Genomic DNA, 50454 nt, shown 5'->3' with positions numbered 1-50454 from the left:
CATGGTGACGCGGGGTGGAGCAGCCCGGTAGCTCGTCAGGCTCATAACCTGAAGGTCGCAGGTTCAAATCCTGCCCCCGCAACCAATAAAACAAATATCAAAGCCGTCCGAGCAATACTCAGGGCGGCCTTTTCATGAATAATTTCTGCCGCCTATCGCCCAAATTATGCGCCTGCAGCGTCCCTTGCGAACAGGTGTGACCGGCAGAACACTGACCTAGAAAGCATGATGGCGTAACATAATCGCTAATCGACGTGTCCGCCAAAGGCCACATGATCGCCACGATCCGTGCCATGCACAGGGAAGCGGAAATGCGCGAGAACCCAACGTTGCGCGCCGATGTATTCGTCCGGCGCTGGCACAAGATGGGTAAAGACATCCACGGTGGACAGCGGGGCAAGCCTGGTGGCGATTGGTGTAGGCGCTATGGGCATTGGCTTTTATTCTATGGGCCTATTTGCGGCCGTCGTCGGCACCGTGAGCGTGAATGCACAAAGCTACCGACTACTGACCGCAGGTTTTGGACGCGGCGCGGTAGAGTGCTGCGTCTTCAGCGGTGTCATAATCGTCCGGTCTCGATGCCGTCATATGCTGGTCTACCGGGGTCATAGCGGCTCACTGCGGGAGCAGTCCGGTTGAGCGGTAAGTCTCAACGAGCCCATCGAACACCGTGATGTCGGACCGGCTGCGGGCCATCAATTGTGCGCCGGCGATCGCGGCGAAGATCGCACGCGCTCTGGTTTCGGATGCCTCCTGCCCATCGACAATATTTGCCGCAATCAGCACCTGGCTGAGCCACGCCACGTTGACGTCCGTAAACGTCTGCACTTCCTGCATTACCGCTTCGGGCAGATCGTCATGCTCTGCCGACATGAAGCTGCCCAGGCACAGGCGGTTTTCGCTTTCCAGCGAGCGGCGGAAAACCTCCGGGTATCGCCGCAGGGCCGCTTTGGGGTCCTCCTGCTCCTCGCGGCGAATGACATCGAGATTGGCTGCAGCATCCTCCCAATAGCGCTTGGCGACTGCCGCCCCCAGCTCCGCCTTGCTCGCAAAGTGATGGTAGATACTTGCAGGCTTGATCCCGACCCGGTCGGCCAGCTCGCGGAAATTCATGCCGTTGTAACCGTGCGCCTGGGCGATCCGCCGCGCTTCGGTGAGAATCATCTCTTTTGCGTTCACTGCTGCCATCGTCCTGCCTCGCCAAGTTATCCTAACGAACGTTAGGTAGGAGATTTCTCGTGAGCAATGACATCGTTTTTTCCGACGCGACCAAGCTGGCTGATCTGATCCGCACGAAGGCGGTGTCCCCCGTCGAAGTGGTTCAGGCGCATCTGGATCGGATCGAAGCGACAAACCCCGGCATCAACGCGATTGTCACGCTCGCTGATGGGGCGCTGGCTGAAGCCAAAGCCGCAGAAGCCGCAGTGCTTGCGGGCGACGATATCGGCCCACTGCACGGCGTGCCTTTCACCGTGAAGGATTCGATCGATACCGCCGGCGTTCTGACCCAGCGCGGTTCGCCGATCTTCAAGGGCCGCGTCCCCGATGCCGACGCCACCAGCGTGGCGCGTATGAAGCGGGCAGGCGGCATCCTGCTGGGCAAGACCAACCTGCCCGAATTCTCCTACTGGATCGAAAGCGACAATCTGCTCTCCGGTCGCTCTAACAATCCCTGGGACGTGACTCGCACGCCGGGCGGTTCGAGCGGGGGCGAATCGGCCGCGATCGCCGCCGGCATGTCGCCGATCGGGCTGGGCACTGACCTTGCGATCTCGTTACGCGGACCGGCGGCGCAGACCGGCATCACCTCGATGAAGGCGACGCATGGCCGCGTGCCGATGACCGGCATCTGGCCGCGCGCACCGCGCCGCTTCTGGCATGTGGGCCCAATGGCAAGGTCCGTGCGCGACATCGCGCTGGCCTTTTCGCAGCTTGCCGGCGCCGATGGCCACGACGCGTTTGCGAGCCAAACCGTGCCTTTCGACGCGGGCATCTGCGGCCAGCCCCACCGCCCGCTGCGCGTGGGCTGGATGGTCGGCCCCGGCTTCGGGCCGGTCGATCCGGAAGTCGCCGCGACCGTAAAGGCAGCCGCCTACGCCCTTCAGGACATCGGCATCCATGTCGAGCAGGTCGGCATTCCGGCGCTGGAGCGCCACTTTGCGCTGGACGTGTTCAACCGCCTCCACGTCATGGAGATGAAGCCCGCCTTTCGCCAAGCCACCGCTGGTCATGAGGACCAGATGTACAAGATGGCCAGGACCATGCTGTCGTTGCCCGATACCACGATGGCCGATTTCATCGATGCCGAGCAGGCCGCCGAGCGGATTCGTGATGGGTATGCGGCGTATTTCCGTGGGTTCGACGCGCTGATCACGCATGTCCTGCCAATCCCCGCGCACAAGCACGGCGTCGAGCAGTTCGTGATCGACGGGCAGACGGTGGACGCCACGTATCTTCAGGGCGCGACCGTGCCGCTCAACGTCACCGGCCTGCCGGGCGTCTCGATGCGCTTTGGCACCAGCACGCACGGCATGCCGATCAACGTGCAGATCGTGGGCAGCTGGTTTGCCGAATCCACGATCCTGCATGTGGCGTCGCTGCTGGAAAGCGTCAGCCCGGTGCGCGGCCTGCATCCGCAGCTTTGACCAGCCGGCGCACGCGGAAGGTCAACTTTCCGCGTGCGCCGCCTGATCCTATCAAAAGGAACCACGTCATGACGACGCAAATATGGCTTGAGCGGACCGGCGGACCTGCGGTCTTGCAGGCGCGTAACCTCGATCGCACCGCGCCGGGGCCGGGGCCGGGGCCGGGGCCGGGGCAGGTGTGGCTTGAACACGAGGCGATCGGCGTCAACTATCTGGATGTGACCCAGCGCAAGGGCGCGGTGCCGATGCCGCTGCCGGGTGGTCTTGGTCTTGAGGGCGCCGGCACGATCGCCGCGCTGGGCGAAGGCGTGACCGACTTTGTGATCGGCGATCGTGTCGCGTACGCGCTGGGGCCGCTTGGCGCGTATGCGGATGGCCGCGTATATCCGGCTGACCGCCTGCTAAAGTTGCCCGATGATCTGGCGGCGAGGGATGCTGCGGCGATCCTGTTCAAGGGACTGACGGCGCACTATCTCATTACCGCAACCTACCCGGTCACCAAGGGCACGGTGGTGCTGCTGTACGGCGTTGCCGGCGCGGTCGGCCAGATCCTGGCGCGCTGGGCCAGGCATCTTGGCGCCACGGTCATCGGGGTCGTCTCGCGGCCCGAAAGCATTGCGGCGGGAAAAGCGGCAGGCTGCGCGGCGGTGCTGGTGTGGGGGCGTGACGACCTGCCCGAAGGCGTGCGGGCCGCCACCGGCGGGCGCAAGGCGGACGTTGTTTACGATGCCATTGGGCGGGACACGTTCGAAACGTCGCTGAATTGCCTGCGACCGCGCGGCCTGATGGTATCGTTCGGCGCGTCTTCCGGCACCCCGGACCCGGTTGCGGTCGATACGCTCAACAGCAAAGGATCGCTCTACCTGACACGGCCCGGGCTGGCGGCGCATATCGCCGATATCGGCGAATATCGCGCGCGTGCGAAAGCCGTATTCGATGCGGTGGCCGCCGGGGTCATCGTGCCGAACATCTGGCGTACGTATCCGCTGGCCGAAGCGGCGCAGGCGCACGCCGATATCGAAGGTGGCCATTCACGCGGCGCGGTTATGCTGACGCCCCGCGCCGGACGGAGCGACCCGCTGCCAGACTAAGCGCATCGCATGGGCGCTGGCGGATGGGATCGGCGTTCCCGGCCGCCTCAGCGGCGCGCGGGGGCCTTTGCCATCAGGGCGTTGATGATGGCGTCGGTGTCTTTGGGCTCGATCGGGGCGCCATACGCTTCGCGCATCTTGTCTACGGTGGCGGCCCACTGCTTTTTGTTCAGCGGGGGCTGATAGAGGACCATCGAGGCCGAATGGCAGGCAAGGCACGAACGGTCCAGCAGTTCGCCGTCCGGCCCGTCTCCGAAGGTCTGGTTGTCCTCGGGCAGGGTGATGCTGGCCGAGCGGATCGTGGTGAGCGGAGCGGGCACGGGCCTTATGTCCTCCACTGCTGACTTCATGGCCTTGTCCGGCACGGGGCCGCAGGCGGCGAGCAGGGTGAGGCCCAGCGCGGCGAGATAGGGGCGTATGCGCATCAGACCGTCTCGATATGCAAGGTTTCGACGCAGCTGCGCATGTAGCCGCCCGGGTTCCAGTTCGGCTTCATCGGCTGTACAAGTCCGTCCGCATTGGTGCACCGGCTCATCAGCGCATGCGGCCCCTTAGCGCCCAGCTGCATCGCCGCGTCAAAGCGGCGGAAGCTGTAGCGGCCCTCGTCGGGGCCGAGCCGGGCGTCGCGCCAGGTCTGGCCGCCATCGGCTGAGACTTCGACGCGCCGGACGCCGCGATCGCCGCCCATCGCGATGCCGCCCACGGGCAGGTCGGGGCGGTGCGGCAGGCGTGCGCCGTCCGCAACGCTGGTGATCCACGAACGGGGGGGCATCGTAGAGATCGGGGTCTTGGGAAACGTCGTGGTGCCCGGCGGCACGTCAGCGCCCGGCGTGTCGGGGATCTGATAGGCCTTGGCCATCCAGTAGTTGGTGTCCGGCCCGGCCATGAGGGCGATGTGGTTGAGCGCCTTGACCCAGTAGGTGGAATACCAGCCGGGCACGATCAATCGCAGCGGGAAGCCGTTGAGAAGCGGCAGCTGTTCGCCGTTCATCGCGAAGGCGACCATCACTTCGCCGTCCATCGCGTGATTGAGGGCGAGGGACTTTTCGAACGGATCGACATCCGTCAACGGACGATCCAGGCCGCCGAAGCCGACGATTTTCGCGTCGGCACCAATGCCCGCCGCATCCAGCAGGGTCTTGAGCGCCACGCCTTCCCAGCGGGCATTGCCCATCGCGCCGTGCGCCCATTGCGCGCCGGGCACGCGCGGCGTGAACAGGCCGCGGCTGTTGCCCGAACACTGGTTGACCGCTGCATAGGACATGCGCGGCAGCTTCAGCAGGTCGGGCAGGGAGAGTGACACGGGGCGGGTGCCGCCGGTGATCGTCAGGCGGAACGCGGCAGCGTCCACGTCGAGCGGGATGTCGGCCCAGTGCCAGCGCACGTAGAAGCGGTCATTGGGCGTGAACACGCTTTCGTCGAACACGCTCATCGGCGTTTCCAGCAGCGGGGGCCGGTTGCGCAGGACGATCATCTCGCCCTTGCCGGGGAAGTCGGAGGCGAGGGGGCGGCTTTCCGGGCCGCCCGCCATCGCCAGCTTGATGAACCGCCCGCTGCCCTGCGCCAGTGCAGCCGTGCTTGCCGCGATGCCGAGGGCGCCGCCGGCCAGGAGCCGCCGGCGCGCCATCGCTCCGGCCAGAAGAGAGTCAAAGCGGTCCATGCGTGGCTTCCCGTCCTTAGAGCACCAGCGGCGCGTGGTGGATATGCGGCAGAACATGGCGCGCGAACAAGTCCGCTTCCGCCGCATGCGGATAGCCCGAGAGGATGAAGGCATCGATGCCTTCGGCCTGATAGGCACGCAGCTTGGCGAGGACCTGATCGGGATCGCCGACAATCGCCGCGCCGCAGCCCGAGCGGGCCCGGCCTATGCCGGTCCACAAGTTGTCCTCGACGAAGCCGTCGCCGCCGGCGGCAGAGCGCAGCTGGGCCTGGCGCGCTACGCCCACGCTGGCGCTATCCAGCGACTTGCTGCGGATGGCCTCGCCGGCCGCATCGTCCAGCTTGGACAGCAGACGGTCGGCATAGGTGCGGGCCTCGTCCTCGGTCTCGCGCACGATAACGTGGGCACGGTAGCCGAACTTGAGGGTGCGGCCATATCTGGCGGCTCGCGCGGTCATGTCGGCGATGATGGCGCGCACGTTGTCCATCGTATCGGGCCACATCAGGTACACGTCGCAGGCCTTGGCCGCCGCTTCGCGCGCGTCTTCGGACAAGCCGCCGAAGTAGAGCGGCGGACATTTGCCCGAGACGGTGGAGATGCGGGCCGGGGGCAGATCGAGGGTATAGAACTCGCCCTGGTATTGCAGATGTTCGCCGTTCAGCATGATCTTGAGGATCTGCATCACTTCCAGCGTGCGCTGATACCGCGCGCGGCTGTCCAGCTTTTCGCCGGGCAGGTCGGACGAAATGATGTTGACCGTCAGCCGCCCGCCCAAGATGCGGTCAAGCGTAGCAATGCGGCGGGCCAACTGCGGCGGCCAGTCCTCACCCATGCGCAGCGCCCAAAGCAGGCGTATCGTCTCCGTCATCGGAGCGATGGCGCCCGCGAACATGGTGGTGTCGATCCCCAGCGCATACCCGGAGGGAAGCAGGATATTGTCGAACCCGCCTTTTTCCGCCTGCAACACGATATTGCGGCAATGCTCCCAGCTGGACGCCAGCATGGGATCGGGCTGACCGAGAAACTCGTAGTCATCGTCGCACAGCGCCGAAAACCAGCTTACCTCGCAGGTCTTGTCAGAGGTTGCATTCATGGCAGAGGCTCTCCTTTTGCGGCGACCAGTACCGCGTACCACCGCGCCCGGGTCCAGCGGACCTTGAGGGCGTCGGCGCTTTGTGTGATCCGCTCGGCCTTTTGTGATCCGATGATGGGGATGGCGCGGGCCGGGTGCGCCATGATCCAGCTGTAGGCCGCCGCCGTACGCGACACGCCGAATTCCGCGGCAACCGCGTCCAGTTCCGCCGCGACCGCGAGCGCGCGCGCGTCCTTGGGCGCGGCGATGCGCCCGCCGCCCAGCGGGGACCACGCCATGACCGCCATGTCCATCGCGATCGCCTGGTCCAGTTCGCCATTCTCGATCGGCGCCAGCTTGAGCGCGGACAATTCGGGCTGGGTGGAGACGATCGGCAGCGTCATGAACTGCTGCAGCGTGGCGATCTGGGCGGTGGTGAAGTTGGAGACGCCGAAGCTGTGGATCTTGCCCGCCTGGTGTGCCGCGTCGATGGCTTTCGCGATCTCCGCCGGGTGAGTCAGGATGTCAGGGCGATGGATCTGCCACAATTCCACGGTGTCGATGCCGAGGCGGGCGAGCGACGCGTCAATGGCCGAGGTGAGGTATCCCGCGCTGGAATCGTAGGGCACGCCCATCGAAATCCCGCCCTTGGTGGCGATCACCAGCTTTTCGCGAAGGCCCGGTTCGCTGGCCAGCGCGCGGCCCAGCAAGGCTTCCGATGCGCCGAACGCCTCGTTGTTGTCGGGGCCGTAGATGTCGGCGGTGTCGATCAGGTTGATCCCGGCATCGAGCGCGGCGTGCAGCAGGGTGACGACGCCGGGCACATCGTCGCCGCACAGGCGCCAGTTGCCCCAGGCGAGCGGCGATACCATGATCCCGCTCTTGCCCAATGGGCGACGGACTTCGGGGGAAGGCAGATACATCATGGTAATATCCTGTCAGGAAAGGAAATCGGGATTGATCGCGGCAACCGATGCGCGTTCAATCAGGTCGTGGGGAAGCCTGCGGTGCGTCAGGTGGACGCCCTCCAGCAACAGCTGTGTGGCAGCCAGCGCCAGTTCGCGGGTGGGCTGGCGGATGGTGGTGAGCTGGGGCCAGACCATGCGCGCCAGCGTGGTATCGTCGAACCCGGTGACCGAAAGATCGCCCGGCACGTCCAGCCCCATGTCATGCGCGACGGACAGGATGCCGGCTGCCATATCGTCGTTGCTGGCGAAGATCGCGGTGGGCCGGCGGGGCGATTTCAGGAAACGATGGGCCGCGTCCACGCCGCTGTCGAAATCGAACGCACCGGGGGCGACCAGCGCGGGCTCGAAGGCGATCCCGGCCCGGTCCAGCGCGCGGCGATAGCCGAACAGGCGCTCTTCGGAGGCCATGTGATTAGGGTGGCCGCGCACGAAGCCGATCCGGCGGTGGCCCTTGTTGATGAGGTAGGTGGTCATGTCGTCCGCCGCCTGGGCATCGTCCATGAATACCGAAGATGTCATCGCATGGTTGGTGCCTGGTGAAATGCGCACGAAGGGGATGTCCATGCCCTCCAGCGCCTGCAGCACGGCCACGCAGTCGGTCACGGGGGAGGACAGGACGATGCCATCGACATGGGTTTCGGTGACGAGCCCGCGCACCTGGTCGCCCACGGTGGCACCGGTCACGTCCACCGGCTGGGCGAGCAGGCGCATGCCGGCCTGGTTGCAGCCTTCCCAGCAGCCCATCTGAATCTGGTTCATGTAGTACGGGCTGTGATTATCGTAGATCAGCGCGATCTGGCCGGACTTGGTGCCGGCCAGAATGCGCGCGGCCACGCTGGGACGGAATTCCAGCTCGCGCATCGCCTTTTCGACGCGCTCTTTGGTTTCCCCGCTGACATAGCGATGCCCGTTCAGAACGCGGCTGACGGTCTTTACCGAAACGCCTGCCAGCGCGGAGACGTCCTTGATATTGGCGCGTTCGCTCATGCCTGCAGCGATGCAAACAGGGGAGCAAAGGGGCTGGACGGCAGATAGAACACCGGTGGCTGGCCATACGGCGCATCGACCGTGTGGGTGCCCGGCGCGAAGTCCTTGCCCGACCACAAGTGGCGCCAGGGCGCATCGCCCGGCAGGATCACCGTGCGTGCGCTGGCGTCGGCCTCCACGACGGGCGCGACGAGCATGTCCGCGCCGTACAGATACTGGTCCTGCACCGCGAACAGGGCGTCGTCGAAATAGTGCAGGAACAGCGGGCGCTGCACCGGCAGGCCGGTCGCCACCGCCTCGTCGCTGAGATGGCGCACATACGGCGCGAGGCTTGCGTGCACGCGCGACATCGCTGCGAAGCACGCCAGCAGGTCTGGCGTCGAATCGATCTGCAGGTTCTCGTCCGGGCGGTTGCCTTCGTGGCTGCGCATCACCGGCGAGAACGCACCCAGTTCGCACCAGCGCTTGATGAGATCGGCGTTGCGCACATTGCCGTGCAGACTGGTGTAGCCGCCCACGTCGCTGTGCGAATAGGCATTGCCGACCAGCCCGGCCGAAAGCGCGGCGGTGATCACGGTGTTGATCCCGTCATGCCGGGTGAAGTCCACCGACTGGTCGCCCGCCCACAGCAGAGGGCAGAATGCCTGCACGCCTGTAAACCCGGCGCGCATGAAGAACACCGCCTCGCCGGTCTTTCCGCGCGATGCGATGGCGCGGGCGTTCGCCTGCGCCCACAGCACCGGCCAGCGGTTGTGCGCCAGCATCGGGTCGCTGCCATCGTGCAGGCGCAGGTCCACCGGCAGGTATTCGCCGAAGTCCGCCATCCAGCCGGACAGGCCCAGGTTCAGCATCTCGCGTCCGATAACGCGCTCGGCAAACCAGTCCAGGCTGGCGGGGTTGGTGAAGTCCACCACGCCGCAATCGAACTCACCGAAATCGACGACGTAGGGCTCGTCACTGTCCTGCCGCAGGGCCAGGTGCCCGCCCGCCAGCGCTTCCTGGTACTGCGCGCCGTCATTGGCGAGGTAGGGGTTCACATAGCCCATGAACCGCACCCCGCGCTGCGCCAGAGCGGCGATGCGGCCCGGAAGGTCGGGATAGCGTGCGGCGTTCCACGACCAGTCCCAGAACAGGCGCCGCCCGAACGTGGTCTGGCGAATGCCGATCCAGTCCTCGCACCACAGCGCGCTGACCTCGGCGCCCGCCGCGATGATGGCATCGAGCCGGGCAAAGCTGGCGTCGCCGTCCTTGAGGCCGACGATCGCGCCGCCGATCGCCCAGTCGGGCAGGGGCGGCTGGCGACCGAAGCGGGTGGACAGCGCGCCCACCAGCGCCGCGATGTCGTCCGCGGCGAAAAATTCCAGGGCGAAGCGGCCTTCCCACACTTCGATCCCGTGGCGCGCCGCATCGGTGAAATCGAGCACGGAGTAGGCGCTGCTGGCAAGATGGCAGGCGTATAGCCGTGAGGACAGGAAGGTGGGCTGGGGATAGTTCGTCCACCAGTAATCGCCGCCGGCCATGCCCTGTTCGTCCATCAGCCGGGTAAGCTGCGTCGACTTGTCGCGCCCGACGCCCGGTTCGCTGGTCCAGATCGGGAAGCGCCGCCCGGACAGGTCGAGGTAGCTCATCTGCTCGCCGCCGCCCCAGACGTGTTCGTGCGGCTGGGCGACGAGGTCTATCCACACGCGGTCATGCGCAGCGTCCAGCGCGGTGACCTGCAGCGTATCGCCGCTGGCGCGCAAGCGCAGCAACGGGGCGCCATCGGGGGCCGCTGACAACAGCAGATCGTTGCCGTCCGTGCGCAGGCCCGCCAGCGCCAACCGCCCGGTCGGCATATCGCTGATGGCAAAGTTGCCGCGCACCATGCGCACGTCCGGCTGGCCGCTCGCCACCGAAAACGCGGGGCGTTCGGGCGTGCTGCACAGGATTTCCTGCCCGGCCAGATGGCAGGCGAACCCGTTTGCTCGAATGCTGAAGGTCAGCGCCACGATCCTAAACTCCCCAAGCTGTGCTCGTTGTGGCACCCAGGCGCTGCATTCGTCCTGTCTGATATGACACCGCTTGACAGAAATGCCCGACCCGATCAAGAGGACAACCAACCAACAGGACGACCTGAGGTGAAAACTCCGGACAGATCCAGTTTGACGAAGGGGGAGAGTCATGATTTCTGTATATTCCACAGGTACGGCCAAGCGCGCGGTGTTCGCATTTTCTGCGTCCGTGCTGGCGCTGGCGGCGGCTACGCCCGCCACGGCGCAGGTTGCCGAAATTATCGTTACTGCTCAAAAGGTTAAGCAGAACATCCAGGACGTTCCGATCGCCATCAGCGCGGTCACCGGCGATGCCATGGATCGCGCCGGCGCCAAGAGCCTTGAGGACATCACCTCGATCGTCCCGTCGGTCACCTTCCGCAAGGGCACGACCAACGCCAACAGCGCCATCGTGATGCGCGGCGTTGGCACCATCAGTTTCTCGGTCGCAGCCGAGCCCAGTGTGTCCACCGTTGTCGACGGCATCGTGCTGAGCCGCTCGGGCCAGTCGTTCCTCGACCTTGTCGATTTCGACCGTCTCGAAGTGCTGCGCGGCCCGCAGGGCACGCTGTTCGGCAAGAACGCATCGGCGGGCCTGGTCAACATCGTGTCCAAGGGCGGCACCAAGGACTTCGAGGCCGAAGCCAACGTTTCGGGCACTACGGACGACGAATATCGCGCCAAGGTGACCCTTTCCGGCCCCATCGCGCAGGACCTGACCGGGCGCATCACCGGTTTTTACGGCAAGTTCGACGGCAATATCAAGAACATCGCCGTCGACAAGACGGTCAACGGCTACGAGCACTATGGTGCGCGCGCCCTGGTCGATTATGATGGCAACGGCGGCCGCCTGCGCCTGATCGCGGACTATTTCAAGGCCAACGACGATTGCTGCGCCGAAGTGACCGGCGTGTCGCGCGGGTCCGTGCTGGACGCGGAACTGGGCATCGTTCCGCAGGGCGAGGACACCCGCGAGGTCAACCAGAACCTGGAGACCCGCTCGCTCGACCGTCAGTACAGCTTCACCGCCAACGCCGACATCGACACGTTCGCCGATCACACGCTCAGCATCGTCACCGGCTATCGCAACTGGAAGAACACCGAAATCCGCGACGGTGACTTCCTACCCCGCGCGCTTGTCGGCACCCCGCAGCTGCACGATCACGGCACGGTGGAGACCGACCAGGTTTCCGCCGAAGTACGCCTGGCTTCGCCGCAAAATCAGGCACTTACCTATCAGGTCGGCGGCTTCCTGTGGTATTCGAAGAACACGCAGGACTTTACCCGCAGCGACGTGACCTGCGCCACCAGCACCTCGCCGGTCGATCCGGCAACGGGCGGGCGTCCGTGCAACCTGAGCGATACGGTCAATACCCTTTTCCCCACCGCCACATCGCGCAGCGACGTGTCGTTCCGCAACTGGGCGATCTTCGGGCAGAGCACCTATGAATTCACCTCGCGCCTGCGCCTGACGCTGGGTGGGCGCTTCACGCATGACAGCGTGAGCTACGTGCATACCCGCGCGCCGGCGGTGAACGCCACTACCGGCCTTCCGGCCAGCGGTGCCGGCCTGTCGAACCTGGGTGCCGGCGGCACGATCGCTTCGGGCGGCAACGGCACCAACAGCTCGCGCGGCAGCACCAGCGCCGACAACTTTTCGGGCAAGGCGGTGCTGCAGTACAACCTGGCCGACGACGTGATGGTCTACGGCAGCTACACGCGTGGCTACAAGGGGCCGGCGTTCAACGTGTTCTTCAACCACGTGGCGCCCACCAACTCGCAGCCCATCGATCCTGAAAAGTCGAACAGCTTCGAAGCGGGCGTGAAGAGCCAGTTCTTCGACCGCATGGTGCAGATCAACGCCACGGCGTTCCTGGTGGACTACAAGGGCTTCCAGGCGAACAACTTCGTGCTGCTCAACGGTGCGGTGGTCACCAACCTGACCAACGCGGGCAGCGTGCGCTCCAAGGGCTTCGAGGTTGACGCCACGTTCGCGCCCACCGCCGGGCTGACCTTCCGCGCCAATGCCGCCTATGCCGATGCCAAGGTGCGCCGCTTCAACCCCAACCCGCTCACCAACGCACCGGACGCGCGCGATGGCACCCGCCTGCCGCTGGCGCCCAAGTTCAGCTACACCGTGGGTGCCGATTATGACGTCGGCGTCGGCCCGGTGAAGCTGTACCTGTCTAGCGACTGGCACCACGTTTCGAAGCAGTTCTCCGACCTTGGCGAGAGCGGCCCGATCGATCCGTACGGTATCTGGAACGCCAGCATCGGCGTGTCCGATGCCGACGACAAGTACCGCCTGACCTTCATGGTCCGGAACATCCTGGATGACAGCTACGTGCTGCTCAACACCACGGCTGGCCAGCGGCTGATGATCCCGCGCGATGCGGACCGCTATGCCGGCCTGAACTTGCGGGCGCGCTTCAACTGAGGGTGGGCGCAAACACTCTCATCTGAAGGCTCGTAGAGAAGCCCCGGCGGACCTCCTCCCTGCCGGGGCTTCTTTTTGCGCTCTTGACTTTTATAACCGTATAGGTTACGCGCCACATTGTCGATTTCGGTCGACGCAGCGGCGGGGCGGGACGTGTGTAGCTGACACTCCGTGCCTCCCGCGCATGGTCGGCGCCCGGTGTGGACCGGACAAGCCGCAAGCGGATGCGTGGATGAAAACGGGGGTATGCCCCCGGGACCGGCGGCAGGAGAGCGAGCCCGACCCGCCATCCCCGCGCACCACAGGGCCGTGCCGACGAGATTTGAGGTTTGCCCCTCGCCGGCCGTTCGCACTTTACAGGCAAGCTCGACACGCATGCCGCCTGATGCTGGCGGTCCCAGCGCCGGCCATACCCGCCCGCTGCTTTTCCCCTGGCGTTATCCTCGCGTTCGCCGGCGGGCGTGCCCGCGTGTCCTCAATCCTGCGCCGTCGTCAGCTTTGGCTGCATCAGGTGGATGAAGGCCAGCGCCACGAGATAGGCTGATCCGCAGACCACGAAAAGCGGGCCATACCCCAGCCCCGAGTCCAGCGACCAGCCGGCAAATTCGATGATCCCGGTGCCGGTCAGATTGCCGCCGATCGCGCCCAGCGCGATGACCGTGGCGATCCGGCGTGCGGGGATGATCTCGGTCGCCATGCCGAAGATGTTGGTCGAAAAGCCCTGGTGCGCGAACAGACCCATGCCGATGCAGATCGCCGCGATCCACGGGTTGGTGGCGATCAGCGCCAGCGGCATGACCAGCACGATCAGCGCAAAGGCCAGCATCGCGCTCTTGCGGGCGGCGTTCACCGACATGCCGCGCAGCAGCAGGGCGGGGTACAGCGCGCCGCTGCTCACCGCGCCAAGAGCGGCAAGGGTGAAGATAATCGCGATCGGCCAGCCCAGCGCGCCCTGGCTGAGATGGAACTGGCGCGCGAAGAAGTCCGGCGTCCAGAACAGCACGAACCACCAAACCAGATCGGTGAACGCCTTGGCGCCGATCACGGTCCAGGTGCGCCGGTCTGACAGGATCGCGCCCCACTCCACCTTGCCCCGCGTGGTCGCAGTCTGCCCGGCTATCGGCTTGAGCTTTGCGGTGTTGAAATGCCAAGCGGCCAGCCACAGCAGGCCAAGGGCACCGGTGACGACGAACGCGGCGCGCCAGCCGAAGGCGATCGCAAACGGCGGGATCAGCAGGGGGGTGATGATGGCGCCGATGTTAGGCGCGGTGTTGATGATGCCGATGCCGATGGAGCGGCGCTGGATCGGCAGATAGATGGCGGCCGTCTTCATCGCGGCGGGGGTGTTGACCGATTCAGCCGTCGCCAGCACCGCGCGGGCGATCACGAACTGCTGCACGCTGGCGGCCAGCGCATGGGCCATGCCCGCCAGGCTCCACACCGCCACGGCAAACCCGTAGGCGAAGCGCACGCCGAACCGGTCGACGAACCAGCCCACGCCCAGCAGCGATGCCGCCGCGGCCAGCTGGAAGATCGAGCCCAGGTGCGCAAACTGCTGGTCGGTCCAATTGAATTCGGCCTCCAGCATGGGCTTGAGCAGTGCCAGAACCTGCCGATCGACGTAATTCAGCGCGGTCGCCAGGAAGATCAGCCCGATCAGCACGTTCTGCGCCCGAACGGCACCGCGATCTGCCGGCGGTTCTATCGCGCCATCGGCAAGCGATGGCGCGGGCGGGGGCGCGGCGCCCTGCGGTTCGTGTATCGTCATTCGGCTCTCCCATAGCCCGCCGCTTCATTGGCGACAATTCATGGACCCGCGCGCGCAAAGCGCTTGCTCCGCTGTGCGCATGGCCATACAGGTCGATATGACACCGCAGGACAGACAGCAAGCATCTTCATCGCGAAGGATGCAGTCGGGAGACGAGCACAGGTGAGCACAGATCACGCCGGCGACCTTTATGGTGAGATGTTCCTGGCCCATCACAGCGCCGCGTCCGCGCCGCGCCGGCGGCTGGACGCGTGGAAGCTGCTGTGGCCAGGCCTTGCCATCTGCGGCATCGCCAGCATCGCCGCCGCGTGGCTTTCCGAGCATTACGGCGCGCCGATCATCCTGATGGGCCTGCTGATCGGCCTGTCGCTGAACTTCGTCACTAGCGAGGCGCGCACGCATCCGGGCCTCGATTTCGTCTCCAAGGCGTGCCTGCGCTGGGGCATCGTGGTGCTGGGCACGCAAGTGACCATCGCGCAGATCGGTGATCTTGGCCCGGTGCCGTTCCTGGCGCTGCTGACGGTGATGGCCGCTGCAATGGGCACGGCGCTGCTGGTGGCGCGGCTGAATGGCGCCTCCACCGCGATCGGCCTGCTGGCAGGCGGCGCGACCGCGATCTGCGGCGCTTCGGCGGCGCTGGCGCTGTTCGGCGTGCTGGGGCCAAAGCGGGTCAGCCAGGCGCAGTTCGCGCTGACGCTGGTGGTGATCTCGCTGGCCTCGGCGCTGGCGATGTCGTTCTATCCGCCGCTGGCCGGCCTGCTCCATCTTGACGACCGGCAGGCGGGCTTCCTGATCGGCGCTTCGATCCACGATGTCGCGCAGGCGATCGGCGGCGGCTATGCCTATTCCGACGTTGCCGGCAGCTATGCCACTATCGTCAAGCTTTCCCGCGTGGCGCTGTTGGCGCCGGTGGTGGCGATCGTTTCTCTCGTGGTGTCGGATGAGGAGGCGGCCGGGCGGCACTGGATCAGGAAGCTGGCGATGCCCTGGTTCATTACGCTGTTCCTGGCCGTCGTCGTGGTCAATTCGCTGGTCACGGTGCCGCACGTGGTGGCCCATGCCACGCTGACGTTGTCCAAGGCGCTGCTGCTGCTGGCGGTCACGGCCACGGCCATGCGCTCGCGTCTGGACCTGGTGATGCAGATGGGCTGGCGGTCAGCGATGCCGGTCGTTGCCGCAACGCTGGCATCCCTGCTGGTGTCTCTGGCGTTCAGCATGATGATCCTGTGAGAGACCTATGAGCGAAACCCTGTACGATATCGCGATCATCGGCGGCGGCGTGAACGGCTGCGGCATCGCCCGTGACGCTGCCGGGCGCGGCGCCAGCGTGCTGCTGCTGGAGCAGGGCGACCTGGCCGGCGGCACGTCGTCTGCCTCCACCAAGCTGATCCACGGCGGCCTGCGCTACCTGGAGCATTACGAGTTCGCGCTCGTGCGTGAGGCGCTGTCGGAGCGCGAGCGGCTGTGGGCTATCGCCCCGCATATCATCTGGCCGATGCGCTTCGTGCTGCCGCACGTGAAAGGCCTGCGCCCGCGCTGGCTGCTGCGCCTTGGCCTGTTCCTGTACGACCACATCGGCGGTCGCCGCGCGTTGCCCGCCACCGAGTCCATCGACCTGCACCGGCATCCGGCGGGCAAGCCGCTGAAAGCCGGCTTTGGTACGGCCTTCGTCTATTCTGACGGCTGGGTAGACGATGCCCGCCTCGTCGTCCTCAACGCCCGCGACGCGGCGGACCGGGGCGCGACGATCCTGACGCGCACCCCGGTGGATGGGCTGGAACGGATGGGCGCAGAGTGGTCGATCCGCAGCGGCGCGAGTCGTTTTCGCACGAAGGCGGTGGTCAACGCCGCCGGTCCTGCGGTGCTGGATCTGCTGGGCCGCGCCGGGGAGACGACCGCGCGGCGCATGCGGCTGGTGCGCGGCTCACACATCGTGGTGAGGCGCCTGTTCGACCATGACTACGCCTATTTCTTCCAGATCCCGGACGGGCGCATCTTCTTCGCCATCCCCTATCAGGACGACTTCACCCTGATCGGCACGACCGACCGCGACCATGAAGGCGCCTTGAGCGAGGTGAAGGCCAGCGCCGAGGAAATCGCCTACTTGTGCGAGGCGTCCAATGCCTATTTCGCCAAGGCCATCACCCCCGCCGATGTGGTGTGGAGCTATTCCGGCGTGCGCCCGCTGATAGACGACGGTTCGGGCAAGCCCGAGGCGGCGACGCGCGGATACAGCTTCGATCTCGACCTGGACCCGCAGGGCGCCGCGCCGCTGCTTTCGGTGTTCGGCGGCAAGATCACCACCTACCGGCATCTCGCCAAGGATGCGGTGCAGAAACTGGAAGGCCTCGTCCCCGCTCTGACCGGCAAGGACTGGACCGCCGATGCGCCGCTTCCCGGTGGCGATTTCCCGATGCGCGGGATCGAGGATCTGAAGGCCGATCTGGCTCGCAGCTATCCTTTCCTGGCTGCCGCCACGGTGGACCGCATCGCCCGCGCGTATGGCACCCTGGCCCGCACCTGGCTGGGCGAGGCACGCGATCCGGCCATGCTGGGGACGGACTTCGGCCACGGCCTGACGTCTGCGGAAGTGGACTATCTGATGGCGCGCGAATGGGCCACGACCGCGCAAGACGTGCTGTGGCGCCGCACCAAGCTGGGCCTGCGGCTGGACGCTGGGCAGGTGGCGCATCTGGAAGCATACATGAGCGAGGCGCGGTGATGGGCGAACATATCCTGGTCATTGACGAGGGGACCACGTCCACCCGCGCGATCGTCTATGCGCCGGACGGAGCGATCCTGCACGTCGCGCAGGCGGAACTGACGCAGTATTATCCCGAGCCCGGCCACGTCGAGCATGACGCCGTGGAAATCTGGGACAAGACGCTGGCCTGCGCGCGCGCGGTGATCGCCAAAGTGGGCGGCGCGGATCGCATCGCGGCGCTGGGCATCACCAACCAGCGCGAAACCGTGGTGGCGTGGGACCGCAGCACCGGCGCGCCGATCACCCGCGCGATCGTCTGGCAGGATCGGCGCACCGCCGCCCAGTGCGCGCAGTTGCGCCAGGCCGGGCATGAGGCAATGCTGCAGGCCCGGACCGGGCTGGTCATCGACCCGTATTTTTCCGGTACCAAGATGCGCTGGATCCTGGACAACGTGCCCGAAGCGCGCGCGCTGGGGGACCGGCTGGCGCTGGGCACGGTGGAAAGCTGGCTGGTGTGGAACCTGACCGGCGGTCTGCATGTGTCGGATGCCAGCAATGCTAGCCGCACGCAGTTGCTGGCGCTGGACGGGCCGGACTGGGACGAAGACCTGCTCGCCCTGTTCGGCGTGCCCCGCGCGGCGCTGCCACGGGTCGTCGATACCGCCGGGATTGTCGGCCACTGCGATGCCGCGCTGCTGGGTGCGCCGATCCCGATCAGCGGCCTTGCCGGGGATCAGCAGGCCGCAACGATCGGCCAGCACTGCCTTGCCATCGGCGATACCAAGGCGACCTTCGGCACCGGGGCGTTCATCCTGACCAACATGGGGCCCAAGTTGCCACGATCTTCGCACCGCTTGCTGGGCACCGTACTGTGCCAGCAGGACGGGCAACGCATGTATGCGCTGGAAGGCTCGATCTTCGTGGCGGGCAGTCTCATCAAGTGGCTACGTGACGAACTGGGCGTCATCCGCACCGCCGCCGAAAGCGCGGACTTGGCGCGCGCGGTGCCGGACAATGGCGGCGTCCTGTTCGTTCCCGCGCTGGCGGGGCTGGGCGCGCCGCACTGGAAGCCCGATGCGACCGGCGTCCTCACCGGGCTCACCCAGGGCACCAGCCGCGCTCACATCGTGCGCGCCGCGATGGAGTCGCTTGCCCACCAGTGCCACGACCTGCAGGCCGCCTTCGCTGCCGACGGCGCCGCCTGGACGACGCTGCGCATCGACGGAGGCATGAGCGCCAACGACTGGATCGCGCAGGATCTCGCCGACATCCTGGCCCTGACGGTCGAGCGCCCGGCTGACACCGAGACGACCGCACTGGGTGCGGCAATGCTGGCCGGGGTGGGCGTGGGCATTCACGCATCGCTTGAAGGCGCGATGACGATGGGCGGCGCACTCACCCGGTTTACGCCGGGTAGCGGGGCCGGGGCGCGGTCGACACGCATTGCCTTGTGGCAGGATGGGGTGCGCCGGCTTATCGAGGGCATGGGCTAAATTGCGCGCGCATTCGATAGCGCGCCTTATTGGTCGTGGCGGTGGTCCAGGTAGAGATAGCGCGGATCGAACTCGGCGGCATCTCGCAACGCCGCCAGATTGGTGATGGCGACGCGCCCGCCCCGCAGATCGACAATGCCGGACTGGCGCAGTTCCCGCAGCACACGGTTGACGTGAACGTTGGTCAGGCCGACGCATTCGGAGATTTCGGTTTGCGTCAGGCTCAGTTCGTAGCCGGTGTCGTCTGCCAGGCCGACGATCTTGAGGCGCGCCTGCAGTTCGCACAACAGCATCGCCACTCGGGCCCGTCCGGTTCGCCGGCCAAGGGACACTTCCCATTCACGGTGAATGGCAGCATCAAGATTGGTGCTGAACCAGTACAGGCGCGTCAGGTTGGGAAGCTGCTCGGTGATGCGGCGCAGGTTTTCATGCGGCACCCGCGCCACGCGGCACGGGCTCAAGGTCATCACATCGTGATCGAGATATTTCAGGGTGAAGCTGTGCAGGTCCACGAAATCGCCTGACACGTGCAGTTCGGTGACCTGGCGCTGGCCATCCCGCAAGTCCTTATACCGGCACATGATACCTTCAAGCAGGAGCGTGCTGTAGCCTTGCTCGACATAGGCGGGGATGACGACATGCTGCGCCGGATACTCGCGAATCTCCCCGATCGCCGATCGGATCGCCTGCTCCTCTTCGGCAGATACATCGCCCCTTGCGCGCAGCCTGAGAAAGTGCCGTTCAATCTGGATGTCGGTGCCCACCATAAGATGGGGAACGTGAAGGTTCATCGTACCCGCCCGCTATGTCGTTTCACTGGTTTTGGCCGGTGCCTTCCGGCAGATGCTTGGGATCACGCGCGGTGCCCGCCTGTACGTGGTCCTTGCGGCCCAGCGGCATGCGCTTTTCGATTTCAAGATGGGTTGGGTTCGGATTCGCACCAGCGCCGCCGGTAGCCTGCGTATTCTGGCCCGGGTTCAGTTCCTCATCGACATGTTCGTCGGTCGGCGCCGATTTGTCGGTGGGGCGCTGGGTGGGGTCTGTCATCGGGCCTGCTTTCGATCTGTTTAGGAATACCGCGACCAAGCAAACGGCGTGATGAGGGGATCGTTCCCCGTCTTCTGGGGCTCCGAACCGCTGCTGGAACCGCTGATTTACCGATTTGCACCGCTTTTGAATGGCTTGCGCGATATTGCCCATTCAGAGCACTTATTTTTGCGCAAAGTTTTGTCACAAATGTTGGTGGAGCGCGTTTGCCGTGCTCTCTCCAGCAAGGTTTCAAGAAAATATGCCGGGCGCTTCCCCTGCCGACCGACTTCCCGTTCTCGATGCCGCCCGCAGGCTCAAGATGGCCCGTTCCGCCCACGCCTATGTGCGCGGCAGCACCGTAAAGTTCTATGAGTGGCTAGCCCTATCCCCAGCGGCTGCGGATTTTCCGCAAGGGCCGCCGGTGTGGATATGCGGGGACTGCCATCTCGGCAATCTGGGGCCGATCGCGGATGGCGACGGCGAAGTCGACATCCAGATTCGCGACCTGGATCAGGCGGTGATCGGCAACCCGGCGCACGATCTCGTGCGGCTGGGCCTGTCGCTGGCAACGGCGGCGCGCGGCTCGGACCTGCCCGGCGTGGCGACCGCCCGCATGATGGAAGAGATGATGGATGGCTATGCCGCCGCCATGATGGATCCTGAAGATGGCGATCCCGGCTCGGAGCCCAGCGCGGTGCGCAGCGTGCGCCGCAAAGCCTGGGCGCGGCGCTGGCGCCATCTGGCGCGGGAGCGTCTGGGTGATGAAACGCCGACCATTCCGCTTGGCCGCAAGTTCTGGGTAATCGACGAGGACGAACGCGATGCCCTCGGCGCGATGTTTGCCGACCCCGCAGTGATCGACCAGGTGCTGGCATTCGATCGCAACGCGGGCGATCGATCCTTGCGGATGATCGACGCGGCCTACTGGATGAAGGGGTGCAGCTCGCTGGGCCTGCTGCGCTATGCAGTTCTGCTGGAAATCCGCAATGACGCCGACGCGCCCCGTTACGCCTTGATGGACGTGAAGGAAGCGATCGCACCGATCGCCCCCACGACAGACCCTCTGGCGATGCCGGGCGACAATGCGCAGCGCGTGGTGGCCGCCGCGCGGGCGATGTCGCCGCATCTGGGACAAAGGATCGTGCCGGTGCACATGATTGGCCATGCGATGTTCATTCGCGAACTGACCCCGCGCGACTTGAAGCTGGAGGTCGATCAGTTCAGCGAAAAGCAGGCGGCGCGCGCGGCTCGCTACCTGGCGTTCGTCGTCGGCAAGGCGCACGCCCGGCAGATGGATGAAGCCACGCGCGCGGCGTGGCTGCGCCAGCTGGGCGCTGATCGGCATTATACCATCGATGCGCCGTCCTGGCTGTGGGAGAGCATCGTGTGGCTGGCCGGCTGTCATGAGAGCGGCTATCTGGAGCATTGTCGGCGCTATGCGATGGAGGTTTGAATGCCCGCGCCAATCGGTGCTTCGTGTTCAGGCCGCAACGCCATATAGACCATCGGCAGCCATGACAGAGATGCACGCACGACCATGAGCCTGGACGTTCTTCTGGTGGAAGATGACCCGCATCTTCAACGCCAACTTTTTGACCAGTTGACCGGGTTCGGACACACGGTTCAGGCGGCAGGCGATGGCGCGGCGGCGCTGGCGCTGGTGAGCCGGCATGCGTTCGACATCGTGATCCTGGACTGGATGTTGCCCGGCATGGACGGTGTGGAAGCGCTGCGCCAGTTGCGGGCGGACGGCATGGACCTGCCGGTGCTGATGCTCACCGCGCTCAGCCATACTTTCGACAAAGTACAGGGCCTTGAAACCGGCGCTGACGATTACGTGGTCAAACCGGTCGATCCGCTGGAACTGAACGCACGGCTGCAGGCCCTGATGCGTGCCCGCAAGGCAGGCGGAAAGCCAGCGAACACCATTGCCGCCGGCGACATCGTGGTAAGCCCCACGCGGGTGATGGCGTGGCGCGATGGCCAGCCCTTGTCGCTGTCGCCCACCGAATTCAAACTGCTGCTGGAATTGGCGCGCGAAGCAGGCGCGGTTCTGACGCGGGCCATGCTGATCGAGCGGGTATGGGGTGCGGACTTTGTGACGACGACCAACATCGTCGATGCGCATATCCGCCAGTTGCGGCTGAAGTTGGTCCAGTATGGTGACGATCCGATCAGTACGGTTCGCGGAATAGGATATGTGCTGCGGGCATGAAGCTGCTGCCGCGATCCCTGCATGGCCTGACGGTCACCTTCCTGGTGCTGTTTTTGGCCGTGACGACGATCGCGGGGTTCGGCACCTTCCACGCCGCGCGCACGGCCATCAACCAGCTCGTGGATCGCCGCATCGCGCTGGAAAGTTACGAGATCGCGCCGAAGGACGCCGCCGTCAGCCGCGAAGACCTGCGCCGTCGCATTCAGGAACTGACGGGACGCCGCGATACCGCTGACCTAGGCATTCTGCTGACGGACGGGCAGGGGCGTGCGATTGCCGGCAACACCCGCCTCTCGCGCGCGATACCGGTCGGATTCTCGTCGCTCGACAAGGCCGACAGCATCGAGGGGTTGAGCGCGGGGCGCGTGTTCATGCGTCCGATTTCCCGCGGCATGAGGCTTGCGGTATTCGCGGAAACCGAGCCTTTCGACGATTACGTTTCGGCCCGCCGGTTGATTTACATCGCCGGCTTCGGTGCGATCATCCTTGTCGTTCTTGCCGGACTGCTCACGTTTCGCAGCTTGGTGGGCAGGAGAATTGCGCAGGTGCGGCAAACCGCCGAATCCATCATCGAAGGCGATTTGTCCCGCCGCGTGCCGGTGTCCGGCGATGGTGGAGAGTTTGACCAGCAAGCCGCAGCCTTCAACCGCATGCTGGATCGCATCGGCGTGCTGGTTGGCGAAGTGCGCAATGTTTCCAACGATATCGCGCACGAGATGCGCACGCCCCTGGCGCGGCTGCGCAATGCGCTGGCCGTGCTGGAGCTTGATGCCGAGGCCGAGCCTGTTCACGCCCGGCTGCAGGTGGCGCGCGAGCAGGCAGATGAACTGCTGGCGATGTTTTCCGCCATGCTGCGCATTGCCGAGATCGACAGTGGCTCGCGCCGGTCGGGCTTCGCGCCGCTCGATGTGTCCGAACTGGTGGCAGAAGTGGTGGAGATGGTGCAGCCGCTGGCGGACGAGCGCTGGCAGTCCATCGCGCTTGCGCGCGCCGATGCTCCGCTGCATGGCGACAGGCAACTCCTGCTCCAGCTGGTGGCAAACCTGACCGAGAATGCAGTTCGCCACACGCCGGAAGGAACCGCGATCCGCATCGCCGTGGCCCGTGATGACCATGCGGTGAAACTCACCATCACCGACGATGGCCCGGGCATCCCGGCAGACCAGCGAGCGGTGGTGATGCGGCGGTTCGGCAGGGCCGGCCGCTCCGGCGAAACCGCAGGGCATGGACTGGGTCTGCCGTTGGCGGATGCCATCGCCCGGCTGCATCATGGTAGCCTGAGGCTTGAAAACGCCGAGCCGGGCTTGCGGATCGTCGTGACCCTGCCGGCCTGACCGCGAACGCAAGATCGGCGCGGCGCACGAGGCACCACGCCGATCTGGTATTCACGCAGTGTCGTGTTTCCAAACGCTTAGAACGCGATGGAGGCGTCCAGGCCGAAGGTGCGCGGCGCGTTGAAGTTGCCGTAGTCACCCAGCACGTTGTTGATGCTGCCGGTGGTCACGCTGGTGGTCGGCGCGCCGGGCAGGCTGTTGGAGGGATCGCGGCGGAACACGTACTGTTCGTTGAACAGGTTGCGTCCCCACACGCCCAGTGTCAGCTTGCGGTTCCCAACGCCGATGTCCGCCAGCGAGATGCGCCCGTTGAAGATCAGCGAGGCATCGGCCTTGGTGCCGTACTGGTCGAAGGTCTGCGTGGCCTGCGCGTAGTTGCCGTCGAAGTGCAGCTTGAGCGTGGTGTCGCCGCCGCCGACCGGGACTGCGTAGTCGATGGAGCCGCTGGCCGCGTTGCGCGGGGTGAACACGATGTAGAACTGCTGGTCGACCGTGGTGGACACGCCGCCGGCAGTGTACGTGATCGGCACCAGCGGGATCTTGGTGTACGTGTAAGCGTAGGAGGCGTTCAGCGTCAGGCCTTCCACGGGGTTCAAGGTCAGGTCCGCCTCGACACCGCGGATCTTGGTGATCCCCGCCGCATTGATCGTCACCAGGTTATTGTAGCTGGAGCCGTTGAAGGGCTGGATCGAACTGATGTCGACCTGGCTGTTCTTGCGGTCCATGATGTAGCCCGCAAGATTGAAGCGGGCGCGATGGTCCCAGAAATCGCTCTTCAAACCTACTTCGTAGGACTTCACGTCCTCGGGGTCGAAGGCCTGATAATTCTGGGTGCGCGAACTGGCACCGCCCGCCCGGTAGCCGGTGGCGTATTTGGCATAGACATGCAGGTCGTCCGTCACGTCGTACGCCAGCGTCGCCATCGGGTTGAAGCGGTTCCACTTCTTGTCGAGCGGCGTGTAGCCGGCAGCGGCGGCGGCAGCGGTATTCACGTCATAATTGACGTTGCGCGAATAGTGCAGGACGCCCTTCTTTTCGTCGTGGGTGTAACGTCCGCCGACAGTCAGGTGAAGCTGCTCGGTCGCGTTGTAGGTCAGCTGACCATAGGCGGCGTAGCTCTTAGACCACACTTCCGAAGCGCGATCGATCGAGCGGCAGCCAACCGTAGAGCCGAAGCCGCTGGAACCGGTGCAGGCGTCAAGGATGGTGTAGACCGCTTGCCCGGCGCTGTTGAGGTACACGCCGTTGGAGTTTGGCGTTGCCGCATCGTCGCTTACGTGTTCGTTGAAGTAATAGAGGCCGGCGACATAGTCGATCTTGCCCACGGTGCCGACGGCCTGGAATTCCTGGCTGAACTGGCGCTGGCGCAGATCGGCTAGGCTGTAACGGCTGAAGCCGCAGGGTTTGGCCTGGGTGCAGGCCGCAGTCAGGTTGACGACCGGCACGCGGTGCGCGCCGCCGCTGTTGTCCCACTGGGTCGCGTCCACACCGCGCCATGCGGTGATCGAGCGCAGTTCGATCTCGGGCGAGACGGTCCACTTGAGCGAGTTGGTGAAGCCGTGGGTCTTGTCGACGCTGGGCTGCTGCGGCACGCCGATGTCGGCCACCTTCATGCGGGTGTCGCCATTGACGACGACGCCCGGCAGCAGCGGCTTCACGGTGCCGGAAAGGCTGGTGTACTTGGTGCCGGGCAGGGTGCAGGCGGCGCTGGCGGCCTGGGTGCCGGCAACGCAGCCGTTGGGGTTGTAGTTGAGCAGCTGGCTGTAGAACGGTGTGTTCGCATCACGGGCGACATCGTACGAGAAATCGTCGGTGATGTTGCTGGTCGGCTGCCAGCGCACGGCGGCGCGGAAGCCCTTGCGATGGTATTGGTTCCATCCGGCCTGATCCGGCAGCGGGTTCTTGGTGGTGGCGTCCTGATGCTGGATGATGCCGTCCAGCTTGATCGAGAAGCCGGCGATCTTGGGCAGGTTCAGGTGGATGCCGCCGTTGTAGGCGCCGTAATTGCCAACGCCGCCGTCAACCCGTCCGCCCCATTCGCCGGTAGGCGCCTTGCTCACGATGCTGAGCGCGCCGCCTTCGGTGTTACGGCCGAACAGGGTGCCTTGCGGACCCTTCAACACTTCGACGCGCTCCACGTCGAACAGCGCAGCGTTAAGGCCGTGCTGGCGGCCAAGGTATACGCCGTCGACATAGATCCCCACGCCCTGCTCGCGGGCGGGCTGGTTGGCGTCGAGCGGCACGATGCCGCGGATGCCGATGGTCAGCGCGCTTTGCCGCGCCTCGAACGTGGCGATGCGCAGCGACGGGACGCTGCCGTCGGCCAGATCGTACAGGCTCTGGACGTGGCGGTCCTTGAGCGCGGCGGTGCTCAGAACCGCTATTGCGATCGGCGTATCCTGAAGATTGGTTTCGCGCTTGGTCGCGGTGACGACGATATCGCCAAGGCCCTGTTCGTCGGCGGGAGCCGCGGCGTCCGCCGCGGGCGCATCCGCTGCCGGTGCGTCAGCGTAGGCCTGGGTCGCAGCGCCCATGCTCGCGAGCATCGAGCCGGCGAGCAGCGTCGCCCGGCCAATCTTGATCATCATGATGAAATTCCACCCTTTTTTCGGCAGGTTGCATCTGCCTCGCAGCGGCTAATATGGCGGGATCACGACAGTTATATTGAGGTTTGAAGACACCGGCGTAGTCGCGCCTTCATTTTCGCATCATGTTGGCGCCAAGTGTTTGTGCGACAGTCTGTTTTTGCCATTTGGCAGCGGCGGAAAAATCGCCGTCGCGTTGCAATCCCGCAAAAGCGGTGCAATTTTGCCGCAGCTTGGCACCGGTGGCCAGGCAGGGGGTTTTGCCTTGCAGGAACTGCGCGAGGAGCACGCATTGGCTGGAAAGCGCGCGATAGTGTGGGGGGCAACTGGCGGCGTCGGCGATGCCCTTGTGGCAGCCCTCGTCAAAACCGGGCACTATGATGTAGTCCATGCAGGCAGCCGCGCGGGCCGAGCGACGGGTGGTGGAATCGTCCGTCCGTTTGCCTTCGACTTGCTGGACGAAGCTTCGATCGGCGCTGCCACTGGGCGCATTGGCGAGGATGGGCCAGTGCATCTGTCCATCGTGGCGACCGGCGTATTGCAAACCGACAGGCATAAACCCGAAAAAAGCTTCGCCGCGTTGTCGCAAGAGGCGATGCTGGACCTGTTCAGGATCAACACGATAGGACCGGCGCTGATTGCCAAGCATTCTGTCGCGCTGATGCCGCGTGACGAACGCAGCGTGTTCGCGGCTCTGTCAGCGCGGGTGGGGTCGATTACCGACAACCGGCTTGGTGGCTGGCACAGCTATCGCGCGTCCAAGGCAGCGCTCAACATGATCATCGCGAACCTGGGGATCGAACTGCAGCGAACGCGGCCTCAAGCGATCGCGGTCGGCCTTCACCCCGGTACGGTGGACACTACGCTGTCGCGCCCGTTCCAGAAGAACGTGCCGCTTGCAAAGCTGCAATCACCGGCGCAGAGCGCCGCGCATCTGGTCGCGGTTATGGACGGTTTGACGCGGGCGGATTCCGGGCATGTCATCGCCTGGGATGGTGAGCGGATTCCGGGCTGACAGTGGCGGGATCCACCGCGTCCAGAACCGCGCGAATATTGGCGCGGGGCAGGGGGTCGGTTCGGGCGTCAAGCGCATCCAGCGTTGCACAGGCCATCGCGCGATAGGCGTCCAAAACGTGCGGGCATCCGTCCTTGATCGCGCGCAAATGGCCAGCGATGGTTTGGGCATCGCCGCGCAATAGCGGGCCTGACAAGGCGTCCATCCCGCGATCCAGGGCGTTGTCCAGTGCGGCGCGGACCAAGGGAGCCATGGCGGCACCGGGATCGGCGAGCCCCGCCGCCACCAGCGCCTGCGCCGCGCCCGACACCAGGGTGACGAGATGGTTGGCGGCATGGCACAACGCGGCGTGATACAAGGCGCGCTGTTCTTCGGCGATATCGACAACGCGTCCGCCAAGCGCCGTTACGACGTCGTATGCGGTATCGCGGACTTGGTCATCTTCGCACGTTATCGCAAAGGTCGCGCCGGCCATCTGCAGCACTTCGCGCGTCGGATGGCCGGTGAAGGTCATCATCGGGTGGATTGCGGCGGTGCGCGCGCCGGCGCCGGCGACGGGGGCGAGCACCGCAACGCCCTTGCTGCCGCTGGTGTGAAATATCAGCGGTTGCCCGTGGGAGTTCATGGCGTTGGCCAGATCTCCGACGATCGCTTCGACCGCATCGTCGGAAACGGCGATGGCGATAACGTCACAGTGGCGCGCCAGTTCCTCCAGATCTGCCACCGGCGTGCAGGGGACCCGTTGGCATGCCGCCGTCAACTTGTCAGCGTTCCGACCCCACATTAGCGGCAGCGTATCGGCATAGCGGTTCAACCCAAGCCCCAAGGTCTGCGCCACCCGGCCCGTGCCGATGATACCGATTTGACGGACGGTCTGCGGCTGGGCCAGCGATGGTGCGGGAGATTTGGACATGCCCGGCCAGTGTGTCAGGCAAGCGCGCGTGGATCAACGACCCATCAGGTGGGTGTTCACGGCAGCGAGCGATAGAAATCCAGCGTCATGTCCTCGGCCGCGCATTCCAGGATCGGCGGCACCAGTCGATCGTGGAAATCGATATGCATATGTTTTTCGAAGGCGGCCTCGTCTCGAAACGTGGCGACGATCTGGAATAGGTCAGGATCGGTTTCGGACTGGAAAAGCTCGTACACCAGGGCGTCCGGTTCGTGTTCGAAAACCAGGTGCTTGAGTTCGGCCTGCAGCGCGATCAGTTCTTCACGTTTTTCAGGCCGCGTGCGCAACTGGGCGATGAAGCTCTTGCCTGCCATCGTGCTCAATCCTTTCCATGCGGGGCAAGGTCGAACAGCAATTCGCGTTCGTATGTCCCCTCCATGCAGCCTACGATCTTTTCGATCAGCGGCTTGTTATGATCGTAGTCCATGTGCTGCTGGTCGGCCGCTTCATCGACGAAGCTTTCATAGACGGCGAACTTGCCCGGTTCGGCAAGCCTGAAGAACTGGTACGCCAGCGTGCCCGGTTCCTGTTTTGACAAGTGCTCCATTTCGCGCGCCAGGGCGATGAAATCGTCCTGCCGGTCTTCGCGGATGCTGAAGCGGGATAGAAAACTAAAGGCCATGAGCCGATAACTCCTTTCAGATAGAGCGCGGCTTTTTGCCGTCACGAACGTCCTCTCCAAGGCGATCACCGTCAGGCGCCCGGATATGAAGGAGCATAAGGCCCGGTACCATAAAAACAATCATGAATGCATGTTAAACGAGATTTTCAAACATCCGGGCTGACGGTTCGGAAGGACCGGGATCATCCGGGCGGACGCCCCGAAATTAGACACTAAAAAAACATACATGAATGATTGCAAAAGTGCGGCGGCATGATAATCCTATGCGCAACTCGCAAGGAATGGCGGGGGCATTAGGAGAGAGAGGCATGTTCACCAGGCAGCTATATTGCTCGTCTTGCGCTTTCGCGCTGGTCGCAGCACTGGCAAGCGCGCCAGCCTTTGCACAGGATAACACGGGGACCGACGCGACCGCACCGCAAGCCAGCGCGCCTGCCGGGGGCTTGGGCGAAATCGTCGTCACGGCCACCCGCCGCGCTACCGATCTGCAATCGACGCCGGTCTCGGTGTCCGCCGTGGACAGCGCGCTGATCGCGCAAGCAGCACCGCGCGATCTGGGCGACATCGCGGCCTTTGTGCCGAACTTCTCGGCAGCGACGATCGCCAACTTCAACGCGGCCAGCTTTGCCATGCGCGGCGTCGGCCAGACGTCGATCATCGTGTATTTCGAGCCGCCTGTGGCCGTTCTGGTAGACGATTTCGTCGTCCCGTCGGTTCAGACCCAGCTGCTCGACACGTTCGACATTGCCCAGGTTGAAGTGCTGCGCGGCCCGCAAGGCACGCTGTTCGGCAAGAACACAACCGGCGGCGTCGTTACGGTTCGCACCAAGCGCCCGCAGCTTGATTACGTGGGCGTCGACGGCCGGGTGGAGTTCGGCGACTTTGGCCAACGCAAGATGCAAGCCGCCATGAACATCCCGATCGGCGATATCGCCGCGTTCCGGCTGGTCGGCGGATACGAAAAATCGGACGGTTATTACAAGAACGGCGCCTGTTACGGACCGGTTACCGGCTTTGCGCCGAACAAGTTCCAGGGTGCGCAAGGGTGCCTGGGCGGGGAAACTCTGGGCGGCAAGGACGTATGGCAAGCCCGCGCCAAGCTGCTCGTCGAGCCGTCGCCCAACTTCACGGCCCTGTTCCAATATGAATGGATTCGTGACCGGTCGGACTCGGTGCCGTCCGTCAATGAAAACTACCTCTACAAGGGCACGACGCCGTTCCTGACCGATCAATTGGGGCTGACCAACCCTAACGCCCAGAACACCGATCCACTTGATCGCGCCGGCTATACCGGGCGCAACGATGCCTTGCTCAACATGGGCAAAGGTCAGCGTATTTCGGTGGATGGGCTTTACGCCAATCTTGACTATGATACCGGCATTGGCACGATCACCTCAGTTACCGGTTATCGCAGCCAGAAGTCGCGCATCCCGAATTCCTATGCTGGCGCGACCGCCATTGCCAGCGATGGCCAGTACCTGTCGTTCTTCGATGCCACGCGCGATGACAATCGCAAGACCTGGCAGCAGGAATTGCGCTTTGCTTCCGACTTCAAGGGGCCGTTCAACTTCGTTGGCGGCGGCTTCTACCAGCGTGACAAGATCGACTTTTGCGTGTCGCAGGTCCTGGGCTTCCTGGATCTGACTTCGGGGCCACTGCCGTTCGGCAACTGGAACGACACGCCATACCTGCTGTGTAACGCCCAGAAGGCCAAGTCGCGGGCCGTGTTCCTGGAAGGAACGTTGAAGCTGGGCGAAAAGCTGACGCTGACCGCCGGCGGACGCTACACCTGGGATGACAAAACGTGGAGGGGCCGCCAGCAGACCTTCATTCCCGCGCTGAACGGCGGTTTCGATCCGACGATCACGATCAATGAGCCGCTTGATGCAAGCGTCTACAATTATCCTGCCGGCGTTGTCACGGTGAAGGGCAAGTGGCGCCAGCCGACGTATCGCGCCAACCTGAGCTTCCAGGCAACCGATGACCTGTTCCTGTTCGGTGGCTATTCGCGCGGCTACAAGGGCGGTGGCTTCAACGACCAGATCGGCGGCTTCGCAGCCTTCGGTGCAGACCTTGATGCGTTCCGCGCCGCGGCCCGTCCCACCGATCCGGAAAAGGCGGACAGCTTTGAAGTGGGCCTGAAGTCGCAGTTCCTCGACAATCGCGTGCGCTTCAACGTCACCGGCTTCTACGTGAAGTACAAGGATCTGCAAAAGCAGCTGAACGTGCCCATTGTGGTCAACGGACAGCCGAATCAGGTCACGCTCTTCGTCAACGCCGCCAGCGCGACGGTGAAGGGTATCGAAGCGGAGCTTTCGGCCACTCCCGTAGACGGGCTGACGCTGCGCGGCGTGCTCGGGTATCAGGACGGCAAGTATAACTCCTACACCGCAGCCAATGCTGGATACGATCTGGCTTCCGCACCGCTGGATCGTGCGCCGAAATGGCAGTGGACGGTGGATGCTGCCTATTCGATCCCGCTTGGCAGCGATCACAAGCTGACGCTGAACGGCAACGTCGCCTACACTGGTCGCAACCTCAACACGCAGGCTATCGACGATCCCCTGGGCAATACGTTCCTGAACGCGCGCACGCTCGTCAACGGATCGATTACGCTCGCCCAGGCGGACGACAAGTATTACGTCCGGGCTATCGGTCGGAACCTGACCGACAAACGCTATCGCGTCGGCATCCAGAACGTGGCGGGGCTGTGGCTGAATTCGCAATACGGGGCGCCGCGCTACTTCGGCGTCGAGCTTGGCGTATCGTTCGGCAACAAGCTGTAAGAAGTGGTTGAATGATGCGCTACGGGAAAGTGCTGCGCGGCTGTCTGCCTATCGTACTGATCGGATCGCTTGCCGCGTGCGGCACGGCCGATTCGCAAGGGGTCGTTGGCTCCAAAGACCAGGAGGGCTGGGCGCGCCAGTTGGACGATGCCAGCAATGGCGATGACTGGCCCGCCTTCGGTCGCACGTATGGCGAGCAGCACTACAGCCCGTTGGAGCAGATAAACGCCGGCAATGTGAAGGATCTCGGGCTTGTCTGGGCGGTGGATCTGCCGCCCGGCAACCCCGCGACCGGCCCCATCGAAGTGGGCGGTACGGTGTATCTGGCCAGTGGGTATTCCGTGGTGCGCGCCATCGATGTGGCCACCGGCAAAGTCAAATGGGAGTATGATCCCAAGGCGCCTGAGGCATCGGGCATCCGCTTGCGGCAGGGTTGGGGCAGCCGGGGGATCGCATACTGGAACCACAAGGTCATTACCGCGACACAGGATGGCCGCCTGATTGCGCTGGATGAGAAGACCGGCAAGCCGGTGTGGACCGTCCAGACGCTGGAGGACGGCGCGCCGTTGTTCATTTCCGGGCCGCCACGGGTATTCGACGGGAAGGTGATCATCGGCAATGCCGGGGCGGACGAAAGCGCCGTACGCGGTTTCGTCACCGCGTTCGATGCGAACACCGGCAGGCAGTTGTGGAAGTTTTACACCGTCCCCGGCAATCCGGCCAAGGGCTTCGAGGACGAAACGCAGGCCATGGCCGCCAAGACCTGGAGCGGGGACTGGTGGAAGTATGGTGGCGGTGCAACGGTCTGGAATTCAATCACGTATGACAGGGCCAATGACCAGATACTGATCGGCACCGGAAACGGCGCGCCGTGGAATCACAAGATCCGGTCTATGGGCAAGGGCGATAACCTGTTCGTCTGCTCGATCGTGGCGCTCGATGCCAAGACCGGCAAGTACAAGTGGCATTATCAGATCAATCCCGGGGAAAGCTGGGACTTCAATGCCGCGATGGACATGCAACTTGCCGACCTGACGATTGATGGCAAACCCCGGCAAGTGGTGATGACCGCGCCCAAGAACGGGTTCTATTACGTCATTGATCGCACCAACGGCAAGCTGATCTCCGCCGAACCGTTCGTGGACGTGACGTGGGCGAAGAAGATCGATCTGGCCACCGGCAGGCCGGTCGAGAACCCTGGTATTCGCTACGAAAGCGGCAGCACGACATTCCGGCCCACGCCGCTTGGCGCGCACAGCTGGATGCCGATGGCCTACAGCCCCAAGACACGCCTTACGTACATTCCCGCGATCGATTTGCAGGCGCATTTCGACGATACGGGGATCACGCGCGAAAACTTCAAGTTCGCCGAGGGCATGGGGCTTTCCCCTGGCGTCGGCTATGCCATCGACGCAGGCGGCAAGAGCGTTACGGGTTGGCTTATCGCCTGGGATCCGATCGCCCAGAAAGCGCGCTGGAAGCTGCCGATGCCGACCCACGGCAATGGCGGCATCATGGCTACCGGGGGCAATCTGGTATTTCAGGGCCGGCCCGATGGCGGCTTTTCCGCCTATAACGCTGAGGACGGCAAACGCCTCTGGAATTTCGACGCGCGCGCGGGCGTCGTGGCCCCGCCGATCACCTATCGCGTCAACGGCAGGCAGTACGTGACCGTCATCGCCGGCATCGGCACCAGCGTGGGGCTGTTCGGGCCGATGTTTGCCCAATACGGTATCGATTATCGCACCCAAGCCCGCCGGGTACTGACGTTCGCGCTTGGCGGAAAGCAGCAATTGCCCCCGCGTGAGCCTTACAAGGCGGTGGCCTTCGATGACCCCGATTTCAAACCCGACGCTGCGAAAGCGGCACGCGGAGAGGGGATTTTCGGCGGACGGTGCGCGGTCTGCCATGGCAATGCCGTCATTGCCGGCGGCACGGCCCCGGACTTGCGCACATCCCCCATCGCGGCCAGCGCGGAGGCGTTTGCCGAGGTCGTCCACAACGGCGCGCTGGTTTCTGCAGGGATGCCGCAATTCGGCGAGTTCACACCCGATCAGTTGGAGGCGCTACGCCATTACATCCGCACCCGCGCCGAAGTGCTGCGCAGCGGACGCAAGGAAACCGCCGTGGGATCGGCCCACAAGTCCGGAGAATAAGCACGATGCCCCGGCGTGATGCCCGGGCACGCCTTCACGAACGGGTGGGCCACAGCAAGGACAAGTCGATCCGCGCGAATTTCCACGTGCCATCCTGGCGCACGTACTGGTCCTCGTAATGGCCCAGCAGTAGCAGCGGGTTCGCATGCCCGCCCTGCGTCGCGATCGCCGAGCCTTCGTGCTGGCGCGTCACCAGGTCTACCAGCAGGCAATCGCCACGCGCGCTGTCCGGGCCGGTCAGTGCGATGGAATGATTGGCGATGAGATGCAGCGTTTCGCGCGGCGCGCGCATGTGCTTCCAGGTCTCGCGAAACAGCACCAACACCGTGTCGACGCCGTGATAGAGGCCGCCGTATTCCGTCGGATAGTGGCAGATGATATCATCGGTGCAGATCCGCCGCACCAAGGCTTCGTCCATCGTATCGAATGCCGTGGAATAGTCGATCCGAAGCTGGCGGATCGCTTCGCGCGCAAACAGGTCTTCAACGGTCATCGCATCCCCTCCTCAGGTTGCGCTGTCGGCGGGTCTTGCCGCAGCCCGGCCAGCGCCTGTTGGATTACGGCCAGCTTGCGCACATGAGCCTCCCGGACATCCCCCGTCAGCACCAATGCGGCAGTCTGCAGGAAACAGGCGTGCAGTTCGGCCCGGCACTGGTCACCCGCACACCGTCCCAGCGACCATCGGCGATAGACCAGGAATTCATGCATGACGTGGCTATCGGTTATCGTCGTCAGGTCAAGATCGACACGGACGTGACCTTGCGCCTTCTCCAGTTCCAGCCAGCCTGAAAACCGCGCGCGGGCCACCGAGGTAAGCTCGCGCACTTCCAGGTCGCGCGGCTCGCGGGAAAACACGAAATCGATCACCACGCCGGCATAAAGGCTATCGCGTTCAAGTTCGCTGACCATCCAGTCCAGTTCGGCGAACACGACCTGCAGCGTGTATTTGGCGGCGCGCCGCGCGATATTTTCGCGCACTTCCACCATCCGGTCGATCACCGTGGCGCTGATCACGCCGTCCTTGTCACCGAACAGGCGATAGAGCGTGCGCTGCGCGACGCCGGCATCCTCGGACAGCCTGCGAATCGTCAGCGCCGCCACGCCGCCTTCGCCAAGAATGCGGTGGGCGGTAGCTACGATCCGCTCGCGCCGCTCCGTCATTGCGGGGCTGGTGTACTTGCGGCGAATCGCCGGCATTTTTTCTTCGCGCGCGTCTTGCATCGCAGCAACTAGCCGGTTTTCGTGCGGCGATCCCAGCTTCTCTAGAGATTCAATCGCTGAACTGGTCACCGAAGTAGTCCTTCTGAAAGGCGATCCGCTGCGATGCGGCATAATAAATCATACATGAATGTTTTTTATGGCTTCACAAAAATGAACATGTGTACTCATTTGTAGCAGCACGACGAAAACGTCGGTGCGTGATTCGAATTGCCCGGAAGCAAATGAAGGCAATCGTATCGGAGGGGAAGAACATGATCGGCAAAGGACACTTGAGCTGCGTCTTCAAGACACTCGCCACGGGGCTGTTGGCAAGTGCAAGCACCACCGCACTTGCGCAGGCGGCGCCGCCCGCCGATAGCCCGGCGCCGCAGCAGGCAAAGCCGCAGGGCGGGCTGGAAGATATCGTCGTCACCGCGCGCCGGGTATCTGAATCGCTGCAGGAAACGCCCGTAGCCGTTTCGGCATTCACGTCCGCCGCCATTGAAAACAAGTTCGCGACGGACATTCGCGCGCTGGCCGGCGATGTTCCGAACGTGGTGATCACGAACGTTCCGGGATTCAACGCGGCTTCTATCGGTATTCGTGGGCAATCTACTGGCGACATCATCCTGACGTTCGAGCCTGCAGTAGGTGTGGTGGTCGATGACTTCGTGCTTGCGCACGTTCAAACGCAGCTTTTCGATCTGTTCGACGTGGAACGGATCGAAGTCTTGCGTGGCCCGCAAGGCACGTTGTTCGGCAAGAACACCGTGGGCGGCGTGGTCAACGTCATAACGAAAAGGCCGGAGCGTGAATTCGGCGGCGAAGTGCGCCTCGGCTACTCCAGCTTCAACACCAAGGACGTGAAAGCCGCGATCAATATTCCGCTGTCGGACAACCTGTTCTTCCGCGCGGCAGGATCGTTTCAGCAGAGCGACGGCTACTATCGTCTGACCAAGAACAATGCTGTCGATGGCATTCAGGGCGTGCCCGGTCGCGGCCAGCGCTGGGGCGGCTCAAAGTATTTTAGCGGGCGGGCCAAGTTGCTGTGGGAGCCGACTGATGACACCAACATCATGCTCACGTACGAATTGCTGCGCGATCGGGGCGAGTCCCCGCCATCAGTGAACGAAACCCCGCGCGGGTTCCTGTTTGACGTGGTGGGCTTCCCTGGCATCCAAACCACCGGGCAAAGTCCGTTCGATACCGGCACGACCTTGTGCAAGGGCTCGGCAACCGCGCCCACTTGTGTGGGTACGCTGAGCGGGCATCGCATAAACGTCGATGGCGTATACCTGCGCGGCGAACATACGATCGACGATATTGGTACGGTCACGGTCGTCGGCGGCTGGCGGCGTGTACGCTCGCAGTTGCCGTCGGACTACACAGGCGAAAATGCCTATCTGTTCGTCTCGACGCGCGAGGATACGCGCAAACAGTACAGCCTTGAGGCGCGTTTCAGCTCCGACTTCTCGGATGTTCTGAAGTTCACGGTCGGCGGTATGTACTGGGGCCAGAAGCTGGATGCCAACGCCACCAGTTTCCTGGGCTTCCTGCGCTTCCTGGGTGACCCCACAGCGCTCACCGATCCCAACCAGTCCACCGCCAACTACAAGGTCGATAGCTACGCCGTGTTCGGAGAGGCCGAATACAAGGTGGCCGATCCGTTCTCCGTCTTCCTCGGCGCGCGCTACACCAAGGAAACCAAGGACTTCTCCGTGCAGCCGCAGGTGCGCCGCTCGCTGATCGAGACCGGGTACTGGCCGCGCTACAGCGACAGCGCGAAGTTCAGCAAACCCACGATCCGCGCGGGGTACCGGTGGGAAATCGCCTCGGGTATCAACAACTACTTTACGTATAGCCAGGGCTATAAGTCGGGCGGCTACAACGAACAGGCAATGTCCGCCACATCGGCTCTGCCTTTCCGCGAAGAAACGGCGGACAGTTTCGAGCTGGGTTTCAAGACGGAGACTGCCGACCGCAAGTTGCGCGTCAACCTGGCGGCGTTCTACGTCAAGTACAACGACCTTCAACGTGATGCAGTGGTACCGTTCGTGGATCCGATCACGGGGTTGCCGGGACAGGAAACCCGCACGACGAACGCCGGCAAGGCGCACGTGAAGGGGATCGAACTGGAAATCTCGTCTGCACCCACCACGGGACTTACGCTGGGCGCGGCGGTTGGCTGGCAGAAAGCCAAGTACGACGAATTCATCACCGACGTGAATGGCGATGGCGTGAACGACGATGCGTCATACCTGAAGCTGCGCAATACGCCGGAGTGGACGGCAAGCGCGAATGCCCACTACGAATTCCCGCCGATGGACTGGGGCGTGGTCTCGGTGAATGCCGATATCAATTATCAGGCAGAATACGAATCCGTGACGTTGAACGCGCCCTTTACGCAAGGCCAGGAGCGCACGCTGGTAGGCGCGAGCATTGGCTGGACCGATGCGAACGAGCGCTATCGCGTCTCGGTCTATGGCCGCAACCTGCTGAACGAGGTGTACCGGGTTTCCGCGAACTCCGTGGCGGGGCTGTTCAACTTCACCAACTACGCGCCGCCCAGAAGCTTCGGCATCGAAGGCTCGGTGAAGTTCTGAGCGATGGCGGCGGTGGTCTTCTTTCGGGCAATCGAGAAGCCCCGCCGCCTCAATCGTGGGTGTGGATCGCCGATGGGTGATCTGCAGCCCTTAGCGCAGCCGGTGTGGTCTACCGATGCCGGCAGGCATCAGGTCGAATGCGAAACTGATCCGGTCCGCCGTGCCAGCGAAGGGCAGGGTGGCGTGCCACAGATAGGACGGGAACAGGATCATCCGACCCGCTCTTGGCTGGCGGACTACAGGTTGGCCGCCGCCGCCCAGTTCGGCTGGCAGCATGCCGATCGCGAAAGCGCCGTCATCGCCTTCGAACGCGGGGTAATAGACGCCGGAAAGCCAGTTAGGCGCGTGGATGTGTGCGCCCACTTGGCCGCCCGGCTGCAGGATCGTGCCCCACATCGTCATGCTCCAGGTATCGGGAATAGCGCGCAGGAACGGATGGTCGGCTGCTTGCGCGGACAGGCGGGCGTGCTCACTGGCCAATGTATCGCGCACGATCCGGCCCAGTGCGGCGATGGCCGGACTGTCCGCCGTTGCAAGGTCATCGCTCTGGCGTCCTTGCCGGGTGACAAGGCCCTCAGGCTCGAACGTCAGGGACGGGTGGGTGCGCAGTTCGTGGACGAGCGCCACGTTGAAGTGCGCCAGATCAGCGAAGCCGGGTGGCGCTGCGATGTCGTGGGCGGTAACGAACCGATCTATCGCCATCAGCCGGTCACGCTCGGCAGCCATGCCCAGTTTTTCCAGCGCGGCCAGCTTGATCGCAAGCGGCGTCGTCACGCTGGGCTGGGTGGCGATGAGGCGGTCGCAGATCGCGACGGCATCGCGCGCCGCGCCTGCGCGGATGAGAATGCGGGCGAGATTTACGCCCAGCGCGTGATTGGGTGCAGCGGGATCGAACGCAGGCCTGATCGCCGCGGCGGCGCCCGCAAAGTCGCCCTGCTTTTCGCGGATCAGTCCAAGCTGGTTCGCGGCGCGCGGATTGCGCGGCTGGGCGCGCAGCACTTGGCCCACGAGCCGGTCTGCGGCTTCGAACTGCCCGGTGGCGGACAAGGCGTCGACCAGGTTCAGCGCGGTGTCGGGATGACCGGGGCTCATCGCCAGCGATCGGTGGTACGCCGCAACCGCCTCGCCGTGGCGACCGAGCCGTGCCAGTGCGACACCGGTGTTGGTGAGCGCGTCGGCATTGTCGCCCGCCGCAGTCAATGTCGCCAGCGCCTCTTCGTGACGGTCCGCGGCGATCAGGCACGCGCCAAGGTTGGCCAAGGTTGCCGGGTGTCCGGGCCGCAGATCCAGCGCGGTGGCGAAGGCTTTCAGGGCATCTTCGAAAGCACCGGCATTCTTCAAGGCCACGCCCAGGTTCTGGTGGCGACCGGCATTGCCAGGATCGGCCGCACAGGCCTGCCGGAATGCTGTCACGGCTTCATCCAGACGGCCCGTGCGCTGGGCGATAATGCCGGACACCGTCAGCGCATCTGCATCTCCCGGCCTGTCTGCCAACAACCGTTGCACCAGGGGGCGCGCCTTTTCCGGATCCGGCCCCTGGGCGGCCACCGCCGCTTCGGCCAGCTTTTCCCCCCACATCACGAAAGGTCCTCTCCATTATGATTGGTGTCATCATGCATGTCCGCACGAAGCCGGACAAGACGCAGCGTTTTATCGCGTTGACGACCCAGCTGCAAAAGGACGTTCGCGCCAACGAGCCCGAGACGCTGCTGTTTCAGGTCATGCAATCGCAGGACGATCCCAACGCCTTTGCCTTCACCGAAATTTTCGCGAGTGCCGAGGCCAGGGATGCGCACGCGCGGCAGCCTTATCACGTCGCCATGTCCGCGGAGGGGTATTCCTGCCTCGATAGCGGTCCGGACATCCACGTTTTCAACCTGCTGGGTGAAGACGCCGACATAGGAGCCAGCGCATGATTTCCTCGCTCGAAGGCCGCATTGCCTTGGTAACCGGCTGCACCGGCGGGATCGGCAGCGAAATCACGCGCACGCTGACGGAAGCGGGCGCCACCGTGATCGGCGCGGATCTTCCCGCCGATGCCGGATCGTGGAGCGGCTCTGAATATCTGCAGCTCGACGTCACCGACGAAGCCTCCTGGCAGTCGGCGATCGGCGCAGTGGAGCAAAAGCATGGTCGGCTCGATGTGCTGGTTCACGTGGCCGGCATCGTCGTGGTCGAGAAGATGGAGAACACCACGCTCGAACAATGGCGCAAGCAGATGGCCGTCAACGTGGACGGGGTGTTCCTGGGCACCAAGGTGTCAGCCCAACTGCTGCGCCGTTCGGGTGAGACGCTGCCGCATGGCGCCTCGGTGGTCGTCATATCCTCGGTTGCGGGCAAAATCGGCTCGCCGCTGCATGTCGGCTACTGCACGTCCAAGGGCGCGGTCACGCTGTTCGTCAAAGCCTGCGCGATGGAGTTTTCGGCGCTCGGCTACAAAGTGCGCGTCAATTCGGTCCATCCCAGCGGCGTGAAGACCGGCATGGTCGATCACATCCTCCAGCGCATCGTCGATAACGGGTTTGCCAACAGCGTCGAGGAAGCGGCAGCGGGACTGGCGCCTGCGCATCCGATCGGGCGGATGGCCGATCCGATCGATGTCGCCAAGACGGTGCGGTTCCTGGCCTCCGACGAGGCAGGCTACATGCATGGGTCCGAACTGCTCGTCGACGGGGGGTTCACCGCGCAATGACACATCTGGCAGGCCAGGTCGCGCTGGTTACCGGCGGCACCAGCGGTATTGGTGCGGCCGTGGCGAGGCAGTTGCGGGAGGCGGGGGCGAAAGTGGCCGTGCTTTCCGATGCATCCCAGGCCGATCTCGATCAGGCGGTTGCCAGCGGCGCGCTGGACCACGCAGCGCACGTCGATATCGCGGATGCGCAAGGCGTGGCGGCCACCGTGCGCGGCATCGAAACCGCCCTTGGGCCGGTGACGCTGCTGGTGAACAACGCGGCGATCTGGGCGCCCAATCCCGTGCCTGACAGCCCGCTTTCACTGTTCGACCGCCACATCGACGTCAACCTGAAAGGCAGCTTCTACGTCACCCACGCGGTGCTGCCCGCGATGATCGAAGCGGGGGGCGGCGCGATCGTATTCATCGGATCGGTCAGCGGCACGGCGGGGCGGGCCGGGGACAGCGCGTACAGCGCATCGAAAGCCGCCGTCGCCATGCTGTCACGCACGCTGGCGGCGGAGCTTGGTCCCAAGGGTATCCGCATCAACTGCGTGTGCCCCGGCGCCGTGGCGACCCCGCTGACCGCCAATCTGCGCACGCCCGAAGGCGAGCAGGCGATCGCCGTCTTGATGGACGGCCATCCCAGTCCGCGGCGCAAGTTCTTCATGGAGCCCATGCAGATCGCCGAACTGGTGTGCTTCCTGCTCGATCCGCGATCAAGCGCGGTCCACGGCGCCGTCATCCCCGCCGACGAAGGCCTGACCGCCACGATGTAACTCCATGACCTGAGAGGACTGAACCATGACACCGCAACCGAACCTGCAGCATGACGCCGGAAAAGTGGGCGACCTGATCGTCAACATCAACGATTGCCGCGAAGTGCCGCTGGGCACCGGCACCACGATTCGTCTGCTGCGATACAGCGAGGAAACCGGAGACTGGGTGCTATGGGTGCACATGGAACCGGGCGCCACATTCGCGCCGCACTGGCATCTGGGTCATGGCCAGTATTTCGTCACCAAGGGTGAGCTGATTTACGACGTGGGTTCCGCGCCCGCCGGCACGTACGGTTACGAACCCATCGGTTCGCGCCACACCGAGGCGCGATGCGACGAGGTGACCGAGTATCTGTTCATGGGCCACGGTGCCGTCGCCTTTACGGACGACGCCGGAGAAGTCCGCTTCATCCTGAACCACGAATACCTTCGCGACGTGGCGCGCGGCGAGGTGGTCTCCAACGTCGCCAGAGAAGGTCTGGAAGAGGCGGCATGACGGCGCCATCGAACCCGCGCGCGGATCGCCTGCGTTCCATGATGGGGTCGCAGGGGCTGGATGCCGTGGTGCTCAGCCATCCGCATGACGTGCGCTATGCCACCGGCTATCATTCGGTGCTCGAACGCTGGGGGCAGATGGAGCCGATGGCGGCGGCTATCGTCTATGCCGATCCGGCCAAACCGCTGACGCTGGTTATCCCGGAGGCGAACATCGGGCTGGTCGCCGTCCTCAACAAGGACGGCGATGCCTGCACCTTCGGGGAAGTGCGCACGTTCGACATGCTCAACTTCTGCGAAGTGAGCCGCTACATCGACCCCGATCGTCATGGCGGCCAGCTGGCCCAAGATGCCGGCGCGATGATGGGTGCGATTGCCGGCACCTGTCAGCCGGACGTTGCCGCCGCGATCGCCTCGGCGCTCGCCGATTATGGCCTGGCGGGCAAGACCATCGGCTTTGACGAGCATCGCGTGTCGGCCCGCATCTCCGGCACGGTTGCGCATCACTATGCCGACGTGCTTGATTTCATGATGCGCGTGCGCGTGGTCAAGACCGCCGAGGAGCTTGCCCGTTATCGCAAAGTGGGCACGCTGGCCGACCGGATCATCGCCCATGCCGGATCGCTGCTGCACGAAGGGGCGGACTGGAATGACGTGCAGGCGCGCATCTGCGATTTCATGGTGCGTAACGCCGTGATCCCGGTGGACGAAGGCGCCATGCTGTTCGGCGGCGCTTACGAAGCGGATGAATTCATTCCCGACCTGTTCCGTACGCGCGGCAACCGCACATTGCGCAACGGCGATATCGTGATCCTGGAAACGCAGGGCATCCACGATGGCTTCTGGGTGGACATTAACCGCACCGCCGTGGTCGGCACCGCCACCCCGGAATACCGCCGCCAGCATGACGTGCTGCGCGATGCGTTCGTCAAGATGGTGGACCAGCTGCGCCCCGGCGTGTCCACCGCCAGCCTCCCGGCGATCGGGTACGAACACCTCAAAGCGCACGGCATCGCAACGCCGGAAAAGCTGCTGGTCGTCGCCCACGGTATCGGCCTGATGCCGCTCGAAATTCCACTGCCGTTTCCGGCCGCAGGCCTGTCTGGCGTGAAGGAGGGCTTCGTTCTGGAAGAGGACATGCTGATCTCGCTGGACAGCCTGTACTTCGGCGCAAAGCTGGGTCCGTGCCACATGGAGAACGTCTACGCGATCACCGCAGGCGCTCCCGAACCGATGTACGCGGCCCCGCTCAAACTGTTCGAGACCGCCGGGGCCGACGCGGACCCTGTGCATTCATGAGGAGAGAGCAATGAGCCCCATCGGCGACAACGATCGCAGGCTGGAAAAGTACCGGCGCATGCAACGCATCCGCCAGTTCGAAACGAAGGCGGAAAGCATGCACGCTGCTGGAGAAATTCCCGGCGCGCTGCATACTTACGCGGGCATGGAGGCGTCCGGCGTCGGCGCGTGCATGGCGCTGCGCGATGACGACTACATGGTCGGAACCCATCGCAGCCACGGCCACCCGATTGCAAAGGGATCGACCCTACGCCCCTTGATGGCCGAGCTTCTCGGCAAGGTAACGGGCGTGTGCAAGGGGAAGGGCGGGTCCATGCACTTGTCCGACTTTTCGATGGGAAGTCTGGGCGAAACCAGCATCGTGGGGTCGGGCGGCCCGGTGGCCGCCGGTGCGGCGCTTGGCGCCAAGCTGCAGGGTCTGGACCGGGTAGCGCTGTGCTTTTTCGGCGATGGTGCATCGAGCGAAGGGGCCATTCATGAAGGGATGAACCTGGCTGCAGTGTGGAAGCTGCCGGCGATCTTCGTGTGCGAAAACAATCGCTTCGGCATGTCCACCCCCACCAGCGCGGCCGTGGCGGGAGAGCATGTAGCGGACCGGGCGCATGGTTATGGCATCCCCGGCGTCATTGTTGACGGGCAGGACGTGGATGCGGTGGAGGAGGTTGTGCGCGAGGCCGTGGACCGGGCGCGGGCCGGCAAGGGGCCGACGCTGATCGAGACCAAAACCTACCGCTACCGCGACCACGCCGTGAACATGGGCCGCGATCTCACCCCGCGCGGGCCGGAGCACGATGACTGGGTCGCACGCGATCCTATCGATTTGTACCGCGCGCGGTTGCTGGCCGACGGTGTGGATAGCGAAGACCTCGACGCCATAGACAGCGCCATCGCCGACGAGGTAGCGGATTGCCTGACCTTCGCCCGCGACAGCGCATACCCTGCGTTCGAGGAAGCCTTCGACCACGTCTTCGTCGATCGCCTGCCGATCCCCGCCGACGTTGCGGCGCACGTCTGAAAAGGACCGAAACATGCCAAGAATTACATTCCTGGAAGCGATCCAGCAGGCGCAGGCAGAAGAACTCGAACGCGATCCGCGCGTGTTCATGATGGGTGAGGACATCCGCTGCAACGTGTTCGGCACCACCACCGGGTTTGTCGAGCGGTTCGGCGAAGAACGCATCCGCGACACGCCGATTTCCGAGAACGGCTTTATCGGTGCGGCTGGCGGTGCGGCCATGGTGGGGATGCGCCCGATCGTGGACGCAACGCTGTCCTCGTTCCTCTACCCGGCGATGGACCAGATCTGCTCGATCATAGCCAAGTCCCGCTACATCTACGGCGGGCAGGCGCGGCTGCCGTTGGTGATCCGCTCCTGCATGTTCTATGGCAACTCTAATGCTGCGCAGCATTCGGACCGGCCATACTCCATGTTCATGAACATGCCGGGCCTCAAGATCATCTGCCCGTCCGATGCTGCGGACATGAAAGGGCTGCTCAAGGCCGCCGTGCGCGATGACGATCCGGTGCTCAGTTTCGAGGATGGCACCTGCTGGATCAACAAGGCCGAAGTGCCTGACGATCCCGATTTCATGATCCCCATCGGCAAGGGCGATATCAAGCGCGAAGGCACTGACATCACCGTCATCGCCATCGCCGGCGGGGTGAATGTCGCGCTGAAGGCGGCAAAGCAGTTGCAGGGCGAGGGCATTTCTCTGGAAGTCATCGATCCGCGCACCTTGGTGCCGCTGGACCGCGATCTCATCCTGCGCTCGGTGCGCAAGACCGGCCGTGCGATCTGCGTCGATCCCGCGCACAAGACCTGCAGCGCGGCCAGCGAAATTGCGGCGACCATCGTGGAGGATGCGTTTGAGGCCCTGCGCGCACCGGTGTTGCGCGTCACCACCCCGGACACGCATCTGCCTTTCAGCCCGCACATCGAAAAGCCGCTTTACCCCACTGTGGAGCGGATCGTTGCCGCTGCCCGCCGCCTGGTGGGCGTGGCCCAGCCTGCCTGAGGAGGATCGCATGGCCGAATTCACGATGGTCCTGCCGCAATACGGCATGGGCATGCAGGACGGGGAAATCGTTCGCTGGCTGAAGGAAGCCGGAGATCGGGTGGAAGAGGGCGAGAACATGGTCGAGGTGGAAGCCGCCAAGACCACGGTCGAAGTTCCCGCGCCGGTTTCAGGCACGTTGCTGCGCATCATCGCCCAACCCGGCGACACCGTCGATGTGCGCGAAGCCATCGCGATCATCGAAACCGGGTAACGCGATCGCTTCGCTGGAAATTCGCAAGAACACGTGAGTCCGGTAAAAGGGTTTTGGGATGAAGGGCGCGAAAGAGGGCCGGTGGTGGCGCTGGTCGGCGGCGGCGGTGTTGGCGGCCATCGGACTGGTTCTGGCAGGCGGCGGGATCATGCTGATCGGTCTTGGCGGATCAGCCTATTATCTGCTTGCCGGACTGGCCTGTATCGCATCGGGTATCCTGCTGTCGCGCGGCGACCGCCGGAGCCTGTTGGTCTACGCGGCCATGCTGGTAGGGACCGTGGTGTGGTCATTCTGGGAAGTCGGTGCGCAGTTCTGGCAGCTTCTGCCGCGATTGGCAGGCCCCACGGTCATCGGCGCCGTGCTGTGGCTGGCGCCAATCAGGCGAAAGCTCGTTCTTTCGTCCGATAGCGCCTCGCGCTGGGGACTGGGCGGCGCGGTAGCCTTGGGCGTGGCGGCGCTTGGCGTCACCTTCCTGATGGTGCCGACGTTCGACATCGCCCCGGCCACAACTGCCAGCATCTCCTCCGCTGGCCCCGCCGATCCCGCCGCCGCGCAATGGACCGACTACGGCGCCAATCTGGCCGGAACCCGCCACTCTTCGGCAGCGCAGATCACCCCCGCCAACGCCGTTGAGCTCAAGCAGGCGTGGTCGTTCGAAACCGGCGATACGAAAGCAAAGCGCCCCGAAATCAAATCCATATCGTTCATGGCTACCCCGCTGATGGTGGATGACCGGGTGTATTTCTGCTCGCCCACCGGCAAAGTGTTCGCGCTGGATGCGGACAGTGGCAGGCAGCTGTGGCTGCGTGATCCGCATACCAACATCGGCAATGCCCAGATGCTCAATTGCCGCGGCGTATCCTATCACGCCGATCCCGCAGCGACCGGGCTGTGCGCCAGGCGGATCATCAGCATGACCGTCGATGGGCGGATGCTTGCCAGCGACGCGGCGACGGGCGCGCAGTGCCCCGACTTTGGCCGGAACGGCGCGGTCAATCTCGACGTGGGGCTGGGGGCGGTCGATCCCTTGCGCTCCTACACCACGTCGCCGCCGGTGATCGTGGGTAATATCGCTGTGCTGGGGTCTTATGTGCGGGACAATTTCACGAAGGATGATCCGTCCGGTGTCGTGCGCGCTTATGACGTGAAAACCGGTCGGCTGATATGGGCATGGGACAGCGGACGGCCCGACGATGCGCCGATGCCTGGCCTTGGCGAAAGCTGGACGCGCGGGTCGGTCAACGCGTGGAGCGTGTTCAGCGCCGATCCCGCGCTGGGACTGGTCTACCTTCCCACCGGCAATGCCACGCCCGATCATGTCGGCACCCATCGCTCGCCGATGCTGGAGCGATATGCCAGTTCGATTGTCGCGCTGGACGTGAAGACGGGCCGGGTGCGCTGGGCGTTCCAGACCACGCACCACGATATCTGGGACTATGACATGCCTGCCCAGCCGGTGCTGTTCGATTATACGGTCGGTGGCCGCAAAGTGCCCGCGCTGGCCGCGCCGACGAAGCGAGGCGCGATCTTCATCCTCGATCGCGCTACCGGCCGCCCGCTGACCGGCGTTGAGGAACGCCCGGTTCCCAAGGGCAATTTGCCGGGCGAGCGCTATTCGCCCACGCAGCCTTTCGTGAAAGGCTTTGCCTCCTTTATCCCGCCACCGTTGACGGAGCAGGGCATGTGGGGCGCCACCCCGATCGACCAGATGTGGTGCCGCATCCGCTTTCGTTCGATGGACTACAAGGGACTGTTCACGCCCCCGTCCGAACGTGGGATGATCCAGTGGCCCGGCACGTTCGGCATCCTCAACTGGGGCAGCGTCAGCATCGATCCGCAGCGGCAGCTGATGATCGTCAACTCCGCCGCCATCCCGCAGGAGGTGCGCCTGTTCCGCCACGGCGGTGACGTCAACCACCCGGTCATGGCCAAGGACTCCCATGCGCCGGGCTACCTCCCGCAGTATGGCACCAATTACGGGGTCAGCCTGCTGCCCATGCTGTCCCCGCTGGGTATCCCGTGCGAGGCGCCGCCGTGGGGCAAGCTGGCAGCCGTGGATTTGCGCACCGGCAAGATCGCGTGGAGCCGCACCTTCGGCACCACGGCGGATAGCGCGCCGCTGGGCGTGGCCGTGCCGGGGGCCTTCAATCTGGGCGGCTCTGTGAACACCGCTGGCGGCGTTACCTTCATCGGCGCCGCGCTCGACAATTATCTGCGTGCGTTCGATACTGCCACAGGCAGGGAGCTGTGGAAGGGCCGCCTGCCTGCGGGCGGACAGGCCACGCCCATCACGTACGTCTCACGCCGAACGGGCCGGCAATACGTGGTCATCGCCGCCGGAGGCCATGCCTACATGGGCACGACCCCCGGAGACTCCGTCGTTGCGTTCGCGCTGGGCAAACCCTGAGGGGCTTCAGATCGAGCGGCGCGGCTCGCTGTCGTCCCAGTCCGTTGTCGCCGCCTTGATGCGGGCGAACAGGGCGTGCATTTCGGGCAGCGGCTGGATGATCTCAACCAGCGGGCTGAGGCCGTCTTTCGCGGTGTCGAGATAGGCGAAGCGCGAAAGCGGCAGCCGCCCTTCCAGCACCACGGGGACGCCTTGCGCACGGGCATGGACCATTGCGGCCTCGTAGTCGTCAATCCAAGTGCCAAGGTGGTGGATGCCACTGCGCCCCGATTCAAGGAACTGGCGGTAGGTTGATGGCGCTGTGCCGGGCTGGATAAGCTCGATCATGGTGTCGCCGCTGTAGCTTATGGACACGCCTCCAAAGATCGGCGTGTCAGGTGCAACCGGCTGCTCGTCAACGTTCAGCGTGTCCAGCCCCAAGGGCACTGGAAAGTCAAAGAACGGGCCAACGCCCATGGTGCTGGTCCAGTGGTCAACCGCCGCGTCCAGATCGGGAACGACATAGGCGATCTGGAAAACGCGGCCATACAAGCGGCTCATATCCTTGACTCTCCCTTTATGGCGGCTCGCCAGCGCCTTATCGGCACGGACGGTCGCGATCTTACTTGAAAAACATTCATGACTGTTTTCTAGTGAATGTCTACCCCACGAGTGAGTCGGCTTTGAACCGACCGCCGGGGCGATCCCAGAGGAGAGGGATGAACCATGATGAAGCTCGATTTCGACGATTGGAACATCCACGTTGGCCCGGCGCACCCGTTCAACGCGCGTGTATCGCCGGCGATTGACAACGGCACCGACCGTCCGGACCCGGCCCGGTATCACGATCGCGCCTTCATGGCAGAGGAATGGGACAAGGTGTTTGCCAAAAGCTGGCTGCTGGCCGGCCATATTTCCGACATTCCGGAAGCGGGCGATTACTTCACCTTCGATATTGGGCCGGAAAACTTCATCATCGTGCGCGGTGACGATGGAGAGGTGCACGCGCACTACAACGTGTGCCCCCATCGCGGCAGCCGGCTGGTGACGTCCGACTTCGGATCGCTCGACCGGTTCACTTGTCCTTTCCACTCGTGGAAATTCGATCTGGAAGGTCACAACATCGCGGTGACCGATCCGGAAACGTTCCGCCCCGAAGTGCTGTGCCACGACCGCAACCTGACGTCCGTGCGGTGCGAGGTCGCCGTCGGGCTGGTGTTCATCTGCATGGATCCGCAGGTGGAGCCGCTGACCCAATGGCTGGCACCGATCCTGCCCCAGCTTGCGCTTTACGATATCGACAAGATGTACGTCGTCCAGCATCGGCGTTCCGATTGGGGCGCGAACTGGAAGGGCGGCGTGGATGCGTTTGCGGAGATCTATCATCTGCATGCCGTTCATCCGCAAACGCAGTGCCTGATGGACGACCGCACCCAGATCGATTTGTGGCCGGGTGGCCTCTCCCGTCAGTTCGTGCCGTTTGCCCAGCCTGCGGCCCGCTACGAGGATCAGGAAACCGTCAATCCCGGCATCCAGTCGATGCTGAAGGATGCCGGGATCGATCCGCAGACCTATCAGGGCACCGCGGCCCAAACCCGGCGGGCGGTGCAGCAAGCGAAGCGTCGCCGATCGGATGAGCTGGGCCTGGGCTACGAGCGCTTCAGCGATAGCCAGTTGAGTGATTCCGTCGTCTACGGTCTGTTTCCCAATGCGCAGATCGGTTGCCATCCCGAAGCGATCTTCCTGCATCGCTTCATTCCGCACGCTAGCGATCCCAACCAGTTCACCTACGATACCTGCATCTTGTATCGCCATGTCGATGCGCCCGGCTATGGCGCACCGGCCTGGATGGGCCTGAGCGCCGAGACGGACCTCAGTGGCAGGACACGCCCCGAAGTGGTGCACACCGGGCTGGGTGAGCCGCCGGGCCTTGGCGAAGTGCTGGATCAGGATTCCGATCTTCTGCCCATCGTGCAGGCAGGCGCGCGTTCGCGGGGCTTTCGCGGGCCGTTATGGAGCGAGCAGGAAGGCCGTTTGCGCCATTTCCATGCGGAGCTTGACCGCCGAATGGGCAACACTCAGGAGAAGCAGGCGTGAATTACGATCCCCGCAGCTGGGCCGTTCACAAAGGGTCACAGCACCCCTTCGACCAGCCCGCCCCGCCGATCGACAACGGCCATGCCCGCCCGGACCCGATCCGCTATACCTCACCCGAATTCTTTGCGCGGGAGTGGGAGCAGGTCTTTGCCCGTAGCTGGCTGCTGGCCGCGCCCGCCAGCGACATTCCCGAGGCGGGGGACTGGGTGAAGTTCGACATCGGCCCGGAAAGTTTCATCGTGGTGCGGCAGGAAGACGGGTCTGTCGCCGCACATTACAACGTCTGCCCCCACCGCGGCAGCCGGCTGGTTATGGGCGACATGGGCAGTCAGGACAGCTTCACCTGTCCCTTCCACTCATGGCGTTTCGGGCTGGACGGGCATAACGAGAAGGTCACCGATCCCGAAACCTTCCGCCCCGAAGTGCTGTGCCACGGCACCGATCTCACCTCGGTTCGGGCAGAGGAAGCGGCGGGCCTCGTCTTCATCAACATGGCACACGATGCCCAGCCGCTGAAGGAATTCCTCGGACCGATCCTGCCGATGCTGGAAACCTACGGCATGGACAAGATGCACGTCGTCCAGCATCGCCGGTCGGACTGGGCGGCCAATTGGAAGGGCGGGGTCGACGCCTTCTACGAAAGCTATCACCTGCACGCCATCCATCCGCAGACGATGGGCGTGATCGATGATCGCACCCATATCGATCTATACCCTGGCGGCCTGTCCCGCCAGTTCGTGCCGATGGCGCAGCCCAATTCGCACTTCCCCGATCAGGACGGGATCAATCCGGGCATCGCCGCCTTGCTGGCCGACGCGGGCGTCGATCCCGACAGCTTCACCGGCACAGCCATGGAAAGCCGCGCCGCCGTTGCCCACGCCAAGCGCGAAAGAGCGGCGCGGATCGGGGTGGACTATTCGCACTTTTCCGATGCGCAACTGACCGACGCGACGATATTCGGCATCTTCCCGAACCTGCAGATCGGGTGCCACCCCGAAGCCGTGTTCCTGCACCGCTTCAAGCCGCACGCCAGCGATCCGGAGCAGTTCACATATGACACCACGATCCTGTATCGCCATGTCGATGCGCCGGGTTATGGCGCGCCCG

The 50454-nt window shown here is 64.2% G+C and carries 43 protein-coding genes and 1 tRNA gene (1 of these 44 only partly in view); 25 read left to right on the top strand and 19 right to left on the bottom strand.

Translation table 11 applies throughout. The features are described 5' to 3' along the window. The first annotated feature begins 8 nt into the window (after nt 1-8). Nucleotides 9-85 (top strand) — tRNA-Met (locus ASE49_RS04670). 530 nt (nt 86-615) lie between these two features. On the opposite strand, the gene ASE49_RS04665 is transcribed toward ASE49_RS04670, so the two are convergent. Beyond that, nucleotides 616-1188, bottom strand: a complete 573-nt coding sequence (locus ASE49_RS04665) for a TetR/AcrR family transcriptional regulator (protein ID WP_056768953.1) — start codon at nt 1186-1188, stop codon at nt 616-618. A 50-nt stretch (nt 1189-1238) separates the two neighbouring features. Here ASE49_RS04665 and ASE49_RS04660 point away from each other — a divergent pair, with 50 nt between their 5' ends. Further along, nucleotides 1239-2645, top strand: a complete 1407-nt coding sequence (locus ASE49_RS04660; protein ID WP_056768952.1) for an amidase — start codon at nt 1239-1241, stop codon at nt 2643-2645. 68 nt (nt 2646-2713) lie between these two features. Next, nucleotides 2714-3736, top strand: coding sequence for a quinone oxidoreductase family protein (locus tag ASE49_RS04655; protein WP_056768971.1), 1023 nt, complete (start codon nt 2714-2716; stop codon nt 3734-3736). A 47-nt stretch (nt 3737-3783) separates the two neighbouring features. Here ASE49_RS04655 and ASE49_RS04650 read toward each other — a convergent pair whose 3' ends face one another. The 6 genes from ASE49_RS04650 to ASE49_RS04625 are packed head-to-tail and all read right to left on the bottom strand — an operon-like array spanning nt 3784 to nt 10411. Next, nucleotides 3784-4161, bottom strand: coding sequence for a hypothetical protein (locus tag ASE49_RS04650; protein WP_056768951.1), 378 nt, complete (start codon nt 4159-4161; stop codon nt 3784-3786). Further along, complete coding sequence (locus ASE49_RS04645; RefSeq protein ID WP_056768950.1) at nt 4161-5396, bottom strand: molybdopterin-dependent oxidoreductase; 1236 nt, start codon at nt 5394-5396, stop codon at nt 4161-4163. The genes ASE49_RS04650 and ASE49_RS04645 overlap by 1 nt, the downstream gene beginning before the upstream one ends. Nucleotides 5397-5412: 16 nt before the next feature. Beyond that, on the bottom strand, nt 5413-6489 hold the full coding sequence (locus ASE49_RS04640; protein WP_056768949.1) for an LLM class flavin-dependent oxidoreductase: 1077 nt from the start codon (nt 6487-6489) through the stop codon (nt 5413-5415). Next, on the bottom strand, nt 6486-7394 hold the full coding sequence (locus ASE49_RS04635) for an aldo/keto reductase (protein ID WP_056768948.1): 909 nt from the start codon (nt 7392-7394) through the stop codon (nt 6486-6488). Before ASE49_RS04635 ends, ASE49_RS04640 begins: the two co-directional genes overlap by 4 nt. Nucleotides 7395-7406: 12 nt before the next feature. Next, a complete protein-coding gene (locus ASE49_RS04630; RefSeq protein WP_056768947.1) occupies nt 7407-8423 on the bottom strand; it encodes a LacI family DNA-binding transcriptional regulator in 1017 nt (338 codons plus the stop codon). Continuing rightward, on the bottom strand, nt 8420-10411 hold the full coding sequence (locus tag ASE49_RS04625; protein ID WP_082456302.1) for an alpha-glucosidase: 1992 nt from the start codon (nt 10409-10411) through the stop codon (nt 8420-8422). Before ASE49_RS04625 ends, ASE49_RS04630 begins: the two co-directional genes overlap by 4 nt. A 172-nt stretch (nt 10412-10583) precedes the next feature. Between ASE49_RS04625 and ASE49_RS04620 the strand changes: the two genes are divergently transcribed. Beyond that, a complete protein-coding gene (locus ASE49_RS04620) occupies nt 10584-12890 on the top strand; it encodes a TonB-dependent receptor (protein WP_056768946.1) in 2307 nt (768 codons plus the stop codon). 475 nt (nt 12891-13365) lie between these two features. On the opposite strand, the gene ASE49_RS04615 is transcribed toward ASE49_RS04620, so the two are convergent. Then, nucleotides 13366-14658, bottom strand: coding sequence for an MFS transporter (locus ASE49_RS04615; protein ID WP_082456301.1), 1293 nt, complete (start codon nt 14656-14658; stop codon nt 13366-13368). A gap of 162 nt (nt 14659-14820) precedes the next feature. On the opposite strand from ASE49_RS04615, the gene ASE49_RS04610 reads away from it, so the two are divergent. The 3 genes from ASE49_RS04610 to ASE49_RS04600 are packed head-to-tail and all read left to right on the top strand — an operon-like array spanning nt 14821 to nt 18855. Next, entirely contained in the window at nt 14821-15888 is a 1068-nt protein-coding gene (locus ASE49_RS04610) for a YeiH family protein (RefSeq protein WP_056768945.1), read from the top strand. Nucleotides 15889-15895: 7 nt separating this feature from the next. Next, complete coding sequence (locus ASE49_RS04605) at nt 15896-17380, top strand: glycerol-3-phosphate dehydrogenase (protein ID WP_056768944.1); 1485 nt, start codon at nt 15896-15898, stop codon at nt 17378-17380. Beyond that, nucleotides 17377-18855, top strand: a complete 1479-nt coding sequence (locus ASE49_RS04600; protein ID WP_156370107.1) for a glycerol kinase — start codon at nt 17377-17379, stop codon at nt 18853-18855. The genes ASE49_RS04605 and ASE49_RS04600 overlap by 4 nt, the downstream gene beginning before the upstream one ends. A gap of 26 nt (nt 18856-18881) precedes the next feature. On the opposite strand, the gene ASE49_RS04595 is transcribed toward ASE49_RS04600, so the two are convergent. Next, a complete protein-coding gene (locus ASE49_RS04595; RefSeq protein ID WP_056768942.1) occupies nt 18882-19646 on the bottom strand; it encodes a Crp/Fnr family transcriptional regulator in 765 nt (254 codons plus the stop codon). Nucleotides 19647-19668: 22 nt separating this feature from the next. Continuing rightward, entirely contained in the window at nt 19669-19902 is a 234-nt protein-coding gene (locus ASE49_RS04590) for a hypothetical protein (protein ID WP_056768941.1), read from the bottom strand. Nucleotides 19903-20143: 241 nt separating this feature from the next. Between ASE49_RS04590 and ASE49_RS04585 the strand changes: the two genes are divergently transcribed. From ASE49_RS04585 to ASE49_RS04575, 3 genes are all read left to right on the top strand, one after another. Next, nucleotides 20144-21337, top strand: coding sequence for a DUF2252 family protein (locus ASE49_RS04585; RefSeq protein ID WP_056768940.1), 1194 nt, complete (start codon nt 20144-20146; stop codon nt 21335-21337). 84 nt (nt 21338-21421) lie between these two features. Beyond that, entirely contained in the window at nt 21422-22099 is a 678-nt protein-coding gene (locus ASE49_RS04580) for a response regulator transcription factor (protein WP_200921965.1), read from the top strand. Next, complete coding sequence (locus ASE49_RS04575; RefSeq protein WP_056768939.1) at nt 22096-23433, top strand: HAMP domain-containing sensor histidine kinase; 1338 nt, start codon at nt 22096-22098, stop codon at nt 23431-23433. The genes ASE49_RS04580 and ASE49_RS04575 overlap by 4 nt, the downstream gene beginning before the upstream one ends. Before the next feature lie 77 nt (nt 23434-23510). Here ASE49_RS04575 and ASE49_RS04570 read toward each other — a convergent pair whose 3' ends face one another. Together ASE49_RS04570 and ASE49_RS18855 are read right to left on the bottom strand one after the other, a co-directional pair. Next, complete coding sequence (locus ASE49_RS04570; protein ID WP_200921964.1) at nt 23511-26021, bottom strand: TonB-dependent receptor; 2511 nt, start codon at nt 26019-26021, stop codon at nt 23511-23513. 109 nt (nt 26022-26130) lie between these two features. After that, complete coding sequence (locus ASE49_RS18855) at nt 26131-26307, bottom strand: hypothetical protein (RefSeq protein WP_327195745.1); 177 nt, start codon at nt 26305-26307, stop codon at nt 26131-26133. A gap of 24 nt (nt 26308-26331) precedes the next feature. Here ASE49_RS18855 and ASE49_RS04565 point away from each other — a divergent pair, with 24 nt between their 5' ends. Further along, nucleotides 26332-27033 carry an SDR family NAD(P)-dependent oxidoreductase gene (locus tag ASE49_RS04565; protein WP_327195746.1) on the top strand — a complete coding sequence of 234 codons (702 nt, stop codon included), beginning with the start codon at nt 26332-26334 and terminating at the stop codon, nt 27031-27033. Here ASE49_RS04565 and ASE49_RS04560 read toward each other — a convergent pair. Genes ASE49_RS04560 through ASE49_RS04550 form a run of 3 tightly spaced genes read right to left on the bottom strand, consistent with a single transcriptional unit; the run spans nt 26999 to nt 28607 of the window. Beyond that, the gene (locus ASE49_RS04560; protein WP_056768938.1) at nt 26999-27946 is read right to left on the bottom strand and encodes a Rossmann-like and DUF2520 domain-containing protein; all 948 of its coding nucleotides are present in this window, start codon (nt 27944-27946) and stop codon (nt 26999-27001) included. The two genes, ASE49_RS04565 and ASE49_RS04560, sit on opposite strands and share 35 nt — an antisense overlap. Nucleotides 27947-28002: 56 nt before the next feature. Then, nucleotides 28003-28299 (bottom strand): putative quinol monooxygenase, encoded by a 297-nt coding sequence (locus ASE49_RS04555; protein ID WP_056768937.1) that lies wholly within the window; start codon nt 28297-28299, stop codon nt 28003-28005. Nucleotides 28300-28304: 5 nt separating this feature from the next. Beyond that, nucleotides 28305-28607 carry a putative quinol monooxygenase gene (locus ASE49_RS04550; protein WP_056768936.1) on the bottom strand — a complete coding sequence of 101 codons (303 nt, stop codon included), beginning with the start codon at nt 28605-28607 and terminating at the stop codon, nt 28305-28307. A 308-nt stretch (nt 28608-28915) separates the two neighbouring features. Between ASE49_RS04550 and ASE49_RS04545 the strand changes: the two genes are divergently transcribed. Both ASE49_RS04545 and ASE49_RS04540 read left to right on the top strand, forming a co-directional pair. Then, the gene (locus ASE49_RS04545) at nt 28916-31393 is read left to right on the top strand and encodes a TonB-dependent receptor (RefSeq protein ID WP_056768935.1); all 2478 of its coding nucleotides are present in this window, start codon (nt 28916-28918) and stop codon (nt 31391-31393) included. Nucleotides 31394-31404: 11 nt separating this feature from the next. Further along, nucleotides 31405-33549: a PQQ-dependent dehydrogenase, methanol/ethanol family gene (locus ASE49_RS04540; RefSeq protein WP_235522838.1), complete on the top strand. Its 2145-nt coding sequence runs from the start codon at nt 31405-31407 to the stop codon at nt 33547-33549. 34 nt (nt 33550-33583) lie between these two features. Here the strand turns inward: ASE49_RS04540 and ASE49_RS04535 are convergent, their stop codons facing one another. Next, nucleotides 33584-34042, bottom strand: coding sequence for a nuclear transport factor 2 family protein (locus ASE49_RS04535; RefSeq protein ID WP_056768934.1), 459 nt, complete (start codon nt 34040-34042; stop codon nt 33584-33586). Further along, entirely contained in the window at nt 34039-34746 is a 708-nt protein-coding gene (locus ASE49_RS04530; protein WP_200921963.1) for a TetR/AcrR family transcriptional regulator, read from the bottom strand. Before ASE49_RS04530 ends, ASE49_RS04535 begins: the two co-directional genes overlap by 4 nt. A 275-nt stretch (nt 34747-35021) precedes the next feature. On the opposite strand from ASE49_RS04530, the gene ASE49_RS04525 reads away from it, so the two are divergent. Then, on the top strand, nt 35022-37352 hold the full coding sequence (locus ASE49_RS04525) for a TonB-dependent receptor (protein ID WP_056768964.1): 2331 nt from the start codon (nt 35022-35024) through the stop codon (nt 37350-37352). 90 nt (nt 37353-37442) lie between these two features. On the opposite strand, the gene ASE49_RS04520 is transcribed toward ASE49_RS04525, so the two are convergent. Continuing rightward, complete coding sequence (locus ASE49_RS04520) at nt 37443-38930, bottom strand: tetratricopeptide repeat protein (protein ID WP_056768932.1); 1488 nt, start codon at nt 38928-38930, stop codon at nt 37443-37445. 20 nt (nt 38931-38950) lie between these two features. Here ASE49_RS04520 and ASE49_RS04515 point away from each other — a divergent pair, with 20 nt between their 5' ends. The 9 genes from ASE49_RS04515 to ASE49_RS04475 are packed head-to-tail and all read left to right on the top strand — an operon-like array spanning nt 38951 to nt 47271. Then, entirely contained in the window at nt 38951-39268 is a 318-nt protein-coding gene (locus tag ASE49_RS04515; RefSeq protein ID WP_056768931.1) for a putative quinol monooxygenase, read from the top strand. Next, on the top strand, nt 39265-40044 hold the full coding sequence (locus tag ASE49_RS04510; protein WP_056768930.1) for an SDR family NAD(P)-dependent oxidoreductase: 780 nt from the start codon (nt 39265-39267) through the stop codon (nt 40042-40044). The genes ASE49_RS04515 and ASE49_RS04510 overlap by 4 nt, the downstream gene beginning before the upstream one ends. Continuing rightward, entirely contained in the window at nt 40041-40802 is a 762-nt protein-coding gene (locus ASE49_RS04505; RefSeq protein WP_056768929.1) for an SDR family NAD(P)-dependent oxidoreductase, read from the top strand. The genes ASE49_RS04510 and ASE49_RS04505 overlap by 4 nt, the downstream gene beginning before the upstream one ends. A 25-nt stretch (nt 40803-40827) precedes the next feature. Further along, on the top strand, nt 40828-41298 hold the full coding sequence (locus tag ASE49_RS04500) for a cupin domain-containing protein (RefSeq protein WP_056768928.1): 471 nt from the start codon (nt 40828-40830) through the stop codon (nt 41296-41298). Further along, on the top strand, nt 41295-42596 hold the full coding sequence (locus ASE49_RS04495) for a M24 family metallopeptidase (protein WP_056768927.1): 1302 nt from the start codon (nt 41295-41297) through the stop codon (nt 42594-42596). The genes ASE49_RS04500 and ASE49_RS04495 overlap by 4 nt, the downstream gene beginning before the upstream one ends. A 10-nt stretch (nt 42597-42606) precedes the next feature. Next, nucleotides 42607-43611: a thiamine pyrophosphate-dependent dehydrogenase E1 component subunit alpha gene (locus tag ASE49_RS04490; RefSeq protein WP_056768926.1), complete on the top strand. Its 1005-nt coding sequence runs from the start codon at nt 42607-42609 to the stop codon at nt 43609-43611. A 13-nt stretch (nt 43612-43624) separates the two neighbouring features. Then, nucleotides 43625-44611, top strand: coding sequence for an alpha-ketoacid dehydrogenase subunit beta (locus ASE49_RS04485; protein WP_056768963.1), 987 nt, complete (start codon nt 43625-43627; stop codon nt 44609-44611). 10 nt (nt 44612-44621) lie between these two features. Further along, nucleotides 44622-44864 (top strand): biotin/lipoyl-containing protein, encoded by a 243-nt coding sequence (locus ASE49_RS04480; RefSeq protein ID WP_056768962.1) that lies wholly within the window; start codon nt 44622-44624, stop codon nt 44862-44864. Between the two features lie 58 nt (nt 44865-44922). Next, a complete protein-coding gene (locus ASE49_RS04475) occupies nt 44923-47271 on the top strand; it encodes a membrane-bound PQQ-dependent dehydrogenase, glucose/quinate/shikimate family (RefSeq protein WP_056768925.1) in 2349 nt (782 codons plus the stop codon). Nucleotides 47272-47277: 6 nt separating this feature from the next. Here the strand turns inward: ASE49_RS04475 and ASE49_RS04470 are convergent, their stop codons facing one another. Beyond that, complete coding sequence (locus ASE49_RS04470) at nt 47278-47811, bottom strand: VOC family protein (protein WP_056768924.1); 534 nt, start codon at nt 47809-47811, stop codon at nt 47278-47280. 168 nt (nt 47812-47979) lie between these two features. On the opposite strand from ASE49_RS04470, the gene ASE49_RS04465 reads away from it, so the two are divergent. Further along, nucleotides 47980-49347, top strand: coding sequence for an aromatic ring-hydroxylating oxygenase subunit alpha (locus tag ASE49_RS04465; protein ID WP_056768961.1), 1368 nt, complete (start codon nt 47980-47982; stop codon nt 49345-49347). Further along, nucleotides 49344-50454 carry the 5' portion of an aromatic ring-hydroxylating oxygenase subunit alpha gene (locus tag ASE49_RS04460; RefSeq protein WP_056768923.1) on the top strand. The gene runs 242 nt beyond the window's last position, so the window shows 1111 of its 1353 coding nt (coding positions 1-1111); it begins with the start codon at nt 49344-49346; its stop codon lies off the right edge, out of view. Before ASE49_RS04465 ends, ASE49_RS04460 begins: the two co-directional genes overlap by 4 nt.

Origin of the sequence: Novosphingobium sp. Leaf2 (assembly GCF_001421325.1) — a bacterium.
GTDB lineage: Bacteria > Pseudomonadota > Alphaproteobacteria > Sphingomonadales > Sphingomonadaceae > Novosphingobium.
Note: the sequence above shows the minus strand (reverse complement) of the source record. Positions and strands in the feature narration are given on the sequence as shown.

What these genes read in the sequence shown, in the direction of transcription:
- ASE49_RS04665 (WP_056768953.1), bottom strand. Translation starts at nt 1,188, where the DNA reads ATGGCAGCAGTGAACGCAAAAGAGATGATTCTCACCGAAGCGCGGCGG.
- ASE49_RS04655 (WP_056768971.1), top strand. Translation starts at nt 2,714, where the DNA reads ATGACGACGCAAATATGGCTTGAGCGGACCGGCGGACCTGCGGTCTTG.
- ASE49_RS04650 (WP_056768951.1), bottom strand. Translation starts at nt 4,161, where the DNA reads ATGCGCATACGCCCCTATCTCGCCGCGCTGGGCCTCACCCTGCTCGCC.
- ASE49_RS04645 (WP_056768950.1), bottom strand. Translation starts at nt 5,396, where the DNA reads ATGGACCGCTTTGACTCTCTTCTGGCCGGAGCGATGGCGCGCCGGCGG.
- ASE49_RS04640 (WP_056768949.1), bottom strand. Translation starts at nt 6,489, where the DNA reads ATGAATGCAACCTCTGACAAGACCTGCGAGGTAAGCTGGTTTTCGGCG.
- ASE49_RS04635 (WP_056768948.1), bottom strand. Translation starts at nt 7,394, where the DNA reads ATGATGTATCTGCCTTCCCCCGAAGTCCGTCGCCCATTGGGCAAGAGC.
- ASE49_RS04630 (WP_056768947.1), bottom strand. Translation starts at nt 8,423, where the DNA reads ATGAGCGAACGCGCCAATATCAAGGACGTCTCCGCGCTGGCAGGCGTT.
- ASE49_RS04620 (WP_056768946.1), top strand. Translation starts at nt 10,584, where the DNA reads ATGATTTCTGTATATTCCACAGGTACGGCCAAGCGCGCGGTGTTCGCA.
- ASE49_RS04615 (WP_082456301.1), bottom strand. Translation starts at nt 14,658, where the DNA reads ATGACGATACACGAACCGCAGGGCGCCGCGCCCCCGCCCGCGCCATCG.
- ASE49_RS04605 (WP_056768944.1), top strand. Translation starts at nt 15,896, where the DNA reads ATGAGCGAAACCCTGTACGATATCGCGATCATCGGCGGCGGCGTGAAC.
- ASE49_RS04595 (WP_056768942.1), bottom strand. Translation starts at nt 19,646, where the DNA reads ATGAACCTTCACGTTCCCCATCTTATGGTGGGCACCGACATCCAGATT.
- ASE49_RS04590 (WP_056768941.1), bottom strand. Translation starts at nt 19,902, where the DNA reads ATGACAGACCCCACCCAGCGCCCCACCGACAAATCGGCGCCGACCGAC.
- ASE49_RS04585 (WP_056768940.1), top strand. Translation starts at nt 20,144, where the DNA reads ATGCCGGGCGCTTCCCCTGCCGACCGACTTCCCGTTCTCGATGCCGCC.
- ASE49_RS04580 (WP_200921965.1), top strand. Translation starts at nt 21,422, where the DNA reads ATGAGCCTGGACGTTCTTCTGGTGGAAGATGACCCGCATCTTCAACGC.
- ASE49_RS04575 (WP_056768939.1), top strand. Translation starts at nt 22,096, where the DNA reads ATGAAGCTGCTGCCGCGATCCCTGCATGGCCTGACGGTCACCTTCCTG.
- ASE49_RS04570 (WP_200921964.1), bottom strand. Translation starts at nt 26,021, where the DNA reads ATGATGATCAAGATTGGCCGGGCGACGCTGCTCGCCGGCTCGATGCTC.
- ASE49_RS04560 (WP_056768938.1), bottom strand. Translation starts at nt 27,946, where the DNA reads ATGTCCAAATCTCCCGCACCATCGCTGGCCCAGCCGCAGACCGTCCGT.
- ASE49_RS04555 (WP_056768937.1), bottom strand. Translation starts at nt 28,299, where the DNA reads ATGGCAGGCAAGAGCTTCATCGCCCAGTTGCGCACGCGGCCTGAAAAA.
- ASE49_RS04550 (WP_056768936.1), bottom strand. Translation starts at nt 28,607, where the DNA reads ATGGCCTTTAGTTTTCTATCCCGCTTCAGCATCCGCGAAGACCGGCAG.
- ASE49_RS04545 (WP_056768935.1), top strand. Translation starts at nt 28,916, where the DNA reads ATGTTCACCAGGCAGCTATATTGCTCGTCTTGCGCTTTCGCGCTGGTC.
- ASE49_RS04540 (WP_235522838.1), top strand. Translation starts at nt 31,405, where the DNA reads ATGATGCGCTACGGGAAAGTGCTGCGCGGCTGTCTGCCTATCGTACTG.
- ASE49_RS04535 (WP_056768934.1), bottom strand. Translation starts at nt 34,042, where the DNA reads ATGACCGTTGAAGACCTGTTTGCGCGCGAAGCGATCCGCCAGCTTCGG.
- ASE49_RS04530 (WP_200921963.1), bottom strand. Translation starts at nt 34,746, where the DNA reads ATGCCGGCGATTCGCCGCAAGTACACCAGCCCCGCAATGACGGAGCGG.
- ASE49_RS04525 (WP_056768964.1), top strand. Translation starts at nt 35,022, where the DNA reads ATGATCGGCAAAGGACACTTGAGCTGCGTCTTCAAGACACTCGCCACG.
- ASE49_RS04520 (WP_056768932.1), bottom strand. Translation starts at nt 38,930, where the DNA reads ATGTGGGGGGAAAAGCTGGCCGAAGCGGCGGTGGCCGCCCAGGGGCCG.
- ASE49_RS04515 (WP_056768931.1), top strand. Translation starts at nt 38,951, where the DNA reads ATGATTGGTGTCATCATGCATGTCCGCACGAAGCCGGACAAGACGCAG.
- ASE49_RS04510 (WP_056768930.1), top strand. Translation starts at nt 39,265, where the DNA reads ATGATTTCCTCGCTCGAAGGCCGCATTGCCTTGGTAACCGGCTGCACC.
- ASE49_RS04505 (WP_056768929.1), top strand. Translation starts at nt 40,041, where the DNA reads ATGACACATCTGGCAGGCCAGGTCGCGCTGGTTACCGGCGGCACCAGC.
- ASE49_RS04500 (WP_056768928.1), top strand. Translation starts at nt 40,828, where the DNA reads ATGACACCGCAACCGAACCTGCAGCATGACGCCGGAAAAGTGGGCGAC.
- ASE49_RS04495 (WP_056768927.1), top strand. Translation starts at nt 41,295, where the DNA reads ATGACGGCGCCATCGAACCCGCGCGCGGATCGCCTGCGTTCCATGATG.
- ASE49_RS04490 (WP_056768926.1), top strand. Translation starts at nt 42,607, where the DNA reads ATGAGCCCCATCGGCGACAACGATCGCAGGCTGGAAAAGTACCGGCGC.
- ASE49_RS04485 (WP_056768963.1), top strand. Translation starts at nt 43,625, where the DNA reads ATGCCAAGAATTACATTCCTGGAAGCGATCCAGCAGGCGCAGGCAGAA.
- ASE49_RS04480 (WP_056768962.1), top strand. Translation starts at nt 44,622, where the DNA reads ATGGCCGAATTCACGATGGTCCTGCCGCAATACGGCATGGGCATGCAG.
- ASE49_RS04475 (WP_056768925.1), top strand. Translation starts at nt 44,923, where the DNA reads ATGAAGGGCGCGAAAGAGGGCCGGTGGTGGCGCTGGTCGGCGGCGGCG.
- ASE49_RS04470 (WP_056768924.1), bottom strand. Translation starts at nt 47,811, where the DNA reads ATGAGCCGCTTGTATGGCCGCGTTTTCCAGATCGCCTATGTCGTTCCC.
- ASE49_RS04465 (WP_056768961.1), top strand. Translation starts at nt 47,980, where the DNA reads ATGAAGCTCGATTTCGACGATTGGAACATCCACGTTGGCCCGGCGCAC.